At 61.6% G+C, this 56,975-nt stretch carries 56 protein-coding genes (2 of these 56 cut by a window edge); 17 read left to right on the top strand and 39 right to left on the bottom strand.

Going from position 1 to position 56,975, the window contains the following annotated elements; translation table 11 throughout:
* The 14 genes from addA to PH603_RS00295 form a co-directional block, all read right to left on the bottom strand.
* Positions 1 to 205 carry the beginning of a double-strand break repair helicase AddA gene (gene addA, locus PH603_RS00230; RefSeq protein WP_289503902.1) on the bottom strand. It extends 3,266 nt beyond the left edge of the window, so the window shows 205 of its 3,471 coding nt (coding positions 1-205); the start codon lies at positions 203 to 205; its stop codon lies off the left edge, out of view.
* Complete coding sequence (addB, locus tag PH603_RS00235; protein WP_289503903.1) at positions 202 to 3,210, bottom strand: double-strand break repair protein AddB; 3,009 nt, start codon at positions 3,208 to 3,210, stop codon at positions 202 to 204. The genes addA and addB overlap by 4 nt, the downstream gene beginning before the upstream one ends.
* A gap of 4 nt (positions 3,211 to 3,214) precedes the next feature.
* A complete protein-coding gene (locus PH603_RS00240; RefSeq protein ID WP_289503904.1) occupies positions 3,215 to 3,949 on the bottom strand; it encodes a nucleotidyltransferase family protein in 735 nt (244 codons plus the stop codon).
* Entirely contained in the window at positions 3,946 to 4,428 is a 483-nt protein-coding gene (gene tsaE / locus PH603_RS00245) for a tRNA (adenosine(37)-N6)-threonylcarbamoyltransferase complex ATPase subunit type 1 TsaE (protein ID WP_289503905.1), read from the bottom strand. Before tsaE ends, PH603_RS00240 begins: the two co-directional genes overlap by 4 nt.
* Positions 4,425 to 6,782, bottom strand: coding sequence for a PAS domain-containing sensor histidine kinase (locus tag PH603_RS00250; RefSeq protein WP_289503906.1), 2,358 nt, complete (start codon positions 6,780 to 6,782; stop codon positions 4,425 to 4,427). Before PH603_RS00250 ends, tsaE begins: the two co-directional genes overlap by 4 nt.
* A gap of 109 nt (positions 6,783 to 6,891) precedes the next feature.
* The gene (metK, locus tag PH603_RS00255; RefSeq protein ID WP_289503907.1) at positions 6,892 to 8,070 is read right to left on the bottom strand and encodes a methionine adenosyltransferase; all 1,179 of its coding nucleotides are present in this window, start codon (positions 8,068 to 8,070) and stop codon (positions 6,892 to 6,894) included.
* A gap of 29 nt (positions 8,071 to 8,099) precedes the next feature.
* A complete protein-coding gene (gene ahcY, locus PH603_RS00260; protein ID WP_289503908.1) occupies positions 8,100 to 9,386 on the bottom strand; it encodes an adenosylhomocysteinase in 1,287 nt (428 codons plus the stop codon).
* 170 nt (positions 9,387 to 9,556) lie between these two features.
* Positions 9,557 to 10,240, bottom strand: coding sequence for a PEPxxWA-CTERM sorting domain-containing protein (locus PH603_RS00265; RefSeq protein ID WP_289503909.1), 684 nt, complete (start codon positions 10,238 to 10,240; stop codon positions 9,557 to 9,559).
* Between the two features lie 286 nt (positions 10,241 to 10,526).
* The gene (locus PH603_RS00270) at positions 10,527 to 10,799 is read right to left on the bottom strand and encodes an HPr family phosphocarrier protein (protein ID WP_289503910.1); all 273 of its coding nucleotides are present in this window, start codon (positions 10,797 to 10,799) and stop codon (positions 10,527 to 10,529) included.
* Between the two features lie 24 nt (positions 10,800 to 10,823).
* Positions 10,824 to 11,222 (bottom strand): PTS sugar transporter subunit IIA, encoded by a 399-nt coding sequence (locus PH603_RS00275; protein ID WP_289503911.1) that lies wholly within the window; start codon positions 11,220 to 11,222, stop codon positions 10,824 to 10,826.
* 81 nt (positions 11,223 to 11,303) lie between these two features.
* Complete coding sequence (gene rapZ / locus PH603_RS00280; RefSeq protein ID WP_289503912.1) at positions 11,304 to 12,179, bottom strand: RNase adapter RapZ; 876 nt, start codon at positions 12,177 to 12,179, stop codon at positions 11,304 to 11,306.
* A complete protein-coding gene (locus PH603_RS00285; RefSeq protein WP_289503913.1) occupies positions 12,176 to 12,640 on the bottom strand; it encodes an HPr kinase/phosphorylase in 465 nt (154 codons plus the stop codon). The genes rapZ and PH603_RS00285 overlap by 4 nt, the downstream gene beginning before the upstream one ends.
* The gene (locus tag PH603_RS00290; RefSeq protein WP_289503914.1) at positions 12,637 to 14,301 is read right to left on the bottom strand and encodes a stimulus-sensing domain-containing protein; all 1,665 of its coding nucleotides are present in this window, start codon (positions 14,299 to 14,301) and stop codon (positions 12,637 to 12,639) included. Before PH603_RS00290 ends, PH603_RS00285 begins: the two co-directional genes overlap by 4 nt.
* Before the next feature lie 8 nt (positions 14,302 to 14,309).
* Positions 14,310 to 15,023: a response regulator transcription factor gene (locus PH603_RS00295; protein ID WP_289503915.1), complete on the bottom strand. Its 714-nt coding sequence runs from the start codon at positions 15,021 to 15,023 to the stop codon at positions 14,310 to 14,312.
* Between the two features lie 328 nt (positions 15,024 to 15,351).
* Between PH603_RS00295 and PH603_RS00300 the strand changes: the two genes are divergently transcribed.
* Entirely contained in the window at positions 15,352 to 16,956 is a 1,605-nt protein-coding gene (locus PH603_RS00300; RefSeq protein ID WP_289503916.1) for a phosphoenolpyruvate carboxykinase, read from the top strand.
* 55 nt (positions 16,957 to 17,011) lie between these two features.
* Here PH603_RS00300 and PH603_RS00305 read toward each other — a convergent pair whose 3' ends face one another.
* From PH603_RS00305 to PH603_RS00315, 3 genes are read right to left on the bottom strand one after another with little or no spacing between them, the layout of a single operon-like run.
* The gene (locus PH603_RS00305; protein WP_289503917.1) at positions 17,012 to 17,605 is read right to left on the bottom strand and encodes a hypothetical protein; all 594 of its coding nucleotides are present in this window, start codon (positions 17,603 to 17,605) and stop codon (positions 17,012 to 17,014) included.
* 5 nt (positions 17,606 to 17,610) lie between these two features.
* Entirely contained in the window at positions 17,611 to 18,048 is a 438-nt protein-coding gene (locus PH603_RS00310) for a tellurite resistance TerB family protein (RefSeq protein WP_289503918.1), read from the bottom strand.
* Between the two features lie 28 nt (positions 18,049 to 18,076).
* Positions 18,077 to 18,748 carry a DNA-3-methyladenine glycosylase I gene (locus PH603_RS00315; protein ID WP_289503919.1) on the bottom strand — a complete coding sequence of 224 codons (672 nt, stop codon included), beginning with the start codon at positions 18,746 to 18,748 and terminating at the stop codon, positions 18,077 to 18,079.
* Positions 18,749 to 18,841: 93 nt separating this feature from the next.
* Here PH603_RS00315 and PH603_RS00320 point away from each other — a divergent pair, with 93 nt between their 5' ends.
* Positions 18,842 to 19,357, top strand: coding sequence for a J domain-containing protein (locus PH603_RS00320; protein WP_289503920.1), 516 nt, complete (start codon positions 18,842 to 18,844; stop codon positions 19,355 to 19,357).
* Here PH603_RS00320 and PH603_RS00325 read toward each other — a convergent pair.
* A complete protein-coding gene (locus PH603_RS00325) occupies positions 19,354 to 19,827 on the bottom strand; it encodes an Lrp/AsnC family transcriptional regulator (RefSeq protein ID WP_289503921.1) in 474 nt (157 codons plus the stop codon). The genes PH603_RS00320 and PH603_RS00325 overlap by 4 nt on opposite strands.
* Before the next feature lie 143 nt (positions 19,828 to 19,970).
* On the opposite strand from PH603_RS00325, the gene PH603_RS00330 reads away from it, so the two are divergent.
* A complete protein-coding gene (locus tag PH603_RS00330) occupies positions 19,971 to 20,882 on the top strand; it encodes a DMT family transporter (RefSeq protein WP_289503922.1) in 912 nt (303 codons plus the stop codon).
* Between the two features lie 90 nt (positions 20,883 to 20,972).
* Positions 20,973 to 21,866, top strand: coding sequence for a DMT family transporter (locus PH603_RS00335; RefSeq protein ID WP_289503923.1), 894 nt, complete (start codon positions 20,973 to 20,975; stop codon positions 21,864 to 21,866).
* Here the strand turns inward: PH603_RS00335 and PH603_RS00340 are convergent, their stop codons facing one another.
* Entirely contained in the window at positions 21,867 to 22,517 is a 651-nt protein-coding gene (locus PH603_RS00340) for a pyridoxamine 5'-phosphate oxidase family protein (protein ID WP_289503924.1), read from the bottom strand.
* Positions 22,518 to 22,633: 116 nt separating this feature from the next.
* Between PH603_RS00340 and pdxR the strand changes: the two genes are divergently transcribed.
* The 5 genes from pdxR (at position 22,634) to PH603_RS00365 (ending at position 27,776) form a co-directional block, all read left to right on the top strand.
* Positions 22,634 to 24,049, top strand: a complete 1,416-nt coding sequence (gene pdxR, locus PH603_RS00345) for a MocR-like pyridoxine biosynthesis transcription factor PdxR (protein WP_289503925.1) — start codon at positions 22,634 to 22,636, stop codon at positions 24,047 to 24,049.
* Between the two features lie 58 nt (positions 24,050 to 24,107).
* Complete coding sequence (locus PH603_RS00350) at positions 24,108 to 24,863, top strand: carbonic anhydrase (RefSeq protein ID WP_289503926.1); 756 nt, start codon at positions 24,108 to 24,110, stop codon at positions 24,861 to 24,863.
* Positions 24,864 to 24,865: 2 nt separating this feature from the next.
* On the top strand, positions 24,866 to 25,681 hold the full coding sequence (locus PH603_RS00355; RefSeq protein WP_289503927.1) for a hypothetical protein: 816 nt from the start codon (positions 24,866 to 24,868) through the stop codon (positions 25,679 to 25,681).
* 122 nt (positions 25,682 to 25,803) lie between these two features.
* Positions 25,804 to 27,159, top strand: coding sequence for a sodium-dependent transporter (locus PH603_RS00360; RefSeq protein ID WP_434783332.1), 1,356 nt, complete (start codon positions 25,804 to 25,806; stop codon positions 27,157 to 27,159).
* 113 nt (positions 27,160 to 27,272) lie between these two features.
* Positions 27,273 to 27,776, top strand: coding sequence for a hypothetical protein (locus PH603_RS00365; protein ID WP_289503929.1), 504 nt, complete (start codon positions 27,273 to 27,275; stop codon positions 27,774 to 27,776).
* On the opposite strand, the gene PH603_RS00370 is transcribed toward PH603_RS00365, so the two are convergent.
* The 5 genes from PH603_RS00370 to PH603_RS00390 all read right to left on the bottom strand — a co-directional run bounded on the left by PH603_RS00370 (position 27,768) and on the right by PH603_RS00390 (position 29,998).
* Complete coding sequence (locus PH603_RS00370) at positions 27,768 to 28,193, bottom strand: SufE family protein (RefSeq protein ID WP_289503930.1); 426 nt, start codon at positions 28,191 to 28,193, stop codon at positions 27,768 to 27,770. The genes PH603_RS00365 and PH603_RS00370 overlap by 9 nt on opposite strands.
* 145 nt (positions 28,194 to 28,338) lie before the next feature.
* Entirely contained in the window at positions 28,339 to 28,788 is a 450-nt protein-coding gene (gene pspC, locus PH603_RS00375; RefSeq protein ID WP_289503931.1) for an envelope stress response membrane protein PspC, read from the bottom strand.
* Positions 28,778 to 29,005, bottom strand: a complete 228-nt coding sequence (gene pspB, locus PH603_RS00380) for an envelope stress response membrane protein PspB (RefSeq protein ID WP_289503932.1) — start codon at positions 29,003 to 29,005, stop codon at positions 28,778 to 28,780. Before pspB ends, pspC begins: the two co-directional genes overlap by 11 nt.
* Positions 29,006 to 29,039: 34 nt before the next feature.
* Positions 29,040 to 29,774 carry a phage shock protein PspA gene (pspA, locus tag PH603_RS00385; RefSeq protein ID WP_289503933.1) on the bottom strand — a complete coding sequence of 245 codons (735 nt, stop codon included), beginning with the start codon at positions 29,772 to 29,774 and terminating at the stop codon, positions 29,040 to 29,042.
* A gap of 65 nt (positions 29,775 to 29,839) precedes the next feature.
* Positions 29,840 to 29,998: a hypothetical protein gene (locus tag PH603_RS00390; protein ID WP_289503934.1), complete on the bottom strand. Its 159-nt coding sequence runs from the start codon at positions 29,996 to 29,998 to the stop codon at positions 29,840 to 29,842.
* A gap of 220 nt (positions 29,999 to 30,218) precedes the next feature.
* Between PH603_RS00390 and pspF the strand changes: the two genes are divergently transcribed.
* Genes pspF through PH603_RS00405 form a run of 3 tightly spaced genes read left to right on the top strand, consistent with a single transcriptional unit; the run spans position 30,219 to position 33,425 of the window.
* A complete protein-coding gene (gene pspF, locus PH603_RS00395) occupies positions 30,219 to 31,310 on the top strand; it encodes a phage shock protein operon transcriptional activator (RefSeq protein ID WP_434783333.1) in 1,092 nt (363 codons plus the stop codon).
* A gap of 32 nt (positions 31,311 to 31,342) precedes the next feature.
* Complete coding sequence (locus PH603_RS00400; protein WP_289503936.1) at positions 31,343 to 31,702, top strand: hypothetical protein; 360 nt, start codon at positions 31,343 to 31,345, stop codon at positions 31,700 to 31,702.
* Between the two features lie 55 nt (positions 31,703 to 31,757).
* Positions 31,758 to 33,425 carry an amidohydrolase gene (locus tag PH603_RS00405; RefSeq protein ID WP_289503937.1) on the top strand — a complete coding sequence of 556 codons (1,668 nt, stop codon included), beginning with the start codon at positions 31,758 to 31,760 and terminating at the stop codon, positions 33,423 to 33,425.
* Here PH603_RS00405 and PH603_RS00410 read toward each other — a convergent pair.
* From PH603_RS00410 to PH603_RS00420, 3 genes are read right to left on the bottom strand one after another with little or no spacing between them, the layout of a single operon-like run.
* Positions 33,413 to 34,171 carry a MipA/OmpV family protein gene (locus tag PH603_RS00410; protein ID WP_289503938.1) on the bottom strand — a complete coding sequence of 253 codons (759 nt, stop codon included), beginning with the start codon at positions 34,169 to 34,171 and terminating at the stop codon, positions 33,413 to 33,415. The two genes, PH603_RS00405 and PH603_RS00410, sit on opposite strands and share 13 nt — an antisense overlap.
* 60 nt (positions 34,172 to 34,231) lie before the next feature.
* Positions 34,232 to 36,112: a DUF885 domain-containing protein gene (locus PH603_RS00415; RefSeq protein WP_289503939.1), complete on the bottom strand. Its 1,881-nt coding sequence runs from the start codon at positions 36,110 to 36,112 to the stop codon at positions 34,232 to 34,234.
* 5 nt (positions 36,113 to 36,117) lie between these two features.
* Positions 36,118 to 38,178, bottom strand: coding sequence for a S9 family peptidase (locus tag PH603_RS00420; protein ID WP_289503940.1), 2,061 nt, complete (start codon positions 38,176 to 38,178; stop codon positions 36,118 to 36,120).
* 104 nt (positions 38,179 to 38,282) lie between these two features.
* On the opposite strand from PH603_RS00420, the gene PH603_RS00425 reads away from it, so the two are divergent.
* Positions 38,283 to 38,495, top strand: a complete 213-nt coding sequence (locus PH603_RS00425; protein WP_289503941.1) for a hypothetical protein — start codon at positions 38,283 to 38,285, stop codon at positions 38,493 to 38,495.
* A gap of 213 nt (positions 38,496 to 38,708) precedes the next feature.
* On the opposite strand, the gene lepA is transcribed toward PH603_RS00425, so the two are convergent.
* Positions 38,709 to 40,514 (bottom strand): translation elongation factor 4, encoded by a 1,806-nt coding sequence (lepA, locus tag PH603_RS00430; RefSeq protein ID WP_289503942.1) that lies wholly within the window; start codon positions 40,512 to 40,514, stop codon positions 38,709 to 38,711.
* A 103-nt stretch (positions 40,515 to 40,617) separates the two neighbouring features.
* Positions 40,618 to 41,613 carry a 2-hydroxyacid dehydrogenase gene (locus PH603_RS00435; RefSeq protein WP_289503943.1) on the bottom strand — a complete coding sequence of 332 codons (996 nt, stop codon included), beginning with the start codon at positions 41,611 to 41,613 and terminating at the stop codon, positions 40,618 to 40,620.
* 130 nt (positions 41,614 to 41,743) lie between these two features.
* Here PH603_RS00435 and PH603_RS00440 point away from each other — a divergent pair, with 130 nt between their 5' ends.
* From PH603_RS00440 to PH603_RS00455, 4 genes are all read left to right on the top strand, one after another.
* A complete protein-coding gene (locus tag PH603_RS00440; protein WP_289503944.1) occupies positions 41,744 to 42,247 on the top strand; it encodes an SH3 domain-containing protein in 504 nt (167 codons plus the stop codon).
* A 107-nt stretch (positions 42,248 to 42,354) separates the two neighbouring features.
* On the top strand, positions 42,355 to 43,347 hold the full coding sequence (locus PH603_RS00445; protein WP_289503945.1) for a bifunctional helix-turn-helix transcriptional regulator/GNAT family N-acetyltransferase: 993 nt from the start codon (positions 42,355 to 42,357) through the stop codon (positions 43,345 to 43,347).
* Between the two features lies 1 nt (position 43,348).
* Complete coding sequence (locus PH603_RS00450; protein WP_289503946.1) at positions 43,349 to 43,843, top strand: GNAT family N-acetyltransferase; 495 nt, start codon at positions 43,349 to 43,351, stop codon at positions 43,841 to 43,843.
* Positions 43,844 to 43,965: 122 nt separating this feature from the next.
* Entirely contained in the window at positions 43,966 to 44,559 is a 594-nt protein-coding gene (locus tag PH603_RS00455; protein WP_289503947.1) for a Tll0287-like domain-containing protein, read from the top strand.
* A 589-nt stretch (positions 44,560 to 45,148) separates the two neighbouring features.
* On the opposite strand, the gene PH603_RS00460 is transcribed toward PH603_RS00455, so the two are convergent.
* The 10 genes from PH603_RS00460 to PH603_RS00505 all read right to left on the bottom strand — a co-directional run.
* On the bottom strand, positions 45,149 to 46,543 hold the full coding sequence (locus PH603_RS00460; protein WP_289503948.1) for an NAD(P)H-dependent flavin oxidoreductase: 1,395 nt from the start codon (positions 46,541 to 46,543) through the stop codon (positions 45,149 to 45,151).
* 130 nt (positions 46,544 to 46,673) lie between these two features.
* Positions 46,674 to 48,875: a polyribonucleotide nucleotidyltransferase gene (pnp, locus tag PH603_RS00465; protein WP_289503949.1), complete on the bottom strand. Its 2,202-nt coding sequence runs from the start codon at positions 48,873 to 48,875 to the stop codon at positions 46,674 to 46,676.
* Positions 48,876 to 49,131: 256 nt separating this feature from the next.
* Positions 49,132 to 49,401: a 30S ribosomal protein S15 gene (rpsO, locus tag PH603_RS00470; RefSeq protein ID WP_289503950.1), complete on the bottom strand. Its 270-nt coding sequence runs from the start codon at positions 49,399 to 49,401 to the stop codon at positions 49,132 to 49,134.
* Positions 49,402 to 49,421: 20 nt separating this feature from the next.
* Positions 49,422 to 50,321 (bottom strand): tRNA pseudouridine(55) synthase TruB, encoded by a 900-nt coding sequence (gene truB / locus PH603_RS00475; RefSeq protein WP_289503951.1) that lies wholly within the window; start codon positions 50,319 to 50,321, stop codon positions 49,422 to 49,424.
* A gap of 3 nt (positions 50,322 to 50,324) precedes the next feature.
* On the bottom strand, positions 50,325 to 50,744 hold the full coding sequence (rbfA, locus tag PH603_RS00480) for a 30S ribosome-binding factor RbfA (protein ID WP_289503952.1): 420 nt from the start codon (positions 50,742 to 50,744) through the stop codon (positions 50,325 to 50,327).
* 104 nt (positions 50,745 to 50,848) lie between these two features.
* Positions 50,849 to 53,503 carry a translation initiation factor IF-2 gene (gene infB / locus PH603_RS00485; protein ID WP_289503953.1) on the bottom strand — a complete coding sequence of 885 codons (2,655 nt, stop codon included), beginning with the start codon at positions 53,501 to 53,503 and terminating at the stop codon, positions 50,849 to 50,851.
* Position 53,504: 1 nt separating this feature from the next.
* Positions 53,505 to 54,173, bottom strand: coding sequence for a DUF448 domain-containing protein (locus tag PH603_RS00490; RefSeq protein WP_289503954.1), 669 nt, complete (start codon positions 54,171 to 54,173; stop codon positions 53,505 to 53,507).
* A gap of 24 nt (positions 54,174 to 54,197) precedes the next feature.
* Entirely contained in the window at positions 54,198 to 55,796 is a 1,599-nt protein-coding gene (nusA, locus tag PH603_RS00495) for a transcription termination factor NusA (protein WP_289503955.1), read from the bottom strand.
* A gap of 71 nt (positions 55,797 to 55,867) precedes the next feature.
* On the bottom strand, positions 55,868 to 56,398 hold the full coding sequence (gene rimP, locus PH603_RS00500; RefSeq protein ID WP_289503956.1) for a ribosome maturation factor RimP: 531 nt from the start codon (positions 56,396 to 56,398) through the stop codon (positions 55,868 to 55,870).
* 192 nt (positions 56,399 to 56,590) lie between these two features.
* Positions 56,591 to 56,975 carry the 3' portion of a CatB-related O-acetyltransferase gene (locus PH603_RS00505; RefSeq protein WP_289503957.1) on the bottom strand. Its footprint extends 254 nt past the window's final position, so the window shows 385 of its 639 coding nt (coding positions 255-639); its start codon lies off the right edge, out of view; the stop codon is at positions 56,591 to 56,593.

The raw sequence follows: 56,975 nt of genomic DNA on the forward strand, positions 1-56,975 counted from the left end.
AGATGCGGCTTTTCATCTCGGCCGCCGCCGCCTTGGTGAAGGTAAGGCAAAGAATTCGTTCCGGATGCGTACCGGTGACCATCAGCCTGAGCACACGTGCTGTCAGGACGTGGGTTTTGCCGGTCCCGGCGCTTGCTGCCACCCATGCGGTAAGGGCGGGGTTGGTGGCGCGCTCCTGCGCCTTGGTCATCTGGGGGCCGCTCATGCCTCGCCCCCTTCGAACGGGTCGCGGGCATCGCGCCATTCTTTCAGCCGCGCCAGATGGTCATAGTCACCGTAACCATGCTCGTGGGCGCGCGGGTTGGAAAGATAGGCGGTATCGGGGTTCGCGAAGGCGTCCACCAGCCGCATCAGCCCTTCGGCGGCGGCATCGATGGTGCCGCGCACATCCTTCACCGGGCTCTTTTCTTCCTGGATCGGGTCACCGCCCGAGATATGCCAGAAAACGAGGTCCCCGACCTGCCCCAGCGGCACATCCTTGAAGCCACCCGCCTCGGCGAGCCAGCCTTCGAGCGGTAATTGCGGCGCAAAGCCCGCCTCGATACGCTTGGCCGTCGGTACATTGCCGGTTTTGTAATCGATGATCACAAGACTGCCGTCCTCGCGCTTGCGGTCGATCCGGTCGGCCTTGGCAAAAAGCGTGAAATCCCGCCCCGGCAATGGCCGCTCGGCCCATACTTCGACCGCCAGTGTTTCGTGGGTTTCTGCGCGCACGGCCTCGTTTTCCACGAACCAGCGGGCGATGCGCTCGAACCGCGGCCACCAGAAGGCATAAACGCCGGGCTGGCTGAGGACGGGGGCAAAGCTTTCGCGCCCGATGGCCAGAAGCCGCTCGACCCCTGCCTCGCCCACACGCGGACCGGGCTCAGCGAGGAACCGTTCAAGCGCGTCGTGCAGCAGCGTGCCCTTCTTGGCCGCGTTCGGTGGCTCGTCGAGGGCATCAAGCACTTCAAGCCCCAGCACCTTGCGCGCATAAAGGCTGTAGGGATCGCGCATCAGGGTTTCCACCTGCGTGACGGACAGGCGCTTCGGCCGAGCCTCGACAGCCGGTTTCGGTGCCGGTGCCTCGATCCGCACAGGGGCAACGGGTGCGTCGAGGGCTGCTGCCCAATCAAGATAACGATGGGCGCGCGGCACCGGCTTGCCGGCCAGCGCCTCGATCCGGAAAAGCCAGCGGCTTTGCACGGTCGGGCTGCCCGCCACCTTCAGTGCGCGCGACAGAATCACGCGGGGGGCAGCAGCCGCCATCAGGAAATCATGGGCCGCCTGACCCACCTTGCGGTCTTCGGACGGCAGGTCGAGCTTGCGGCGCATTTCCCCGTTCATCCAGGGATCACGCACCGGCTCGCGCGGCCAGCTGCCTTCGTTGAGGCCGCCAAGGATCATCACATCCGCCCGTATGAGACGGGCTTCCAGTGGCCCGAGGATCATCAGGCGCGGATGGCGCCCCCACACAGGGCGTACGACCAGCCCGATCAGCCATTCGGCAAAGAGGGCGGCATAGGCATCGCCGCCAATTGGCCCGGCGATCGGAGCTTCGTCGATAATCTCGGCAAGGAGGGCGGCAATCGCATTGCCTGCCTCGCCGCGCCACAGCACCACATCGCCGGTGTCATGATCATTGGCGGCAAGTGCCTCCGCGACCGTCAGGTGCGCTTTCAGCACAAGGCCCGCCGCCTTGTCTTCGTCCACCGCATCCTCGAAGGGCTTCAGGATATGGATCAGCCGTTCAAGCCGCTTTACGTCTTTCTCAAAGCCCTTGGCCGCCTTGGCGCGGTCCATCAGGCCCGCAAGCCCCGCCGCCGGGCGCGGCCCGCGCAGCACCAGCCGGTCAAGCCGCCGCACCCAATCGAGGAAAGGCCCGCGCGCCTCGCCCGCCGCCGCAAAAGGATGCTGCAACAGGGCGAGAAGCGGCACCGGCGCGAAATGCTTGGCCGCCGCTTCAGCGAGCAGCAGCAGGAAACGCCCGGTGAGGCTGAGGATCGCCGGATCGCCCGCCGAATCGTCCACCTTCACCCCGAAACGGGCAAGTTCCGCCTTCACATAGCGCGCGAGGGCGCGGTCAGGCGTCACAAGCGCGGCAGTACATTCGGGCGTTTCGATGGCCTCGCGCATCACGCAGGCGATGGCAGCGGCTTCCTCGCGCTCGGTCGGTGCCTCGATCATTTCCATGCCGACGAAAATGTCGACTTCTGCCCGTTCGCGGTATCCGGCGGATTGCCAGTAGCCGGTGGCTTCCGCCGGGCGCAGGGCATCGATGATGAGCGACAGCCGGCCATCGCTGCCGCCATCCGGTGCAGCGCTTTCATCCCACGGCTCAACTTCATCGCGGCTGACCTGCATGGTCTCCAGAAGTGCTTTCAGCATGGCCTGCGGGTGGGTCTGGTTGCGGTGCGCTTTCGCGTCGATCACCGCCCACGCATCGGCGTCGATTTCGGTATCGAGGCCGGGCAGTACTACCATGCCTTCAGGGAGCCGCGAGACGACCTTCAGAAGTTCGGCTGTTGCGGGAACAGAGCCTGTGGAGCCCGCCGCCACGACCATCCCCTTCGGCGGATGATCCGCCCAAAGTGCAGCAAGCTGGCGGATCATCGTATCGCGCCGCGCCGCCGGGTTCATCGCGCCTTCCTCGGCAAGCACGGCAGGCCAGATGCGGGTGACGATTTCAAGGAATTCGAGCGTGATGCCCCAGTGTTTCGCAAATTCCTCGGGCACCAGATCCTTGAGCTTCGCGAAATCGGCGCCTGCGGTTTCCATCTCGTCCATCAGCCGGGCGAGCGTGCGGGCAAGCCGCCAGCCCTGCGCGGGCGACAGGGCGCCAAGATCAAGCGCGCGGCGGGCTTCTTTCTGCCAGCGGGTCAGGCATTCGAGGAGCAGCCCCAGCCGCCGAATATCGCCGATGGCGGGCGGCAGGGCGCCAGCCTCGGCGCCGAGCCCGGCTGGCGACAGGATCAGTTCCTCATCCTCCACATCGCCGACCGCGCGCATCACCGGCAGGACCAGGGCACGGTCGCCCCCTGCCCCCGGCAGCATACGCAGGAAGGCCTCGCGCAGTGCACGCTGGCTGCGGCGGTTGGGCACAAGCAGCGTAACATCGGAAAGCGGAATACCGGCAGCTTCCACCCGCGCCATCAGCCCACGTACCAGCGCGTCGGCAAAGGGCAAGGCCGGATCGATGGTGAAGACCTTGGGGGCAGCGGCGCGGATCATTGCATCAGCCCCGGCCGAGCGCTGTCAGCCGCGCCTCGGCGTCGCGCACCCCTTCGGGCGAGCCCACATGCATCCAGTCCCCCCGGTGCAAAAGCCCGAAAAGCCGACCGTTCCCGGCTGCCCGGCGGAACATCTGGCTGTTCGACCATGCGCCGTCCGGCGTGCCTTCGTAGGCCGCGGGCGAGGTTATCATGATGCCGCCATACATGAAGGGTGAGGACGGCGCCTCCCCCCGGAAGCGCAGCAGTGCGGGTGTCGCCGGGTCGCCACCCGCGAAGAAATCGCCGGTGCCCTCGTAGCCAAGCGCCGCCCCGGTCTCGACCAGCAGCAACAGCGCGTCCATCCGCGCCGGATCGAACGCGGCGGCAAGTGTGGTGAGGGCGGTTTCCTCGCCCGGCGCATCCAGCCACAAAGCATCGCTGTTGATGACAAGGAAGGGGGCGCGCCCCAGAAGCGGCAGCGCCTTTTTCACCCCGCCCCCGGTTTCTAGGAGCGCATCGCGTTCATCGCTGATCACCACACTGCCCGATGCCATACGGGGGCCGAGATGGGCTTCCATCTGGTCCGCCAGATGATGGACATTCACGACCACCGGGGCAGCCGATATTGCATCCAGCCGGTCCAGCGCGCGGTCAAGGAGCGTGCGGCCAAGAACTGGCACCAGGGGCTTCGGTAGACGCACCGACAATTCCCCCATCCGCGTTCCCTTGCCCGCCGCCAGAATCATCGCAGCGGTCATGCGGCAAGCCCCTTGAGCCGCACATCCCAGCGCGGGGCGCCGTAGAATTCCAGCCGGCGGGTGCCGCGCGCACTTTCCTCCGGCAGCGTGAGGCGCAGTACAAGCGCGTCATCCAGCCAGTCGGCAGGCAGCCTGTCCGGCCATTCGATCAGCAGAAGGGCTTCGTCCCGCGCGTCCTCAAGCCCCAGATCGTAAATCTCTTCCGGGTCCTTCAGGCGGTAGAGGTCGGCATGATAGATGGCCGGCGCCCCTTCGGGCTCATACCCCTGCACCAGCGTGAAGGTGGGGCTTGGCACTTCGGCGGTATTCTCCTTCAGAAGCGCACGGACAAGGGCGCGCGCAAAGGTGCTTTTGCCGGCACCAAGATCACCCGCAAGTGCGATCAGGTCCCCCGCGCCCACGAGGCCCGCAAGCCGCTGTGCGAGCGCCTGCATGGAAGCTTCGTCGATTGCCTCGAACATCAGGAAGGGGGTGGTCATGCGACGCCCTCGGGTGTCAGCGTGCGGGGCAGTTCGACCATCAGGCGCACACCAAGTTCGCCCCATGCGGTCAGCGTCACCTTGCCTTCGTGAAGCTCGACAATCCGCCGCACGAGCGCGAGATCAAGCCCCGTGGCGCGGCGTCCGCGCGGGGCGCCGCCCATGGCGACGGTCATCACAAGCGTTTCGCGCTCATCAAGGGCAAGGCCGCAATCGGGGTTCACGACAGTGACCAGCACCTTGTCATCCTTGTCTTCGGCGCTGACGGTGAGCGTGCCGCCGTGCGGGGTGAAGCCGGCGAGCGTCGAGATCATATTGTAGAAAGCCTGTTTCAGGCGACGCGGGTCGCCCTCCACCTCGCCAGGGTCGGCTTTCACATCCAGAACCACATTGATATTGGCCCGGTGCGCCAGATCGCGCGCGATGATGACGGCATCCGAAAGCGCCTCAGCCACCGGCACCTGCAGATATTCGACATCCATCTCGCCCGCCTCGATCACGGCGAGATCGAGCACGTCCGAAATCATGTCCCGAAGCTGCGCCGAGGCCTGCAGGATATTGCCGATATAGTCCTTCTGCTGCGGATTGAGCTTGCCGAAATATTCCTGATCCAAAAGCTCCGAAAAGCCGATGATGGAATTAAGGGGCGTCCTCAGCTCGTAGGACATGTTGGTGATAAACTCGCTTTTCAGCCGGTCAGCGGCTTCGAGCGCGTTTGACCGTTCACGCAGTGCCTGTTCGATCCGGAAGCTGTCGGTCACGTCATTCTGGCTGAGCATCATGCCGCCGTCAGGGAGCGGCACCAGCGAGAAATCGACCACCACGCCATCACCCCGATACCAGCGTCCGGTGCGCGGGTTGCGCTCGGAAATCCAGATCGGCAGGCCGTCACGGATATTGGCGCTGTCGCGGTCAAACCCCGGCGTGATGTTGAGGTGTGGCAGAAGGGTCGTCAGGTGCGGATTGCCCTCAAGCGCGATATCCGGCAACTGCCACAGCGCCTTGAAGGACGGGTTCGAAAGCTCCAGCCGGCCATCGGCACCGAACACCGCCACACTTTCGCGCATGTTATCAAGCGTTTCACGCTGCACGGCGACAAGCGTGTTGTAGGACCGCTCAAGCGCCAGCCGGTCGGTCACATCTTCAAAGAGGATCAGAAGGCCGCCAAGGGGGTGGGGCTGGGTCACCACCCGGTGGGCGGAGCCATCTGGCAGGTGCCACATCTCCTCGAAGGGTTCGAGAAGGGTGGTGTAATATTTGAGGATGCCTTCCTTCCACTGACGGAAGTCGATCTGCTCCGGCACCCGGCGGCGCTCCCGCAACAGCTCCAGGAGTTCTCCGTGGCGGAGGTCCGATGACAGGATTTCTTCCGATATCTGGGCAAGCCGGGTGAAGGCGCTGTTGAAGAAGCGCAGTGTCTGGTTCGGGCCGAAAATCGCCACGGGGCTGCGCAGCCGGTTCAGCGTTTCGGACTGGGATTCGAGCACACGGGCAAGCTCGGCCAGTGCCTCTTCCTCGCCCGTCACATCAAGTGCGACGCCAAGGATATGCCCTTCATTCCCAAGCGGTACATGGCTGACCGTAAAAGCCCGGCGCGAGCCTTCAACCACACCGAACTGGCGTTCGCGGGTCGGCTGACCGGTCTCGATGGCACGCAGGAGCCCCCGGCTGCGAGCACGGTCGAAAAGCTCGCGTCCGGCTTCGATCACGTTCCTCGCGTCTTTTGCATCCACGGCGCGCACATAGGCGGCGTTCACTTCAACAAGTTCGAAGTCGGCATTGCGGATCCACACCGGGCATGGCAGCGCGTTGATCGCGGTCGTCAGTTCCTCAAGCCGCACGGAAAGGGCACGCACGCCCTTGTATCCGCTCGATAGCGCGCGGTTACGGGTTTCCTCGACCCAGAGGACCGACGAGGGCCAGCGTTCATCAACGAGGGCCAGATTCTGCATTTCGATCACGAGGCGGGACCGGCCCCGGCCATATTCGGCAACAAGGGCACCTTTCAAGGGGATATGGCGCGACAGGGAGGCCTTCACGCGCTCTACTACATCGAAGGGCAGCCCGATGGCGCCGTTGCCGACCAGTTCATCGATATGCCCGACGGCGGTTTCGAAGCCGAGGAGCGCGCGCGTGTCGCTCGCCATTTCCACTTGTCCGCTTTCCCACAGCCAGATGGGATGCCGGTGATCGGACCGCAGCATCGTATCGAAAAACTGGGCAAGTTCGCGCAGGGATTTCAGCCGGTCAGCGCTGCGCCCGGCGCGCCACAGGGCGTAAAGGCCGACAAGCAGCCAGCCGCCGATGGCGAGGCCTGCGACGCCATAAGTGATAATATCGACCAACCCGACCATGCCGGTGCCATTTCCCCCGAAACATGAGGCCCTTGAATGGAAAAGGGCGCCCGTGCCGACAATAGCGCGAGCGCCCTTCGAATGACAAGGCGAGGTGAGGGTTCTCCGGTCAGGAAATACCGAACTCGCGCTTCAGGGCCTCGACGAGATCGAGGCGCTCCCACGAGAAGCCGCCATCGTTTGTCGGCGTGCGGCCGAAATGGCCATAGGCCGAGGTGCGGCGATAGATCGGGCGGTTGAGGCCCAGATGCTGGCGGATGCCGCGCGGGCTGAGGTTCACCAGTTCCTGCAGCACTTGGGAAAGGCGGGCGGGATCAACCTTTGCGTCTTTCCAGACATCGACATAAACCGCGAGCGGCTTCGACACGCCGATAGCGTATGCGAGCTGGATGGTGCAGTTGCCGGCCAGGCCCGCCGCCACCACGTTTTTCGCCAGATAGCGCGCGGCATAAGCGGCCGAACGGTCCACCTTGGTCGGGTCTTTGCCCGAGAAAGCACCGCCGCCATGCGGGGCAGCGCCGCCATAGGTATCCACAATGATCTTGCGGCCGGTGAGGCCAGCGTCGCCGTCCGGCCCGCCGATGATGAACTGCCCCGTCGGGTTCACATAAAACTCGTCCTCGGGCGGCATCCAGCCTTCGGGCAGGACCTTTGCCACATGGCCGCGCACCAGTTCCTTCAGGTCGGCCTGGAGGACGCCTGCCTTGTGCTGGGTCGATACCACAACACTCGTCGCACCAACCGGCACGCCGTCCACATATTTCAGGGTCACCTGGCTTTTGGCGTCCGGCTCCAGCATGTCGGCGGCCTCGCCCGCGTGACGGGCAGCTGCCAGCGACTTCAGGATATTGTGGGCATAATCGATAGGCGCCGGCATCAGGCTCGGTGTCTCGTCGCAGGCATAACCGAACATGATGCCCTGATCGCCCGCGCCTTCGTCCTTGCCACCAGCCTCATTGGCATCAACGCCCATGGCGATATCAGCCGACTGTTCATGCAGGAAGTTCGAAAACTCGGCGGTACGCCACGAGAAGCCGGCCTGATCGTAGCCGATTTCCTTCACGGCATCGCGGGCCACGCCCTCGATATCGTCGTGCGTCACGCTTTCAGGCCCGCGCACCTCGCCCGCCACGATGATGCGGTTGGTGGTGACCATGGTTTCAGCCGCAACCCGGGCTTCCGGGTCTGCTTCCAGATAAAGGTCGACAATGGCATCCGAAATCCGGTCGGCCACCTTGTCGGGATGGCCTTCGGAAACGGATTCACTCGTGAAAAGATATTCGCGCATCAGGGCACCTAGTCCGTCAGAGAGATCAATCAGTAGCGATACTGGTCGGCCTTGAAGGGGCCGGCCACGTCAACGCCGATATATTTGGCCTGATCGGCCGTCAGCGTCGTCAGTTTGGCGCCGAGCTTGCCAAGATGGAGGGCGGCAACCTTTTCGTCCAGATGCTTCGGCAGCACATAGACCTTGCGGTCGTAATTCGCGGCATTGTTCCAGAGCTCGATCTGCGCCAGCACCTGGTTGGTGAAGCTGGCCGACATCACGAAGCTCGGGTGGCCGGTGGCGCAGCCGAGGTTCACAAGGCGGCCCTTGGCGAGAACGATAAGGCGCTTGCCATCGGGGAAGACAACTTCGTCCACCTGCGGCTTCACTTCTTCCCAGACCATGTTCTTCAGGCCGGCGATCTGAATCTCGCTGTCGAAGTGGCCGATGTTGCAGACAATCGCGCGGTCCTTCATGGCCCGCATATGTTCAACCGTGATGATGTCCTTGTTGCCGGTGGCAGTGACGAAAATGTCGGCCTTCGGCGCCATGTCTTCCATGGTCTGGACGTCATAACCTTCCATCGCGGCCTGCAGCGCGCAGATGGGATCGATCTCGGTCACGGTCACACGTGCACCTTGCGAGCGCAGCGATTCCGCGCAGCCCTTGCCAACGTCACCGTAACCGCAAACTACGGCCACCTTGCCGGCCAGCATCACGTCGGTCGCGCGTTTGATGCCATCCACAAGGCTTTCACGGCAGCCATAAAGGTTATCGAACTTCGATTTGGTGACGCTGTCGTTCACGTTGATGGCGGGAACGGCAAGGGTGCCGGCCTTGGCCATTTCATAAAGGCGCAGCACGCCCGTGGTGGTTTCTTCCGAAATGCCACGAACGTCCTTCATGATTTCAGGATAGTCGCGGTGCATGATGATGGTGAGGTCGCCGCCGTCATCAAGGATCATGTTCGGGGTCCAGCCGTCCGGGCCCTTGATCGTCTGGTGGACGCACCAGTCATATTCTTCTTCCGTCTCGCCTTTCCAGGCGAAGACCGGCACACCGGCAGCGGCCATCGCGGCGGCGGCATGATCCTGCGTCGAGAAGATATTGCAGCTGGACCAGCGCACGGTCGCGCCAAGCGCGGTCAGGGTCTCGATCAGCACGGCGGTCTGGATCGTCATATGCAGGCAACCGGCGATGCGCGCGCCTTTCAGCGGCTGCGACGCACCGAACTCGTCGCGCAGCGCCATCAGGCCCGGCATCTCGGTTTCGGCAATGTTGATTTCCTTGCGGCCCCAGTCGGCAAGCGCAATATCGGCAACTTTATAATCGGTCATTCTTCTTCTCCAGTCGGCATGGGGAGGCATTTGCGCCTGCTTATAGCAGGGTCCGCCTCGTCAATAAACGACAAAAGATAAAGAATTCTTTATATATAGATCCGTATCATCCAGAAATAAAAAAAAGGGGCGGTCAAAACCACCCCTTAAAAGCTCGGAACTTCATCACCTTAGGCATGCACCAGTCGACGACGGGCCGTCAAACCGGCGAGGCTAAACCCCATGATCATCATCATCCAAGTCGCTGGTTCAGGCACCGCTGGCGCAGGGAGGGCCCCGACATCAGATCCGTCACCGGTCTGCGACATTGCAAGACCAATGTTGTCCAGTTTTATTTGGCCGATGTTTGTTGAAACGTAACTGTACTCATTCGATAAGCTATCCCACAAATCGAACATGCTGAGATCAGTTATCGAGTAGTTGTTAAAACTAGAGTCGCGGCCAGCGATCAATGTATTGTAAACAAGAATTCCGCCACCAAGGCTTTTCTGACCAGAATATATCAATATTCCATCCTTGTTTCCAATGTCCTGCGTATAGTCGTTGATACGAAAATTATCGCTCACCGGATCAATCGGGCGAGACCATTCAACTTCGCCAACTTTCCATGAAAGGGATTCAATCGCGTACTTTGAGGTCGTACGACCACCAAATGAGGAATATTGAGTTGACGGTGCTATGCTATCGTCGAACCTCATTGTAAAATTGAAGACCCCAATTTCGGTGAATTCATAGCCAAACGCATTTGCAACTGCTTCAGTTGCAAAAGTAGCGGTTCCGCTAAACACAAACGTCTGTGTCGCTGCCGACGCTGCTCCCGCACCACCCATAACAAATGCCAGCGCGACTGCCATCCGCCGACACATTCCTGCCTTGAACATAATTTCTCCTCTCCGGAGCTCCGCTCCGGATTTCCGTTCCGTTGTGATGCCGGAGCATTTTCCGGCTTCGTCGATGATTTGACTGGCTAGCCAAAAAGGAACAGCCAGAGCCTGACGGATGCGCCTGAGTATTAACAAATAGTAAATTTTTATCTATCAGCGACAACCCTAAATGGCAATCGCCTAAATGGGAATCTCGACCTGCCCCAGAAAACTGTACCGAATCAGGTATTTTATGATTGTATCTAGAGGTCGGAAATCAGCGTTCTTCGCCGAAGCGATTGGCAACAAGCGCAGCGATTGCATTCATCGCATCGTCGGCGTCGGAGCCGTCAGCCGAGACGTCGATACTGTCGCCCTTGGCGGCACCCAGCATCATCAGGCCCATGATCGAGGTGGCCGTTACCTCAGTGCCGTCTTTCGATACATTGATTCGCGCGCTGAATTCGCCGGCAAGCTTGGCAAGTGCAGCGCTCGCCCGTGCATGCAGGCCGCGCATATTGATGATTTCGAGTGTGCGTTCGACAGCCACAGGCTTCCCCTTCCCCGAAACTTGTCAGGCACCCAGAAGCTGGCTGGCCACGTTGATATATTTGATCCCGGCATCGCGGGCGGCTTCAACGGCATTATCAAGCGGCATCGTGCTGCGCACGGTGGCAAGCTTGATCAGCATCGGCAGGTTGATCCCGGCGATGACCTCGACCTCGCCCTTCTTCAGCAGCGAAATCGCAAGGTTCGAAGGCGTGCCGCCGAACATGTCGGTAAGCAGCACAACGCCCGAGCCGGTGTTGACGGCCTCGACGGCTTCCATGATTTCGGCACGGCGGGCTTCCATATCGTCTTCAGGGCCGATGCAGATACCGCGGATATTTTCCTGCTTGCCCACCACATGTTCGGTAGCCGCGATGAATTCCGCCGCGAGCTTGCCGTGGGTGACTAGTACCATACCGATCATCTGCCCATCCTCGATCCTGAGCCGTCGTTTCTGCCGGGCGGTGCGTGACAGCAGCCCGCCCCTTGTTCGTTCACATGACTGTTATGCAAACGCTGTGTCCCGGTGATGAACTTGAACGACGATCCCGTCAAGCTCCAAACGTGCCGCGAAGGTTTCTGCGAGCATCACCGAACGGTGTCGACCGCCGGTGCAACCGAAGGCAACCGTGAGGTAGGACTTCCCCTCGTCACGGTAGCGCGGCAGCAGAAAATCCAGAAGGTCCGATACCTTGGCGACAAAAGCATCAAAGCCCTCGTCGGCGCGCACATAAGCCGCCACTGCCGGATCGCGGCCGGTTTGCGGCTTCAGGTCGGGCACATAATGCGGATTGCGCAGGAAGCGCACGTCAAACACGAGATCGGCGTCGCGCGGCACCCCGTTCGCGAATCCGAAGCTCATGATGCTGACCACCATCTGTGCGGCCGCCCCGATGGTAAAGCGTTCATGGATCAGCTTCTTCGTATCCGACCCCTTGCGCACCGTTGTATCGAGGCGGCTGTCGACCCCCTCAAGAACCGGCGCCATCAGGGCGCGTTCGCGCTCGATCGCTTCGGGCAGGCGCCCGTCAGCATCCAGCGGGTGACGGCGGCGGGTTTCCGAAAAACGCCGAACCAGCGTTTCGTCGCTGGCATCCAGAAAGAGGACATGCAGATCAACATCCGCCTTGGCGCGCAAGCGGGCGGCGAGGGCGGCGAAGGCGTCGGGCGAGAAATGCAGGGTGCGGGCATCAATGCCCACGGCGAGCGGTGCGCTGACGCCAGCTGAAGCCTGCTCTTCCATCAGCTGTTCAATCATCGTCAGCGGCAGGTTATCGACAATCTCGTAGCCGAGATCTTCGAACGCATTGAGCGCGATCGATTTGCCGGCGCCCGAAAGCCCGGTCACGATCACGAGGCGGCGGCCGCCCGCTTTGGTCATAAAGTCTCCTCCGGATGCCCTTCCTGGCCGATACGGGCCGGGGCATCGAGCGCCAGTTCAACCTTGATGGGTGCCGACGCCTCGAACGCATTGAGCCGGAGGCGCGGCAATTCGACGCCCAGAATGGTGACCTTTTCCGCCGCTGGCAAGCGCGGCACGCGCGCGCTGTGATCAAGATCGACGACAAGCGACACAGGCGCCACTGCCGTCACCGGCAGGCTGATGATGCCAAGGCCGCGCACTTCGATGAGGCCGCGCAGGCGATCCGGCGCCATGCCCGTCAGCTTGCCGCCCTCCGCCGTCAGCCAGACCTGATCGTCCGCCACCAGCATGCCGCCGCGATCAATGAGGCGCAGGCCGAGGTCGGACTTGCCGCTGGCGGAGGCACCACGCAGCAGCACCCCGCGGCCATCGCGGGCGATCAGTGTGGCGTGATAAAGCTTGCCCCCGGCATCGGTCATGACTTGGTGCCGCCGTTTTTGCTGGCGGGCAGATCAATGATGAAAAGCGCGCCGGAGCGATCCGTGCGGTTGGTGGCGCTGATCTGGCCCCTATGGGCTTCGATCACCTGTTTGGAAATGGCAAGGCCAAGGCCCGAATGGCGGCCGAAATCTTCCTCGGACGGACGCTCGGAATAGAAGCGGCTGAAGATTTTCTCCTCCGCCCCTTCCGGCAGGCCCGGGCCTTCGTCGGAGATATAGGTGGTGATCCGCTTGTCGCCGCGCGCCAGGGTGACGGTGACGGTGCCGCCCTCGGGGCTGAAGGAAATCGCGTTATCGATGATGTTGCGCCACACCTGCCCCAGCCGCCCGCCGATACCATCGACGACATAGGCGCCGGCTTCCGGGTCATCGAAGGCGATCTTCACACCGCGCGCCACCCCGGTGGTGCGATAGCCATCGATCATGGTGGCCAGCATGGTGCCGATATCGACGGGCTCCATGGCGCCGCGTGTGAGTTCAGCGTCGAGGCGCGAGGCATCCGAGATATCGCTGATCAGGCGGTCCAGCCGCTGCACGTCTTCGGCGATGATGCCCAGAAGGCGTTCATGCAGGTCAGGCCTGTCGGTGCGCTTCATGGTCTCGAGCGCCGACCGCATCGAGGACAGCGGGTTTTTCAGCTCGTGCGCCACGTCCGCCGCGAAGCTTTCCACCGCATCGATCTGGTTGTAAAGCGCGCGGGTCATGTCGGAAAGCGAGCGGGAAAGGTCGCCGATCTCGTCCTTGCGGTCGGCAAATTCAGGAATATTTTCCTCGCGCCCGATGGCGCCGCGCACCCGTTCCGCCGCACGGGCCAGCACCCGGATGGGCCGCACCAGCGCCTGCCCCAGAAACAACGACAAGAGGATCGTCAGGACAAAGGCCGCAGATGAAATCTGCACGATCAGCATCTGTTCGGATTGCACGATGCGTTCGATATCGTCGGTCTGCGCGGTCAGGAGCAGCGCACCCAGCACGCGGCGGAAGCGCTGCACCGGCATCGCCACATTGATCGCATAGCCGCCGTCCTCGCGCTGGCGCACCTGGCTCATCGGTTCGCCTTCAAGGGCCGACATCACCTCGATCAGGTCAGCGGCCCTGAGGCCCGGCTTGTCAATATAAGGGGGAGCAAGCGGCCGGGGCGAGACATATTCGAGGCCTTTTCTCAGCACCGCTTCGGCCCGCTGCGACAGCGGCGTTTCGCTATCGAGCCGCGGCAGGGGCTCGGCATAGACGCGCTTTTCGCCGGCGATCAGGCGGCTGTCGGCGATCATCGAGCCCGACACGCCAAAAAGCCGCGCCCTGATATCGGTGGGGCTGACAAGGCGGGAGAGAATCTGCCGCGCCGGCGGCAAGTCGATCTCGGTTGCCTCCGGCCCCGCACTCGCCGATTCGCCAAGGGCAGCGGCGATGATCTGGGCCTGCACTTCAAGCGCAAGGCGGCGGTCGTGAATGAGCGAGGTTCGGAACTGGTTGAGGTAAAGGATACCGCCGACAAGCGTAAAGATAGCGAGCGCATTGACCGCCAGAATGCGGACCATAAGGGGCGAAATGCCGCGCGTATAGTGCCGCGGCCTGACAGCCTCGCTGTCCGGCCGGGTCGCTTTCAGCCCGCCATCATTTTCGCCCCTCGTTCGCGCCACGCTGCCTCTCAACTTTCCTTGAAGCGATAGCCGACACCATACAGGGTTTCGATCCCGTCGAACTCGTCATCGGCCTGCCGGAACTTGCGCCGCAGGCGTTTGATATGGCTGTCGATCGTGCGGTCGTCCACATAAACGTCGTCCGAATAGGCGGCGTCCATCAGCTGATCGCGGCTTTTCACATGGCCCGGATGCTGGGCCAGCGTCTGCAGGATCATGAATTCGGTAACCGTCAGCGTCACGTCATGGCCGTTCCAGAGCACACGGTGCCGCAGCGGATCGAGCGTCAGGCGCCCGCGCACCATCACTTCGTCGCTCGGGTTTTCGGCAGGCGCTGCCGCCACCGGGGTCGCCCGCATTTCAGAGCGGCGCAACAGCGACCGGATGCGTTCGATCAGCAGCCGCTGCGAGAAAGGCTTGCCGATATAATCATCGGCCCCCATGCGCAGGCCCAGCACCTGATCGATTTCCTCGTCCTTCGAGGTCAGGAAAATCACCGGCATGTCGGTCACTTCACGAAGCTTTTTCAGAAGCTCCATCCCGTCCATGCGCGGCATCTTCACATCGAGGACAGCAAGGTCAGCCGGCTTGGTGGCAAGCGCCTCCCATGCCTTCTGGCCGTCCGGGTAGGTGCGCACGCGGAAGCCTTCGGCCTCGAGCGCGATGGTGACGGAGGTGAGAATGTTGCGGTCGTCGTCAACGAGCGCGATGGTAGCTGTCATGGCTTCCCCCATTGTTTTGCTGCTTGCAGGCAATCGTCGGTGTTGGCCTCAATCCCGCGAAGCGGTTCAGCCTAAACCAGAATCCATCACGGCGTTAAGCCCGATTTACGACGAAATCGTGGCGCTCGAAAGGCACAGGCATGCTGCAAAGGCTTGGCCCGCCTGCCTGCAGAAGAATCAGGTTGACCAATCGGGGCATTTCATACAGTTTGGCCCCAACCGGCAGAGACCGGATAATACCAATTCCGTACCAACCTAGGAAATAGGCGGCTAAGCGGGATGGAAACAATATAACTTGTGGCCCCAAAGTCAGTTGGAGAAATCGACCGTGCAAGTCAAAGGCGCCTGCCTCAGCAGCGTCGGCCTTGATGCCCATGGCATCACCGGCGTTCAAACCCAATATTGGAACCTGAACACGCCAGAACTTTACGAGGAAGCCATTCGCCGCGGCGAAGGCAAGATTGCCGATGGCGGCGCCCTCGTGGTGAAAACTGGCAAACATACCGGTCGCTCGGCCAAGGACAAATTCACCGTCCGCGATGCCGGCACCGAAAACACCGTCTGGTGGGGTGATACCAATCGCCCGATGACCCCCGAGGCTTTCGATGCCCTGCATGCAGCATTCCTGCAGCATATGAAAGGCAAGGAACTGTTCATCCAGGACCTGTTCGGCGGCTCCGACAAGAACCATCAGGTTTCGGTCCGCACGATTGGCGAGCTGGCGTGGCACAGCCTTTTCTGCCGCACCATGCTGATCGTCCCGACGGATGAGGAACGCAAGACCTTCCGCCCCGAGTTCACCATCATCAACCTGCCGACCTTCAAGGCAGACCCGGCCACCCACGGCTGCCGCAGCGAAACCGTGATCGCGGTGAACTTCACCAAAAAGATCATCCTGATCGGCGGCACCGAATATGCGGGCGAGAACAAGAAATCCGTCTTCTCGATCCTCAACTACCTGCTGCCCGAAGCCGGCGTCATGCCCATGCACTGCTCGGCCAACATCGGCCCCGAGGGCGACGTTGCCATCTTCTTCGGCCTTTCCGGCACCGGCAAGACGACCCTTTCCGCCGACAGCAGCCGTACGCTGATCGGTGATGACGAGCATGGCTGGTCGGACGACAGCGTCTTCAACTTCGAAGGCGGCTGCTACGCCAAGATGATCCGGCTGGACCCCGAGGCCGAGCCCGAGATCTATGCCACCACCAAGCGTTTCGGCACTGTGCTGGAAAACGTGGTGATGGATGACGCCACCCGTACGCTGGATCTGGATGACAATAGCCTCGCCGAGAATACCCGCGGCGCCTACCCCATCCATTTCATCCCGAACACCTCGGCGGAAAACCGCGGCGGCCTGCCGAAGAATATCATCATGCTGACGGCCGATGCCTTCGGCGTGCTGCCCCCGATCGCGCGGCTGACGCCTGAGCAAGCCATGTATCACTTCCTGTCGGGCTACACCGCCAAGGTTGCCGGCACCGAAATCGGCGTGAAGGAGCCGCAGGCGACCTTCTCCACCTGTTTCGGCGCCCCCTTCATGCCCCGCCATCCGAGCGTTTACGGCAATCTTCTGCGCAAGAAGATCGCCGAGGGCGGCGTGAATTGCTGGCTGGTGAATACCGGCTGGACAGGCGGCGTATATGGCACCGGCCACCGCATGCCGATCAAGGTGACCCGTGCCCTCCTGCACGCGGCCCTCGACGGCAGCCTGAACAGCGCCCCGATGCGGATCGACCCCTTCTTCGGCTTCGAAGTACCGACCGACGTACCGGGCGTTGACACCACGATCCTGAACCCGCGCGACACCTGGGCCGACAAGGCCGCCTATGACGCGAAGGCCAAACATCTCGTTGGCCTGTTCATCGAAAACTTCGAAACCTTCGTCGCCCATGTCGACGATCAGGTAAAAGCCGCCGCGCCGAGCGCCGCTTAAGGCTGACGGACGAACAATCGAAGAATGCGAAACGGGGCCCAAGCGGCCCCGTTTTTTATTGTAGCAACAAGCCATCTCCATCGGGCATCAAAACATCAATGCATTCAGTCGGATCCTTCTTTCCTTCCTCCGGATCACACATCCACAAGGAGTTAAACAGCAGAAACTTGATCCCGGTTGAATAGGAATATCGAAGTGACATCGTATTGCTTCCATTCGCATCATACTGCTCAATCAGGAATTCCATGTCGCCATCCTGCTTCGCGAACACAGCCTTCGACCGATAAGTATACCCATCAACTTCCCATCTAGAGTTGGCTTCAAGTGCTGCTGGCCGGGAAGGAATATGAAGCTTTATAACACCTGGGACATCCAAGCACATAAGCCCTGAAACGCACTCAGAAAGCGTCCCCTTCCGGGCAAAATCGGGAAACATGCCGGCTCTAACCGTTTTCGGCATTTCCCCTGAGACCACAAACCTAACGACAGAATATCCAAGTGCATCGTAGTAAGAATATTGCTTCGTTTCGACGGGTTCCGCCGCCGCCACTGAAAGCGGTGTACAAACATGCAATATTACCGCAGCGATGACCGAGGCACCTGTTGATTTCCAGCACCGCTTTTGCCCGCGGTTGTTAAGTCGCAACATGCTTTCTATTTCCCCATCACTTCATGCTTGATCCGTACACGGTCCTCCGGCGTCACACCCAATAGCCCGGCGATTTTGGCCAGCGCATTGGCCTCGAAATTGTCGAGGCTGTCGTCGGCGAGGGCCACCTGCCACAGCAGCCGCACGATTTCCTGCCGTTCGTCCTGATCCAGCTCGCGGGCGAGCGTGCGGGTGAATTCGTAAAGGCTGGTTGCTTCTGCCTCGCGCGCTTCGGCGCGGGTGAGGATTTCGCCAGCCGACCAGGCATCGATCCCGAAGCGGTCGGTCAGCGCCTTCAGGAGCGTGGCACGCTCGGCGGCGCTGAAATCGCCGTCCGCTTTCGACACCTGCACCAGAAGGGCGGCGGTGGCGAGGGCGAGCTCGTCCTCGGGGGTAGATTTTCCGGCCTTGAGGCCGAGGAATTCGCTGACGCGGGCAAACATGGGGATTGCTCTCCTTCTGTTATGGGTCTCAGGCGTCGATGCTCATGGCGAGCACACGGGAGATATGGGCGAGCGGACGGCCGGATTCCACCGCCCATGTGTTGAACGCGTCCTGAACCGCCTTCTTGGCCGCCTTCGAGGTCGGCTCCTTGTCGACCACGCCTTCGCGCACAAGGGCCGCCACCACATCGCGGCCAAGCACAAAGCCATCCTTGCCGATGAAGCGCAGGAAATACTGGCCGCTGGTGCCGCCAAGCCGCGAGGCGCGCTTTTTGATCATATCCAGAAGCCCCATGAAATCGCTGCCCGGCCAATCGGCAATCGCGCGGGCGGCACTGCCGTGCTCGTCCGCAAGCGCGCAAAGGAAAGCGGCATTTTCCCTGACACTTCTGATCTTCACCCCGTTCCGTACGATTCGCGTGTCCGACACCAGCCGGCCGAGGTCATCATCATCCAGAAACATGCAGCGTACCGGATTGAAGCCTTCGAAAGCTTCCTCGAACCCCGGCCATTTGTGCTCGATCACCTGCCAACTGAAACCTGCCGAGAATACAGCGCGGGTCATGGCGGCAAGGATGCGGTCATCCGGTGTGGCGGCCAGTTCATCTGCGGTTTTTATCTCGGGCATCTTGGCCGCCAGCGCAGCGTCCCCGCCCTTGCGTTTGGCGGCAATCGCCCAGATTTGATCGAAGCTCCGCATGGTATTTCCCCTCGTCCATCGTATATATGTGACTTGCCTTGGGCGTGCCGCCCCGGTAACGACAAGGCATTATTACCCGGTTATACTGGCATCATGGCGAACGACTATATCAAAAGCTTCGGATTTCCCCGCTGGGGCGAGTACGGCCGCGACAAGGAGGCCGAACCCGTCCGCATGTGCGATTATGCGGGCTGTTCCGAAAAGGGCTCGCACCCCGCGCCCAAGTCGCCGTCCTCGCCGGAACGCTGGTATTTCTGCCGCGAACATGCCGCCGAATATAACCGGAACTGGAATTTCTTTCAGGGCATGAGCGACGAGGAAGCCCGGCGCTACATGCATGAAGATGCCTCCTCCGACGCCTTTTCGCAGGCCAATCCGTTCGAATGGGGCGGGGCCGTGGATGAAGACGGCTTCACCTCCGCAGAGGCCCGCGCCTTCGATACGCTTGAGGTCGACAGCGATGCCGGGCCGGAGATGATCAAGAAGCAGTATCGGAAACTCGCCAAAGTCTGGCACCCCGATGCCAACCCGGGTGACCCCGAAGCCGCCGAGCGCTTCCATGCCGTGCAGACGGCTTACGAGACCCTGCGCCGCAAGCTGGATTTCTAGGCGGGTGTCCCGAGCGGGATAGTGAAGCCCGACTTGAATGTATCAATCGCCACAATCGTCTGGAACCGCCCGACCGAAGGGTTGGTGAAGAACAGCTCGCGCGTGATGCGGTCGTAATCCAGCATATCCTTTACGGTCATGATCAGCACGAAATCATACTCGCCGGTGACATAATAGCCCTGCTGGACTTCCGGCACCTGCAGCATCTGCTCGCGGAACGAATCGATCGACTGGGTGCAGCCGTAGGAAAAATTCACCTGCACGATCAGGGTGGTGCGCCCGCCGACCGCCTTCGGGTTGAGGATAGCAATTTCCTTGGCAATCACGCCTTCCTCGCGCAGCCGCTTGATCCGCCGCTGGCAGGCCGCCGGCGACAGGCCGACCTCGGCGCTGATCGTCTCTGCGGTCTGGCGGCTGTTGGCCTGCAGCAGCGCAAGGATCTTGACGTCAAACGTATCGATTTCGGTCATATGCGGATTTTTTCCTCGGGATGTTCGTAAATCACGACTGATTTTATCATGAATTCACAAAATGCGCGAAGATTCATCGCGCGAGATTGGCATATCATGCAAGCAATGACAAAATCACATCACGACACGCGAGGAGAGTTTTCATGGTTGAGAATGGGGCGCCCGATACCGCCCGGGCGATGACCTATGGCCTGACTGCCGCCACCATCTGGGGCGCATGGCCGATTGTCACCTCGATTGGCGTCACCGGCACCGTACCGGCCGATCTGGTGACGATCCTCCGCTTCCTTGTCTCGGGCCTGTTGCTGCTGCCCTTCGCCTTCCGGGGCCGGATGACGCGCACGGACTGGGGCCGCTCGCTCGTTCTCACCTTCATCGCCGGCGCCGGCTATACCTTCATCGTGTCGAACGGTGTGGGCCTTGCGCCTGCGGCCCACGGCGGCCTGATCATCCCTTCGGGGGTTCTTGTCTTCAGCCTTCTTGGCAGCCATTTCCTCCTGGGTGACCGGCTGACCACCAACCGGGCGATGGGTGCTGCCATCATCATCGCCGGGATCGGTGCCATTGCCACGGCCCGTATGGGCGACGGGCTGGCGCTGCAGGGTGATGCCCTCTTCATCGTCGGCGGGATGCTGTGGGCAAGCTATACGGTGCTCCTCAAATACTGGAAGCTCGATCCGCTGACCGCGACGGCACGGATTTCCGTCCTGTCGCTCATTGTCCTCCTGCCCTTCCTGCCCGACGCCATCGAGCCCCTGAGTGCGGCACCCCTTGGTGACGTGCTGCTGCAGGCTGTGTGGCAAGGCGTGATGTCATCAATTGTTGCCGGTGTGCTGTTCGGAAAGGCCGTCTCCGTCCTCGGGGCCGGGCGCGCCGCGATCCTCAATTCGCTGACACCCGCACTCGCCATTCTCCTCGCCATCGTCATCCTTGGCGATTGGCCGCGCCCGGCCGAATGGCTTGGCCTCGTGCTTGTGGTGAGCGGCATGGCGGTGGCCCTGAAGGTGCGCAAGGTGGCGCCGGCACCGCTCGTCGCCGAAGCCCAGAAGGCCTGAGCCAACAATCCCGCTTCCCCGTACCGCCGGGCCGCGCTATAGGCTTGGCGGCACCGGTTGCACCGGTCGTTTTTTCGAGGAGTTCCACCGATGACCGTGATCCCGCGCGCTGACCTCGTCAAGGGCCTTGCCCTTGGTCTCACCGCCATCGCGCTTTGGGGGGCATGGCCTCTTGTCACGGCAGCCGGGGTGGGATCGAACCTGTCGCCGCTCGCCGTCACCTTCCTGCGCTATATGGTCGCCGGCGCCATCCTCGCGCCCTTCGCTTTCCGCGGCGACATGAGCCTGAAGGGCTGGGCCATGGGGCTGTTTTTCGCCGTGATGGCGGGCGCACCCAACACATGGGTCGCAATCGAGGGCCTGACACGGGCACCGGCCAGCCATGGGGGGCTTGTCATCCCAGCCTTCATCATGATCGGCGGCATGGCCGGCGGGCATATCGTACTTGCCGACCGCATGACCCCGGCACGCTACGCGGGCGCCGCGCTCATGCTTTTGGGCCTTGGCGTGCTTGCCGTGCCGGTGATGGGCGACGGCGCAACGCTTGAAGGCGAATTCCTCTATGCGCTCGCCGGTATCGGCTGGGCGATCTATAGCGTTTGTATGAAGCGCTGGGGTGTGGACGCGCTGACCGCAACCGCGCGGCTCGCGTTCCTGTCGGCCCTCATGCTGGCGCCTCTCTGGCCCATGGTCGGCGACGAAATCATGGCCGCCGACCGCGACCTCGTGCTGTTCCAGGCGGGCTGGCAGGGCTTCCTGTCGACCGTGATCGCCTTCCTGTTCTTCAGCCTGTCGGTGACGCTGATCGGGGCAAGCCGCGCATCCGTCCTTAATGCCGCAACGCCAGCCGTGACGCTGATCCTCGCCGCACTTTTCACCGAAAGCGCCGCTGGTGCGGCCGAATGGGCCGCACTTCTCCTGCTGTTCGCGGGGATGGGCGCAGCCCTTGCCCCCACGCGCCGGGCCGTGCCGGCTGCCGCCTGATCACCAGCCGAAGGTTGGTAGCACCGGGTGATTGAGGGGGGCGGCTTCGCCCTCCGGAGCCACTTCGGGCGCCTGCAGCTTTTGCACCAGCGGCACGACACCGGCCCAGACCGGCCAGTCGGCCTCCTCGCCGTCGCCCGGCGGGGCAGCGCGCACCTTGGCGGCAGCGTCTTCGATCTCCATCACCAGCATGCCGGTGGCCTTGCGCTCCTGCGTCGTCATCGGGCGGAGCTGCGGCCAGCGGCCGGGGGCGAGGCGCTCGAAGAAAAGCTCCATCTGCCGGTCGAACTCGGCCTCGTCCGTCACCAGTTCCGGCACGCCGTAGCACATGACCGACCGGTAATTGACACTTGTCGAGAAACCCGACCGGGCAAGCACGAGCCCGTCAAGCTGCGAAACGGTCACACAGGCCGGGTTGCCTGCCGACAGGTGCCGCACCATGCCGCTTGCCGACGAGCCATGCCAGTAAAGCCGGTTGCCTTCACGCCAGTGGCTGGTCGGGATCACATGCGGCTGGCCATTCACGCTGAAACCCACATGGCAGAGGATATGGCTATCGAGGATCGCATAAACCGTTTCGGTATCGTAACGGGCACGTTTCAACCCGCGCCGCACGCGGGAACGGTCGGATTTCTTGAATTCTGCTGTCATGATCTCGGGTCTCTTCATGGGGACGATTATCTGCCCCGACTGATGCCCCACTATTGGCTCCTTTAAAAGAACCACATCCTTTAATATGATGGGGCCAATTTTGGGATGCGCGCACCATGGCTAGCCTGACCGACAGTCTTCTCCTGTCCCTTCGGGGTGACCAGCCGGGTACCCTGCAGGCGCGGCTGCACCGGGCGATTCGCGAAGCGATTCTTGCCGGTCGTCTGCGGCCCCGCGAGCGCCTGCCCGCGACTCGGCTTCTGGCGAAAAGCCTGTCGCTCGGTCGCAATACGGTGAGCCTCGCCTATGAAGCGCTGACCTCGGAAGGCTATCTCACTGCGCGCGGCGGCAGCGGCCATTATGTCGCCGCCGACCTGCCGGACGCGCCGCTCAACCATGACCCGGCGCCCGCCCATCCAGCAAAGACTGCTGCGCTCCCCAATCTGCCCGTCTCCAGCGGACAACCCGCGCTTGACCTGTTCCCGCGCGATCTGTTCGCTCGGCTGACCGCACGGGCATGGCGACGCGCCGGCCCGGCGCTCCTGTCCTGCCGCGATGTCGCTGGCCTGCCGCCGCTCCGCGAGGCTGTGGCCCATTATCTGCGCGTCACCCGCGATGTTCGTACTGAGGCCGGGCAAGTGGTGATCCTGTCGGGCGTGCAACAGGCGCTGTCGCTTCTTGCCCATCTCCTGATGCCTGACCGCGCTACCGGTGTGGGGATCGAGGACCCGGGTTATCCCGGCCTTGTGGAAACGGTGGAAGCGCTTGGGCGACCCGTAGCTTCCATCACCGTCGACAGGGATGGTGCCGTGCCGCCGTCAGCGCCCGCCCCAGCCCTCACCGTCCTCAGCCCGTCGCGGCAATATCCGCTTGGGCTCACCATGCCACTCGCCCGCCGCATCGCTTGGGTGCAGGCGGCAAGCGAGCACGGCTTTCACATCCTTGAAGACGATTACGACAGCGAATTTCGCTATGAAGGCAAGGCCCAGCCATCGCTGCAGGGCCTCGACCCTTCGGGCCACGTGCTTTACACCGGCGGCTCTTCAAAAGCCCTGTTTCCCGCTGCACGCATCGCGTGGCTTGTCCTGCCCGACCGGCTTGTCGACCCGTTCCTGAAACTACGCCATGCGTTTGATAGCTTCCCGCCGCTTGCGAGCCAGTTGCCGCTTGTCGATTTCATCGGCGAAGGGCACTTCGCCCGCCACATGCGTCGCCTGCGCATGGCACACCGCGACCGGGCAGAAGCTTTCATCAGTGCCTTTCGCGCCGCCCTTGGCGACCGCTTCCGCCTTTCGGGGGGAGACGCCGGCCTTCACCTGATTGCAGAGCCCGCAACCGGCAGCTTCCCCGACGACCGCACCTTGGCCCGCCTCGCTCTTGATGCCGGGATCGGTGCCGCCCCCCTGTCGGTCACCTACCGCGCAGCCACGCCCCGGCAGGGGCTGCTCATGGGCTTTGCCGATATTCCGCCCGGCGAGGTGGAGGCGCGCCTTGCCAGGTTTGCGGCAGCACTGGCCGCGGGCAATCTCTGATTTTCAAAGGCCGCACCATAGGTTAGGCTAAAGAAAGTCTCAGGCAAGGAGCCAGCCCATGTACCCGATCCGACCCGTCGCCCTTATGGCCGCGATGATTCTTTCCGCCGCTGCCCATGCGCAGGTCGAGGACAGATGGGGCTATTCGGGCAACAAAGGGCCGGACCGCTGGGGCAAGCTCAGCCGCGATTATGCGACCTGTGCGACAGGCACGGCGCAGTCCCCCATTGACATCAGCGCCACCGACCCCATCGTCATGAACCGGCTGGAATTCGATTACAAGGTTACGCCTGTCGACCTTCACAACACCGGTCTTACGATAAAATTTGCGGTAGAACCCGGCAGCAGCGTCAAGATCGGCGACAAGATATGGGTCCTGACCGAAATCAACATGCATGCCCCGAGCGAACATGCCGTTCTCGGCGTCCACGCACAGATGGAGCTGGAGTTCATGCACAAAAACGCCTGGGACGAGATCGCGGTCTTCAGTGTGCTCGTGAAGGAAGGCCGGGAACACAGGGCCGCGAGCGAATTCTGGGCAAGCCTGCCGATCGAGGCAGGCCAGCAAAACAAGGTGCCGACAGTCCTTGTGAACCCACGGGATCTGATGCCTTCAAGCCGCGGTTTCTACCGTTATATGGGCTCGCTTACCACGCCGCCCTGCACCGAAGGCGTGCATTGGTACGTCATGAAGGAGCCGATCGAAATGTCGGCCGCCCAGATCCGCGCCCTGAAAACACTGACCAAGATGAATGCCCGCCCCTTACAGGATCGGAACCACCGCATGATCCTTGACAGTGAAGGGACACCGTAACGATGCGCGGGCGCTTTACCATATCTGTCGTTGCACTGCTTGTTTCTGCCGGGCTGGGCATTGGTGGCGCCGCAGGTGCCGCCCCCAAGGCCATCCCGAAGGCTATCGCCAAGCCCTTCTGCGAAGGTGACTATGAAGCCGCCGCTGCGGCGCTGTCGGCCAGCGGCAATACCGACATAGCAAGCCGTTTCTATGCGGCCTATATCGCTGAGCTTTTGGGGCATGGCGGACGTATCCGGCCGCTGTATATGGCGCTGGCATCAAGTGATGATCGCACGCCCGTTGCCCTTTCCTGTTCCGGCAAATCAATTCTGCCCGTGAACGAAGCTGCATCCGGACGCCTGACGGTCATCGCCTTTGCCCTGCGAAGCATGGATGCAGCCGTTGGTGTGCCCTTCAAGTTGCACAGGGGCCTGCCGGAGACAAAGCCAGTTAGGGTGCCATCAGCCCCGGCAACAGCTGCGACTCCAACGCCCGCGAAATCCTCCAGCCCCAAGCCCGTCGCCCCGAAGCCTGACCGGCCGGCACCTTCTCCTTCTATCGAGGTAACGGCACCGGCAAGCCATGACCCGAACGGCCGCTGGTTCGCCCATCTTGTGTCCTTCTTCGAGGCAGCAGAAGCCGCAGAATCTGTGAAAGGCGAGATCCGGCGCTACCCGGCACTTGCGGGCATGTTCGACACGATGCAAGTCACCGCCAAAGGCCGCGATACGTGGCGGGTGGGTGTTCGAACCAGTGACTGGTCGGATGCCGACCGGCTCTGTGTCGCCGTCCGCGCGAGCGGGGACTATTGCCGCGTGATCGACACGGCGAATTGACAGAAAATCTTGTCTAATAGGGCTGGCGGTGCAAGCCCCGCCTCCTTAAGATGGCGCGCCATGCGGCGAGGCCAATGGGCCTGCACGCGATGAAAGAAAAGAATATCCAGGGGGAGCAATAAATCATGGCTGCTGGTAGCGACCAGGCGAACTGGTCTTCGCGTTGGACTTTTATCATGGCCGCGGTCGGCAGTGCCGTCGGCCTCGGCAATATCTGGCTGTTTCCGTTCAAGGCGGGCCAATCGGGCGGGGCGGCCTTTGTGCTTGTCTATCTCGCCTTTTCATTCCTGATCGGCGTTCCCTTGCTGATGACCGAGCTGTCGCTCGGCCGTCGCGGCAGGATGTCGCCTATCGGATCAATGAAGAAGATTGCCGCTGAAGAAAAGCGCAGTCCGCTTTGGGGCCTCATCGGCTGGTCCGGCGTGCTTGGCGCCTTCATCATCCTCAGCTTCTATTCGGTCGTCGGCGGCTGGACGCTTGCCTATATGATCAAGGCGATCATGGGCTTCCAGGGCCTGGATGCAGCCGGCGCCACGTCGATGTTCTCCGACTTCATCGGCCATGCGACCGAGCCGCTTGTCAGCCACGCCATCTTCATGGGCATCACCATGTATATCGTGGCGCGCGGCGTGCAGGGCGGGCTTGAAAAGGCCGTCAGCCTGATGATGCCGGCCCTCTTCGGCCTTCTGGTACTGCTTGTTGTCTACGCGGCGCTGACAGGCGCCTTTGCAGATGCCCTCGCCTTCCTCTTCACCCCGGACTTCGGCAAGCTGACGCCTGCCGTGGTGATCGATGCCCTCGGCCAGAGCTTCTTCTCGCTGTCGCTCGCCATGGGGTCGATCATGACCTACGGCGCTTACCTGAACCGCGATGTAAAAATCGGCCCGTCAGCCCTGACGATTGCAGCAGCCGACAGCACCGTGGCACTGCTCGCCGGTCTTGCGATCTTCCCGATCGTCTTCCAGTTCGGGATCAGCGCTTCGGGCGGCCCGGGCCTTGTGTTCATGAGCCTGCCCATCGCCTTCGGCCAGATGCCGGGCGGGCAGATCATCGGCACGCTCTTCTTCGCGCTTCTTTCGATGGCCGCCATCACCAGCTCGATCTCGCTGCTTGAGCCGGCCGTCAGCTATCTGGAGCACAGCTGGAAGATCAACCGCAAAAAATCGGCGCTGACGATTGCCGCTGCCGCCTTCGCGCTCGGCATCCTTTCCGCGCTTGGCCAAGAAGGCAATATGCTCGGCAACGTGCGGATTTTCGGCCAGTCGATCATGGATGCCAAAGGCTATCTCACGAACAATATCATGATGCCGCTTGGCGGCATGTTCACCGCGCTCTTTGTCGGCTGGTTCGTCAGCCGCAAGGCGATGGCGGACGAACTGGCGCTCACCGATGCCCAGTTCCGCTTCTGGTACACCATCGTGCGCTTCGTGGCGCCGATTGCGGTGTTCCTTGTGTTCCTGAGCGTGACGGTGCTGTAAGCACCTCGGCTCCTGCATCAACGAAAGGCCCGCCTTGGCGGGCCTTTTTCATGATTGCGCGCCTTCGCACAGCCGTGCGAGCATGGCGGCACAACAGCCCTTCGGAGGAAACCATGCTGCACCGCCTTGCCCTGCCCCTTGCCGCCCTTTGCCTTGCGACCCCTGCCGCATTTGCACAGGAGGAAGCCGAGGACACGGTGAATATGGAACTGGTGCAACGGGTGCTGACCGACCGCCGCTCCACCGAGCGCGCACTTGCGGGCCTTGAACTTGCCACGGAAACACAAGCCTACCAAATGGCACTGCAATATAGCGGTGTGGCCAAGGGCTACTGGCTGAATGTCCAGTGCAAGTTTGTGGAAGGGGGCGAGAAGCAGCAATATGAGCGGCAGATCGCGCTTTTCACCAATATCGTCGGCACGCTCCTTATGGAAGACGGCGGCCTCAGCATGGAAGACGCCGGCGAGCGCACGAAGGCGCTGCAGATCGCCGCACGCGATGAAATGGCGATGAACCAGTTTCTGGGCTGCGGGCCAGAAGCCGCGGCTGTTGTGGCGGAAACCGTTCAGGCAGCAGGCCGCGTCACGCTCCGCGACAATAGCGAACCATCAAGCTGAGGCAGCCGCCCCGGCGATTGTCCTGATCCGTTCTACCATCGAGAAAAGACCGTTCGCGCGCTGCGGCGACAGGTGGCTCGCGAGCCCCAGCTTTTCCAGCAGCCCGCGCGCATCAACCGCGAGGATTTCCCCGGGCGTCTTATCGTTATAGATAAGCAGCATCAGGGCCACGAGGCCCTTCACGATATGGGCGTCGCTATCCCCGCGGAAACGGATACGGCCATCCGCATCGCGTTCGGGGATCAGCCATACCTGGCTCTGGCAGCCGCGCACCTTGAAATCGTCGGTCATCTCGCTTGCGTCGAGCGGCGGCAGACGGCGGCCAAGATCGATGATGAACTTGTAACGCTCGTCCCAGTCATCAAGGAACTCGAACGTATCAAGCACATCATCGAGGGTCGTGGTTTCGCTCGTCATAGTCACTCCGCAGTCTGCCTTCAATCCCCTGCTACATGGTACCGCGTAGCGCCCTTGTCCACCCTTTTTCGGGCGCACAAAAAAATAGGGCGCCTCGGATGAGACGCCCTCAGGGTCATGGAAACGCATAGTGTATACTTGTCGATCAGTCTTCGAGGGCCTTGAGTTCGCGGTCGAGCTTGAAGCTCTTGCTCGTCATGTAGGCCTCCATGTCGCCGGTGCGACGATCAAGTTCGCGGAAACGGCGGCGCAGATCAGCGGCGGTATAGTCGGGTGCCTTGCGGGCCTGCCGCCAGAATTCTTCCTCGCGGACGTCCTCGTAAAGATCCTCGGGCTTGGGGTCGAGGGTCATGCCAAGGACGAAGTAACCGATAAGAAGGATCCAGTTGATCGGTGTGAACAGGCCGACCACCCAGAGGATGCGTACAGCGGTGAGGTTCACGCCGGTATAGTCGGCTACCCCCGCACATACACCCATCAGCTTGCCCTCGCGGGGGATCTTGTAGAGCCGGGTCGGGCTTTTGCGGTAGTTCATGTCGGTCTTATCCTTCCTGTGGAAGTGATAGTGATGATGTTCGTGCTGACTAGAGGTCATGGTTGCGGCTCCTCCAGTCGGGAACCTCGGCGTCCAGAATGCGTTCCAGCGTGCGGGTCCGGTCTTCCAGGCGGTCGGCCAGCCGGCGCAGGTCGCCGAGGTTTGCCTCATCCTCCGCGGTGAGGCCCTTCATCTGCTTCCAGCGCGTCACATAGTGGAAGATAATCCACAGGGGCGCGACAATGACGCAGAGAAGGATCATGACTGTTTCAAACACGGATACTCTCCTCGCTTAGAGTATTGGGTGCCGGTTACTTCGACGCCGGCTTCTTCGGGGCGGCTTTCGGGGCTTCTTCGGCAGCCGGAGCAGCCGGTGCTTTCTTGCCCGAAACTTTCGCCTTCAGCGCAGCCAGTTCTGCATCGATCTCGCCTTCTGATTCAAGGGCGTTGATCTCGTCAGCAAGCGTTGCTTCCTTCGAACGACCGAGGTCCATGGCCGCCGCTTCACCTTCCAGCCGGTCGATGCGGGCATCAACCTTGTCGAACCGGTCGAAAGCATCGCGGATGCGGGGGTCATAGAGGTTGCGGCGTACGCGAACCTGGTTGACCGCCGATTTGGTGCGGGTCTGGATCGTTGCCTTCTTGGCGCGGGCTTCGCGCAGCTTGGCATCGAGCTTGATCACATCCTCTTCGGCATGCACCAGCGCTTCGCGGAGATGGCCAAGCTCGGCTTCCAGATGACCGACCGTTTCGGCAAGGCGGGCCTTTTCCATGAGCGCACCTTTCGCGAGGTCATCACGACCCTTGGAGATGGCGAGCTCTGCCTTGGCTTCCCAGTCGGCCTGTGCCGAAGCCAGCTTGGCGATGCGGCGTTCGACATCTTTCTGGTCCGCAATGATGCGGGCAGCGTTCGAACGAACCTCCACAAGCGTGTCTTCCATTTCCTGGATGACCATGCGGATGATCTTTTCCGGATCTTCCGCCTTGTCGAGGATGGCGTTGATGTTCGAGTTGATGATGTCGTTCAGGCGGGAGAAGATACCCATATTATTTTCCTTTCAATTCCTCGCTGGCCGGACCCGGTGCCGGGTTAGGCGTAACCTTATGTCTTTCAGGAACGGGCGCCCAGAAGGCCCATGCCTGCCGTAGCCGTTTCACGGCGCGGGGCCGAGCGACGGGTGCTGCCGAACACGGCGGTCAGCGTGGCGAGATCGCGGTCAAGACGGTGAGCCGCTTTCAGTGCCGGGGTCAGGGTCATGAGCTTGTTCATGGTCGTGTCCTTCAAGAGCTTCGTTTTGCTGTCGTATCGTCGTTTTTGTTTCCCGTCTTTGCGGGATGCTTCCCTGTATTGCACCCGCCGTGCCAGTTTTTGAGAAAATCATAATATATTGAAATATAACGGTATTTATTTTTGCGCATCAAAAATTCGCACTTACGTAACGTGATATTTACTGACTATTGGTATTTTACACCATATATTGGCGTTCATGATTTCACGTGATGACAGCCTCATCGGCAGTGCCCCTGCCTTTCTCGATCTCATCGACCAGGTGAGCCGCGCGGCCCCGCTTGACCGGCCCCTTCTGGTGATCGGCGAACGCGGCACCGGCAAGGAACTGATCGCGGCGCGACTCCACTTCCTGTCGAACCGCTGGGACAAGGCCTACCAGAAGCTCAATTGCGCGGCGCTGCCTGAAACACTCCTTGAAAGCGAGCTGTTCGGCTACGAGCCCGGCGCCTTCACCGGTGCCGCCAAGCGCCGCGCTGGCCGGTTTGAAGCCGCGCACGAAGGCACGCTGTTCCTTGATGAAATCGGCAACATGAGCCTGAACGCGCAGGAGAAGCTTCTGCGCGTCATTGAATATGGCGAGTTCGAACGGGTCGGTGGCACCGAAACGCAGCAGGTGGACGTGCGGGTGATTGGTGCCACCAACATCGACCTGCCTTCCGCCGCCGACAATGGCAAGTTCCGCCATGACCTTCTGGACCGACTGGCTTTCGACGTGCTCACCATCCCGCCCCTGCGCGCCCGGCCTGAAGATATCCCGGAACTTGCCGAGCATTTCGGGCGCAGCATGGCGCACGAATGCGAATGGCCAACCTTTCCAGGCTTCACCGGGCGGGCGATGGACCAGCTGGTCAGCTACGACTGGCCCGGCAATATCCGTGAACTGAAGAATGTGATTGAGCGTGCGGTCTATTCTGCGTGGGACGGCGAGGACCCGATTGACGCAATTGTTTTTGACCCTTTCAAAAGCCCCTTCCGCCCGCGCGGCACTACATCGGCAGTTGGCAGCAGCAAGACATCTATACAAACCGAACGTTCGGTTGATATATCAGCAACACACCCTGCGTCGAATGGTGAACGTGCCCTGCGGGACGGGATCACCACTCTGGGGGATGGTGGCTCGGTCGACTACCGCGCGGCTGTTGCCGCCGCTGAGCGCGATATATTGGAAGCTGCCCTCAAGGCCTGCCGTTATAACCAGCGGGCCGCCGCCGACCGGCTCGGCCTCAGCTACGACCAGCTCCGCCATGCCATGAAGAAGCACGGGCTGACAGGCCCGAGCGAAGCCGCTTGATCGCACCGCCCTCTCCGCGCATAGTGCCGCGCATGAGCCAGCATATCTTCATCGAGCGCCGCCAGGCCAAGCGCAACAAGCCCCTTCTTACGGGCCGCACCATCTTCATGCTGGTGCTTGTCTCTATCGCGGCCCTTGCCGCCTTCCGCCTGTGGATCGGCAACCCTGAAGACGCCCTTTGCGAAGGCGCGTGCGACCAGAGCCATGACCTGCGCATCCTGATCACCGGCTTCTTCATGATGTTCGCCATCATCATCGCCGCTGGTGGCGTGCTCGGCCTCATCATCGGTTTCCTGCGCCGCCGGCACCGGTCAGACGGGCTTGATGCCCTGATCGCGGACGCCGGCAAGGAAATCGGTTCGGAAAGCGACCCACGCGACCCCCGCGCTTGACAGCCCTGCCCCTGCGCCGCAGCATGGCGGCGGGCCAAACTTGTTGGGGGATATCATGCGTCATCTCTGGAAAGCCGCGGTCGGGCTGTCGTTCCTGCTTGCTGCCTGTTCGGTTGAAAGCGAGGTAGAAACACCGCTTGCCGACACCATCATCTGGGGCGGGCCGGTCTATACGGCAGATGACGGCAATCCCACGGCTGAAGCCGTTGCCATCAAGGACGGGCGCATCATGGGGGTTGGCAACCGCGCCGATATCGCCCTGCTGGTCGGCCCAAGCACCCAGATAATCGATCTGGCGGGTGCAGCCCTTTTTCCGGGCTTCACTGATTCCCACGCGCATCTGGATGGTATCGGGCGGCGTGAACTGACGCTCGATCTTACCGGCACCGCCTCGGTTTCCGACCTGCAGGCCCGGCTGCAGTCGTGGCGTGAGGCGCACCCTGAAGATACCATCGTCGCCGGCCTCGGCTGGATCGAAACCCACTGGCCCGAGAAACGCTTCCCGACCGCCGCCGATCTTGACCTTGCCATCGCCGATGTACCGGTGATCCTGTCGCGCGCTGACGGCCATGCCGTGATCGTCAACAGCGCCGCCCTCAAGGCTGCGGGTATCACAGCCGATACCGAGCCTCCCTTCGGCGGCGATATCCTGAAGGACGAGGCCGGCGAGCCGACCGGCATGCTGATCGACAATGCCATGGGCCTTGTGCAGAAGCTGATCCCCGAACCCGGTGCGACCGAGCAGACGAAATTCCTGAAAGTCGGCGCCGAGCTTTATGCCCATCGGGGCTGGACCGGCATGCATTATATGTCCGCCGCCTGGAGCGACGTGCCGCTCCTGACTGACCTTTCCTCCTCGGACGAGGTTGGCATCCGCGTCTATGTGGTGCCGGACGGCGCCCGTGCGGGTGCCCTTCTTGAAGACGGCCCGGTCACCAACGAGAATGGCCGTATCATCACCCGCGCCATCAAACTGTATGTGGACGGCGCGCTTGGCTCACGCGGGGCTGCGCTTCTGGAGCCCTATGCCGACGCCCACACCAGCGGCCTGATGCTGATCAGCGAGGAAGAAGCCAAGGGCTATATGCGCAAGGCGCTGAAACACGGCGTGCAGGTAGCGACCCACGCCATCGGCGACAAGGGCAACCGCGTGCTTCTGGACTGGTACAAGGATGTGCTGAAAGGCAAGCTGGATGATGACCTGCGCTGGCGGATCGAGCATGTGCAGGTGATCACCGACGAAGACGCCCCCCGCATGAAGGCGATGGGCATCATCCCCTCGATGCAGCCGAGCCATGTGATCAGCGACATGCATTTCGCGCCCGCCCGGCTGGGGCCGGACCGTATCCACGAGGCTTACGCATGGCGCACCGTGCTGCGGGCCGGTTCGATCATCGCCGGCGGCTCCGACGCGCCGGTTGAAAAGGGCGATCCGCTTGTCGAATTTTATGCCGCCATCGGCCGTACCGATCTTTCGGGCTATCAGGGCCCGGACTGGCAGGCCGATCAGGTGATGACGCGCGACGAGGCGCTGAAGGCCTTCACGATCTGGCCGGCCACAGCGAGCTTCCAGGAAAAGGATATCGGCACCATCAGCATCGGCAAGAAAGCGGACCTCACCGCCTTCAGCGTGGATCTGATGACGGCGCCGCTGGCTGACATTCCGAACGGCCATGCTGTACTGACGATGGTGGACGGCAAGGTCCTGTTTCAGAACCGGTAGCTGACACCCGCAACCGCCGACCAGAGCGTGCTGTCGGAAACGATGGGGCTATCCTTGATGTCGCCCGGCAGCACCGATAGCTCGGTGCTTGCAAATGCCGCCCATTTGCCGCCGATCCGGTACACCACATTGACACCGGGGCTGACGACGAGCGCGCTGCTGCCGGTATAGGCCGGGCGCAAGGCTGTCGCCTCATCCGCGCGCACACCATAATAATAGTCCGTGAAGCTCGCCGATTGCCGCTCGACCGTGACGACCGGCGTCACGATCCAGCGGTCGCCGATCATATGGCTGCGGCTGACTTCAAGCCGCAGGACCGAGCCGCTGTGCTGGCCGAGCGTATCCCAAAGCCCGGTAAGGCTGACGGTGCCAAGGCTGCCTGTGTAGGTCGCCGATACGCCGGCTTCAAGCGTGGCATTACGGTCCGCCATACCGGCAAGCGCCGGTGAATCGTCCGCCTCGAACCCGTCGAACCGCGGCGTGGCGACCAGCGCAAGCTCAAGCCCTGCTGCGGGCTCGAAGCCGACGGTCAGGCCGCGCGGCGAGAATTTCACATGCTTGCTCTCATACGCCACATAGGGCACCGGCAGGAACTGCGTGCCCCGCCCCGTTTGTGCCCGGTCGCTGGCGATGAAGGCGGCACCAAGGCTCCATGAGCTGGTGTCGTCATCAGCTGCCGCCGACAAGAAAGGTGCGGCCGAAGCCGCACCGAAAGTGAACAAGGCTAGGAGGGAACGTTTCATCATCTGTCTGCTTTGCCCGAGATAATCGTTCCCTTTACGCGCGCTAATGCCGCGCGGATCACATCAACCTGCAAGTTCGCCAGCAATCCAGCGATCGACCTTCTTCTCGAGGATATCGAGCGGCAGGCCGCTGTCCTCAAGGACCACATCGTGGAAAGCCCCGATCCTGAACCGGTCGCCCATCGCCGCCCTGGCGCGTTCGCGCAGTTCAACAATCTTCAGCATGCCAAGTTTGTAACCAAGCGCCTGACCCGGCCACACGACATAGCGTTCGATCTCGGCTGTAGCTTCATCCACATGCGAGCCTTCGGTTGATGCCATATAGTCGATGGCCTGTTCGCGGGTCCATTTCTTGGCATGGATACCGGTATCGACCACCAGCCGCACTGCGCGGTGCAGTTCGGCCTGCAGGCGGCCGAGATCACCGAACGGGTCGTCCTTGTAAAGGCCCATTTCCTTGGCCAGCAGCTCGGAATAAAGGCCCCAGCCCTCGCCAAAGGCGTTGGAATAGAGGGTCGACATCAGCAAGGGCACATCCTTGCCAAGGCCAAGTGCTGTCTGGAAATGGTGGCCGGGCACGGCTTCATGATAGACAAGCGTGCGCAGCGTGTAGGACGGCCAGGTCGCCGTGTTTTTCAGATTGATCCAGAAAGTGCCGGGACGGCTGCCATCCAGTGACGGGGCATCATAGAAGCCGCCAGTGGCGCTGCCTTCGTTCTGCTTGGGCACGGCGCGCACCACGACCTTCTGGGTCGGGATCGTGTCGAACCATTCAGTCATCATCGGCATGATCTCGTCCATCCAGCCGTTGAGCTTGGCAAGGATTTCTGCCTTGCCCTCTTCGGTGTTCGGATAGAGGAATTTCGGGTCCTTCAGAAGGCCCTGCATGCGCACGCCCACCGGGCCTTCGCTGAGGCCTTGCGCCTTCAGGATCGCATCCATCTCCGCCGTGATGCGGGCGACTTCGGCAAGGCCAATATCATGCACCTGCGAGGCCGTAAGGTTCGTATCCGTCATCTGGTGAACGAGTGACTGGTAAAGCTCCACGCCCTTGGGCAGGCGCCAGATACCGGCATCATGCACGGCTTCGGGCTGCTGCTGCTCAAGCGCCAGTTTCAGGCGGGCGTTGGCCGGCAGATAGACGCTGTCGATCAGGCCAATGGCCTTCTCCACCCGGTCGCCGGGTTCGATGCCAGCGGCTTCAATCTTCGATTTGAAGGTGGCAATCAGCGGGTGATCGGCTGCCGGTTCCACGCTCTTGTCGGCAAGCGAGGCAAGCGCCTTCGTCAGGATGAAATCGGGGGCAATCACGCCCTGCTCGCGCGAGGCGGCAAGGGATTCGATCGCGCCGTCCACGGCTGCACCGTAACGCTCCAGCCGCTGCAGCCACATATCGGCGTCTTCCGCCGTCTTGATGGCATGCTGCTGATCCAGAAGGTTCGTCACATCAAGCTGCGGCCCGCCAAGCTGGGTGACAGGATAAACGGTGAACCAGCTGCCATAGGTGCCCATGATGGCGCCGTAAGGCACGATGCGGCCCGGCGCAATCGCCTTGTCGAGCTGGCTTGTCAGCGTCTCGAGATAAAGCTTCTGCTGCGGGTCGAGCTTGTCTGTGGGTGCCATGCGCATGCGGCCGAGAAGTTCCTCGAACGCGGTGCGGCGGGCAGCTTCCTCACGCGGGCCGGTGATGTTGAGGGCGCCGGCATAGCCGACACCCGCCACATCTTCTGACACGCCATAATAGCTCGCCATCTGCGGCCATTCGGAGAAATAGCTGACCTCCATGCCGTGCATGAGACCGGCGAAGTCCTGCTCCGCCGTGTCGCCAGCATGCGACATTTCGGTCGCTGACGGCTGGTCGTTATTGTTGGCCGCCTTGTCACCACCCTCGCCGCATCCGGCGAGGGCAAGGGCTGCAGCGAGCCAGACTGTATGACGATTCATCGGGATCAATCCTTCTTGGCGTCGTCTTTTTTCACGTCATAGCGTTCGAACCAGGCGAGGATATGACCGATCTTCTGCACGAGGTTCGACGGACGCGCGGCGATGCCATGGCTGGCGCCCGGGATCTTCACCATCGCGGCATCGATCTTCCGGTATTTGAGCGCCTGATAATATTGCTCGGTTTCCGACATCGGGGTGCGGTAATCCACCTCGCCTGTCATGATCATGGTCGGGGTCTTCACATTGCCGACATAGGCAAGCGGCGAATGCTTCCAGAGATCCATCGGCTCGTCCCACGGCGTGCCCTTCAGCCAGTATTTGCTGTAGTGCAGGTACCCGTCCGAGGTCAGCGAGAAGGACAGCCAGTTGATCACCGGCTTCACCACAGCCGCCGCCCGGAAGCGGTCGGTATGGCCGATGATCCAGGCCGACAGCACGCCGCCGCCCGAACCGCCGGTTACAAACAGGCGTTCTTCATCGATGAAGCCCTTGGCGATAGTGGCGTCCACCGCATCCATCAGGTCGTTATAGTCCTTGCTCGGATAATCGCGGTCGATCAGGTTCGAGAAATCCTCACCGTAAGAGGTCGAGCCGCGCGGGTTGCCATACACAACCACATAGCCTTTGGCCGCAAATGCCTGCAGCTCAGCCGAGAAAGCCGGGCCGTATGCGGCGAATGGGCCACCGTGGATTTCCAGAATCAGCGGATATTTCTTGGTCGGGTCAAAGTCCGGCGGGGTCACGGTCCAGAACTGGATGTCGCGGCCATCGACCGACGACTTGAACGACAGTTCCTCAACCTTGCCCAGCGTCTTGTGGCCAAGGAGGTCTTCATTGAGCGCGGTCAGAAGCTTCGGCTTGCCGCCCTTGCCGACAAGGGCGAGGTCCGCCGGGCGGTCGGTGCGTTCCATGGTGATGACAACGCCACCCGGCACGGCCACGAACTCGCCGCTCGTGTACGGGCGTCCGATCGACTGGCCACCCAGTTCATCGGTCAACACGCTGCGCTTGCCCTTGAGGTCCACATTGGCGACCAGCGCCTTGCCGTGATCGTCGTAGGAAACATAGAGGCTCTTGCCGTCCAGCGCCCATTCGAAGTCATTGATACCACGGTCCAGATCATCGGTCAGAGCCTGCGGCTTGCCGCCGCTCAGATCCATCACATAGAGCTTGTTTTCGCGGTTGCTGCGGGTGTCTTCATCGAAGCCCATCCAGGCCACGCGCTTGCCATCGGGCGAGATCGAGGGGCGGAAGTCGGGGCCTTTGCGGTCTGTCAGCTGGCGGATGTCGCCGGTTTCCACATTCACGGCATAAAGCTCGGACTCACGGCCCGCATATTCGGCGTCCTTGATGCGCAGGCTGCCGAACAGGATTTCCTTGCCGTCTGCCGTCCACGCAAGGCGGCCGCCGTGCTGATAGTCGCCGGAGGTGACCTGACGCGGGGTGCCACCGTCAGCCGGGATCACATAGATATGGCTGTAGGCCACATCGAAATAGCCTTGCCCGTCACCGCGATATTCGGCGGCTTCGATCACTTTCGCAGGACCTGCCCATTTGGCGCCCTCGGGCTTTGCCGGCATGCCCTTGAAGAGCGGCTTCTTCTCGGCTTCGACATCCATCACGAAAGCAATCGACTTGCCGTCGGGTGCCCATGCGATCTGGCCGAAACCATCCTGCAGGTTGGTGAGGCGGGCGGTATCGCCGGTTTTCAGCCAGCGTACATAAAGCTGGTTGCTGCCTTCTTCGTTCGAGATATAGGCGAGGCGCGTACCATCGGGCGAAAGGCGCGGGCTGCGATACTGTTTCTCGCCCGATAGAAGCGGATGCTGCGCCGAGCCATCAAGCGGCGCGACCCACAGGTTGATCCGCGTGCCATCGGTCATGATGTCGCTGGAACGGCGCTCGTAAACCACCGATTTGCCGTCCGGCATCAGTTGCGGGCCGGCGGCATATTCGATGTTGAACATGTCTTCAAGTTCAATGAACTTGCCCTTCGCTGCGTCGTCGCTGACGGCGGCCGGTGCCAGAATGATGCTTGCAAGAATTGCGGACTTTAAAAGGCGCATGATATCCCCCACATGATTGTTTGGCCCGGAGCCTAGCACCGGGTGAAGGGGTGTCAACCTCGGGCCGCCCGGCCCTGAACCAAAGCTATAGAGGGAAAGAAGTAATGACCGCGAACGGGGATATGATCGGCGTGGGCGTTTCGCTTGTCGTGGCCGCCATCGGCTTCTGGCAGGAGCGTCGCTACACGCCGGGCAAACTGCCCCTGGTGCCGCCTTTTTTCCTGATGTTCACGGGTGCCCTTGGCGCCATCGTCTTCGGCGCCGACCTGATCACGGCGCTCACCGGTGTGACCTGGAGTCCCGGTTTCCAGCGCTGATTTTTGCTGCACAAAAAAAATGCGGAACCGCTCTCGGGGGAGGAGGACGGTTCCGCGCGACACAGTCAGATCAAGGGAGCTAATTTGCTGTATCAGCAATACCCTTATACTACAGTTTGCGTTAACAGGCAGTAAATACGGACAAAAGCCGCTCAAAACTGGGTAAAGGTTCCAGTAACTACTGCCGCGAAAGCACGCCGATTGGGACGAAATCTATTTCGTTTCGCGCATCTTTAAGGCAGCAATAAACGCGTCATGCGGGATTTCCACCTTCCCGTACATACGCATCCGTGCCTTACCTTTCTTCTGTTTTTCCAATAGCTTCTTCTTACGGGTGACGTCGCCGCCATAGCATTTCGCGGTCACATCCTTGCGGAGTGCCGAAATGGTCTCGCGGGCGATTACTTTGCCGCCGATTGCTGCCTGGATCGGAATCTTGAATAGTTGACGCGGAATGAGGTCTTTAAGCCGTTCGCAGAGGGCACGACCGCGCGACTCGGCGGCTGAACGGTGGACCAGCATCGAAAGTGCATCCACGGGTTCGGCATTCACAAGGATCGACATCTTCACAAGATCCGATTCCTCATAAACATCGAAGTCATAGTCGAAGCTGGCGTAACCGCGGCTGACCGACTTCAGGCGGTCATAGAAGTCGTAGACAACTTCGTTGAGCGGCAGGCGGTATTTCACCATCGCGCGGTTACCGGCATAGGTGAGGTCGGTCTGGATACCGCGTTTTTCTTCGCAAAGCTTCAGCACGGCGCCCAGATGCTCGTCCGGTACCAGAATGGTCGCATTGATCCACGGCTCCTCGACATGATCGACACGCACCACATCCGGCATATCCGCCGGGTTATGCAGTTCGATCATCGTGCCGTCGGTCAGGTGGATCTTGTAGATAACGCTCGGGCTCGTGGTGATGAGATCAAGGTCGAACTCGCGGCTCAGGCGTTCCTGGATGATCTCGAGGTGCAGCATGCCAAGGAAGCCGCAGCGGAAACCGAAGCCGAGGGCTGCCGAGCTTTCGGGCTCATATTCGAACGAGGCATCGTTGAGGCGCAGCTTCGCCATGGCGTCGCGCATATGGTCATAGTCGTCGGCGTCCGCCGGGAAGAGACCGCAGAAGACGACCGAACGCGAGGGCTTGAAGCCCGGCAGTGCGGTTTCGCAGGGCTTGCGCACATCGGTGATCGTGTCACCCACATGGGTGTCGGCCACTTCCTTGATCGAGGCGGTGAAGAAACCGACCTCGCCGGGGCCAAGCACATCCACCGCCACACCTTTCGGCGTGAAGATACCGACGCGGTCCACATAATGCTCGCTCTTGGCGGCCATCATCTTGATGGTCTGGCCCTTCTTCAGCTCGCCGTCGATGATACGCACCAGCACCACAACACCGAGATAGGTGTCGTACCAGCTGTCAATCAGCATGGCCTTCAGGGGCGCTTCGCGGTCGCCTTCGGGGGCCGGCAGGCGGGTGACGATGGCCTCGAGCGTCTCGTCGATGCCGATGCCCGATTTGGCCGACGCCATGACGGCTTCGGAGGCATCGATGCCGATCACATCCTCGATCTGTTCGCGCACGCGCTCGGGTTCTGCCGCCGGCAGGTCGATCTTGTTGAGGACGGGTACGATCTCATGATCGTTCTCGATGGCCTGATAAACGTTCGCGAGGGTCTGGGCTTCCACCCCCTGGCTGGCGTCCACAACAAGGAGCGAGCCTTCGCATGCGGCCAAACAGCGGCTGACTTCATAGGCGAAGTCGACGTGGCCGGGCGTGTCCATCAGGTTCAGGATATAGGTCTCGCCGTCCTGCGCCTTATATTGCAGGCGAACAGTCTGTGCCTTGATGGTGATGCCGCGTTCGCGCTCGATTTCCATCGAATCAAGCACCTGCTGTTTCATCTCGCGGTCACTGAGGCCACCCGTCGCCTGGATCAGGCGGTCGGCAAGCGTCGACTTGCCGTGGTCGATATGCGCGATGATGGAAAAGTTGCGGATATGCTTCTGCAGGGTCATGGCCGGTCGGTCATTTCACTATAAGCCGTTGGCGGACAGGCAGTTTCGCCCGCCCGGCAACCGGGGATTCTCATTCAAATCTGTCGTTCGGTCCGGTGCCGCGTCAAAGCGGCAGCACACGGTCCGGCGGCCGGTGGTTGTCCATGAAGGTGCGGATATTGATCAGCACCTTCTCGCCCATCGCCACCCGGGCCTCGATCGTTGCCGAGCCCATATGCGGCAACAGAACGACATTGTCGAGCGAAAGAAGCTTCGGGTTGATCGTCGGCTCTTCCTCGAACACATCAAGGCCCGCCCCGGCAAGCCGTCCGACCTCGATCATGTCGGCCAGCGCCTCCTCGTCGATGATCTCGCCGCGGGCGGTGTTGATGATCACCGAATGGGGCTGCATCTTCTTCAGCCGGTCGCGGTTCAGAAGGTGATGCGTTTCGGGTGTCAGCGGGCAGTTGACGGACACAAAGTCCATGCGGCTGAGCATCTGGTCAAGATCAGCCCAATAGGTGGCTTCAAGCTCGGCTTCCACCTGCGCGGGCAGGCGGGTGCGCTTGTGATAATGAACCGCCATGTTGAAGGCGCGGGCACGGCGGGCGATGGCCTGCCCGATGCGGCCCATGCCGATGATGCCAAGGCGCTTGCCCTGGATGCGGTGGCCCATCAGGAAGGTCGGGGTCCAGCCGGTCCAGCCACCCGAACGCAGGATCTTCTCGCCTTCGAAAATACGGCGCGGCACAGAAAGCAGCAGCGCCATCGCAAGGTCGGCGGTGTCTTCGGTCAGCACGCCCGGCGTGTTGGTAACAACGATGCCCTTCTTGTGGGCGGCCTTCAGGTCGATATGGTCGACCCCGGCGCCGAAATTGGCGATCAGTTTAAGCTTCTCGCCCGCGGCCTCGATCACCTCGGCGTCGATCGTGTCGGTCACGGTCGGCACAAGGACATCAGCGGTGGCAACGGCGGATTTCAGCGCTTCTTTCGAAAGCGGCTCATCCGCCAGATTGAGCGACACGTCAAAAAGCTCCGCCATGCGGGTTTCGACGCTGTCGGGAAGCTTGCGGGTGACGGCGACCTTGGGGCGCTCTCGCCGGTTTCCTGTTTGACTCATGCGGTAAAATAACCTTTTCTAGCGACCTGCCCGCCTCGGGGCTTGCAGCCTGACGTTAAAGGTTGATAGCAGAAGGGGGCGGCGCTTTCAAACGCCAAGAAGCCCAACCGATAGCTGAGGAAACAGGACCTTGAAGCCCGGCCGGATCATCCTTGCGCTCGTGATCGTCGCGAAGCTCATGATGCTGACGCACACTGCCCACGCCGCAGACGTGGGGCCGAGCGGCAATCCCTTGCCCCGTTTTGTCTCCCTGTCGCCTGAAGTCGCCTATCTGCGTACCGGGCCGGGACTGCAATATCCCGTTGCCTGGGTCTATAACCGCCGCCACCTGCCCCTCGAGATCATCGACGAGCACGGCGCCTGGCGGCAGGTGCGCGACATAGAAGGCACCAAGGGCTGGATGCATGTGCGGCTTCTGTCCTCCAAACGCTCGGCGATGCTGGTCGGCAAAAAGCTTGAACTGCACAGCGACCCCGAAGCCGCCTCCCGCGTGGTGCTGACCGCCGAGGGCGGCGTCATCGGCTGGACTCGCCTTTGCCGCGGCGACTGGTGCCGGATGGAGATCGAAGGCACCGAAGGCTGGATTGAACGCAGCCACCTCTGGGGTGTTTACCCGGAAGAAACACTGGAATAACAGCAGCCTGCATCGGCCCGCCCTCCCCGGCCGCAAATCCCGTTTGACATGATATGTAAGTTCTTACATAATTTCTTACATAAATCCCCTGAACGGACACCCGAGTCATGACAACGAACGAAGAACTTTTCACTGAACTGGGCATCGGCACCCGGCTCCGGCGGCTGATTGACCGCATGAGCCCCGATGTGGAGCGGCTGTATGCCGAAAGCGGCCTCACCTTCAAGGCCAGCTGGTTCTATGTGATCTATGCCCTTGCCGAGCGCGGCCCGATGCCGATGGGCGAGATTGGCGCGCTCGCCGGCTTCACCCATTCGGCGGTGAGCCAGACAGTGAAGAAGCTGATGTCGCTTGGCCTGATCGATACCGAAACGGCAGACGACGCCCGCCAGAAACTGGTGCGGCTGACTACAAAGGGCGAGGCCCTTGTCGCCAAAAGCCGCCCGATGTGGGATGCGGTGGAAGCTGCCGTGAAGGATGTGATCGCCGAGACCGGTTTCGATTTCCTTGGTGCCGTTACCGCGATGGAAGCCGCGCTCAAATCCAAGGGCCTGCACGCCCGCATCAGCGAGAAGCTGGCCGACGCCGCACCCCCGGCCTTCGAGATCGTCCCCTATGATGTTGCCTACCGGCAGGCCTTCTATGACCTGAATGCCGAATGGGTGAGCAAATGGTTCGTGATGGAGCCAGTGGATGAAGCCGTGCTTTCGGACCCCGAAGGCACGATCCTTTCGAAAGGCGGCGAGGTTTTCTTCGCGGTCGTCGGCGGCAAGGCCCTTGGCACCGTGGCGCTGAAGCCGATGCCGAAGGAAACATACGGCGAAGGCGCTTTCGAGCTGACCAAGCTTGGCGTTTCGCCCGAGTATCGCGGCGGCGGCATGGGCAAGGCGCTGTGCGAGGAAACCATCCGGCGCTTCACGGCGCGCGGCGGGCGGCTCCTGTTCCTGGAGACAAACACCGTGCTGCAGCCCGCCATCCGGCTTTATGAAAAGCTCGATTTCGTGGCGATGGCCCCGATGATCCCGAGCCCCTACGAGCGCGCCAACTATTATATGGAATGGCGCGGCAGCCCGGCCTTCCGAGGTGAGAAGGCCGCGTGACATGAGTGATATCTGCCTCACCGGCTGGAACCCTGAATACAGATCGGCCTTCTTTGATATCAATATCGCGTGGCTCGAAGAGCATTTCACGGTGGAGCCCAAGCACCGCGCCGTTCTTTCGAATCCGGAAGGCGAAATCCTTGCGGGCGGCGGCGAGGTTTTCTTCGCGCTCAAGGACGGGGTCGCCGTCGGCACCGTGGCGGTGCGCGCCGATGGTGGCGGCGTGTATGAATTGACCAAGCTTGGCGTCACCCCTGCCGCACGCGGGCTGGGCCTCGGGCGGTTGCTGTGCCAGGCGGTGATCGATTGGTTCCGCGCACAGGGCGGCACACGGCTTTATCTCGAAACCCACACCAAGCTCACCGCCGCCCTGCATCTGTATGAAGCGCTCGGCTTCGTTGCCGGCACCAACCCGGCGGGTGACGCCTATGCCGGCACCGATTGCTATATGGAATGGCGCGGCAGCCCGGCCTCATCCGGTGAGCGGGCCGCCTGAATTTTCTCCCACTGCCGTGAGATGCCATCCAAACGGTGTCTCACGGCATTTTTGTCGCATGGCTGGCCCGGTGCTTTTCGGTTATCATCATGGGATGGTGGCGGAAATCCCGGAGGCAGACGATGCGGCAGGCCCTTCTCCCGACCCTTACGGCGCTGGTTTTCACACTGCCCCCTGTGGCGGCAACACATGGCGGCTTTGACGGCGCGACCCTGAAGGCGCGCTCGGCGGCCCTTGCCGACCGCTATCAGGCCGAACTGATGGCGCAGCTGCAAGCGGCACTCGAGGCCGGCGGGCCAGCCGCCGCCATCGAGGTCTGCGCCGAGGTGGCACCCACGATTGCCGCAACCCTTTCGGCGGAATCCGGCGCGAAGGTGGGGCGTACGTCATTGAAGGTGCGCAACCCCGAAGCCTTCCCCACCACCACCGAACGCGCCATGCTGATCGTGATGGCGGAAGCCCCGCTGGACGCGGCCGGCAAACCGGTCGAGCGCGTATGGGCCGAAGCCGACGCCACGGGCACCATGGCCACCCTGCATTATATGCGCGCGATCCCCCTGAAGCCCCAGTGTGCGGCCTGCCACGGCGAGGCCATCGACCCCGCCCTTCTCGCCACCATCAAGGCCCGCTACCCCGCCGACGCCGCCACCGGCTTCAAGGTCGGCGAGCTACGCGGTGCGTTTACGATCACGTGGCCGAAGGGGATGGTGGAATAACCCCACCCCACTCCGCCGTCACCCCGGCCCCCGAGCCGGGGTCAAGCCCTTCCGCCTGCGCCACTGGAGCCGGATCAAGTCCGGCATGACGCCAATCCATTACACAGGGCAATATCGATAGCCGGTGAAGGCACCATAAATTCTTGTAAGCACCTCCAAGACCGAACTCCCGAAGGCAAGGCAGTAAAGTGCGATTAGTAGCATTCTAAGCCGCGCGTGCTTTCTCTTGGCAGTGACGTAACCCCGATAAGCAGCTTCAAGAACCACAACAGTAACCGCAGCAACAAAAAATATGGGGAAAATCGAAATGAACCAGAATGGGCTGACGTATCCACATTCAACATAAAACAGGACAAAAAAGGAGATGGTCGACAGGATCACACTTCCAAAGGCAATCGCCTTTCGAGCATCACCTCTATACAACAAACTTGCTGACCAATTCAGGAGCGCGATCTGCGCAACATATAGAAATATATTCATTTTTACCCCAACCCATTCCGTCAATGACAGCGTCGGAAATGGCATAGAGTCAAACAAAAAGGGGCACCAAGCGGCGCCCCTTTTGTCGTCTCTGTATCTGGTCAGGCGATCAGTCGCCTTCCATGATCCGGTTCACGAGCTGCTTCACGGTGGGCACGAAGCCGTTCGAATAGAAGGGGTCTTCGGCGAAGCGGAAGGCATTGTGGCCGGCGAAAACGAGGTTGTTTTCAACACTGCCGCCGTGGGCCACGTCATCCAGCGTCTTCTGGATGCAGAAGCTGCGCGGATCGGCAAGGCGGCCGGTCGAATGCTTTTCGTTATCCGCCCAGCTGGAGAAACGGCACTGCGACAGGCAGCCCACGCAGTCGGCCTGGTCCTTGCGGATTTCGCCGGCCTTGTCGCCCGTCACGAAGATCAGGCTGTCGTCCGGGGTTTTCATCACGCGGTCGAAGCCGGCTTTCAGCCATTCCATTACGCTATGCTCGTCCGACTTCCGGAAGAAATAGCGTTTGCGGTCAATGGTCATTTCGGTATCGAAATCATTGTCCTGGGTGGCGCGGAAGTTCACCTGACGGCGGGAACGCTCCACCAGCTCGCCAAGGAAGCTGTTCTTGATCGCGCTCGAGAAGAAGCCGGTCGGGCTGAAGTTCTGCAAGAGCACATCGCCGGGTTTCAGCGACATCAGCTTCTGCTTCCACTTGTCGGAAATCGGGCTTTCCTTGGTGAGAAGCGGCCGGGTGCCGAACTGGAACATCACCGGGCCGATTTCCTTGTTATCGATCCAGTGGTCCCATTCCTTCAGGTTCCACACGCCGCCCGCCATGATGATCGGCACATGATCGAGGCCGAGCTCGCGCATGATGCGGCGCAGTTCCGCCACGCGCGGGTACGGATCACCGGGTTTCGTGGGGTCTTCGGCGTTCGAGAGGCCGTTATGGCCGCCGGCAAGCCACGGGTCTTCATAAACGACACCACCCAGAAGCTCGGACACGTTTTTATAGGCGCGTTTCCAAAGCGCGCTGAAGGCGCGGCCCGAAGAAACGATCGGATAATAATGGACGCCGTATTTGGCGGCGAGTTCGGCGAGTTTGTAGGGCATGCCTGCCCCGCAGGTGACGCCGTGCACCATATCCTTGGTTTTCTCGAGGATGCCATGCAGCGCGCGCTGCGCACCGCCGAGTTCCCACAGCATGTTGATATTGATCAGGCCCTGCCCGTTCGAAATATCCCACGCCTTGCGGATCTGGTCGATCGTGCCCTTGATCGAGAAATCGACCATTTCGTCGTGGCGCTCGGCGCGGGTGCGGCCCTTGTAATCGTGGGGCACCACATTGCCATGCGCGTCATACTGATCGGCGATCACCGCCGAGATGGTGCCAACGCCGCCAGCGGCCGCCCACGGGCCGGAGCTCGCGCCGGTCGAAATCGCGACACCCTTGCCGCCTTCGATCAGCGGCAGCACTTCCTTGCCACCGAGGCGAATGGAATCGATAGAAAAGCTCATCCAACTCTCTCCCTAGTCGGCGCAACCCTACACGCGCCGCCCCCCTTAAGAAAGGAAAACCGGCACGGAGCATTATACCCCATGCCGGTTTCCAAAAGCTCAACGAAAGTCTTTGGCCAAAACCAAAGGCTTAGTCACGGTCACGGCGCGGACGACGCTCGCCGCGGTCGCCACGATCACCACGGTCGCCCGAAGGGGCAGCCTTGGCCGGACGCGCGTTCGGGTCTTCTTCGCCGGTTTCCTGATTCACGACACGCATGGAAAGGCGAACCTTGCCCTTGCCGTCGATCTCGAGGCACTTGACGTAAACCATGTCGCCTTCGTTCACCACATCGGTGACCTTCTCGACACGGTCTTCCTTCAGTTCCGAGATATGGACGAGGCCGTCGCGGCTGCCCATGAAGTTGACGAAGGCGCCGAATTCCATAATGCGGACGACTTTGCCGTGATAGATCTTGCCGACTTCGGGCTCAGCCACGATGCCGATGATCCAGTTTTTCGCGGCTTCGATCTGTGCAGCGTCCGAAGAGGCAATCTTGATGGTGCCGTCGTCTTCGATATTCACCTTGGCGCCGGTGACTTCCACGATCTCGCGGATCACCTTGCCGCCGGTGCCGATCACTTCACGGATCTTGTCGGTCGGGATCTTCATGGTCTCGATGCGCGGGGCGTGAGCCGAAAGCTCGCCGCGGGCACCGGTGAGGGCCTTGCTCATCTCGGCAAGGATATGGGCACGGCCGCCAGCTGCCTGGTTGAGCGCGACTTCCATGATTTCCTTGGTGATGCCGGTGATCTTGATGTCCATCTGCAGGGCAGTGATGCCCGCGTCCGTACCGGCTACCTTGAAGTCCATGTCGCCGAGGTGATCTTCGTCACCCAGGATATCGGAGAGAACCGCGAAACGGTCGCCTTCCTTGATGAGGCCCATGGCGATACCCGAAACCGGACGGGTGATCGGCACGCCGGCATCCATCATCGAGAGCGAAGCACCGCAAACGGATGCCATCGAGGACGAACCGTTCGATTCGGTGATTTCCGACACGATACGGATCGTGTAGGGGAAGGCTTCCTTCTCGGGGAGCACTGCCTGAACAGCGCGCCATGCGAGCTTGCCGTGGCCGATTTCGCGGCGACCGGCGCCGCCCATGCGGCCGCACTCACCCACCGAGTAGGGCGGGAAGTTATAGTGCAGCATGAAGGCCGAGCGGTAGCTGCCTTCAAGTGCGTCGATGATCTGCTCGTCTTCGCCGGTGCCGAGGGTGGCAACCACGAGGCCCTGCGTTTCACCGCGGGTGAAGAGCGCCGAACCGTGGGTACGCGGCAGGATACCGACTTCGGAAACGATCGGGCGAACCTGATCGAGATCGCGGCCGTCGATACGCTTCTTGGTGTCGAGGATCGAGTTACGAACGATATCGCTCTCGAGCGCTTTGAGGAGATCGCCGACAACGGTTGCCGAAAGGGCATCGTTCGATTCGATCTCTTCGGCGAGGTCCGCGAAGACTTTCTCTTTCGCAGCCTTGATCGCCTTCACGCGGTCCTGCTTGGTGATGATGCCGTAAGCGGCACGGAGATCAGCTTCGGCAACCGATTTGATGCGCGCGACAACAGCCGACAGGTCAGCCGGTTCCGGCAGTTCCCACGGGTCTTTGGCGGCAGCTTCAGCAAGCTCGATGATCGCATTGATCACCGGCTGCATTTCGGCGTGACCGAACATGACGGCGCCGAGCATGACTTCTTCGGAAAGCTCTTTTGCTTCCGATTCCACCATCAGAACGGCTTCCGAAGTACCGGCAACCACAAGCTCGAGGTCGCTTTCTTTCACTTCTTCGGTCGTCGGGTTCAGGATGTATTTGCCATCCTTGTAACCAACCTTGGCACCAGCAATCGGGCCCATGAACGGCAGGCCGGAAAGGGTGAGGGCAGCAGACGCGCCAACCATGGCGACGATGTCGCTGTCGTTTTCAAGGTCGTGGCTGAGCACGGTGCAGACAACCTGCACTTCGTTCTTGAAGCCATCGATGAAAAGCGGGCGGATCGGGCGGTCGATGAGGCGCGACACGAGGGTTTCTTTCTCGGTCGGACGGCCTTCGCGCTTGAAGAAGCCGCCGGGGATCTTGCCGGCAGCGAAGTATTTTTCCTGGTAGTTTACCGTGAGCGGGAAAAAGTCCTGCCCCGGCTTCATCGATTTGGCACCGACAACGGTGCAGAGGACGGTGGTGTCGCCATAGGTCGCCATAACGGCGCCATCGGCCTGGCGAGCAACATGGCCGGTTTCCAGAACGAGCTTGCGACCGCCCCAGGTGATTTCTTTGCGATGAATGTTGAACATTGTCTAACCTCTGTTGGACCGACCGGGCTTAAAACATTCCTCGACCGGCAGGTCCTGGCATGGCCCCTTGACCATACCCCGCTTCATTTGAACCCCGGGTGCCGCTAAGGGGCGGCATGTTTTCCGGGCGCGAGGTCCGGCTTATGCCGGACGATTTTGACGGCCCTGTTACAGACAAGGGCCTGAGGGATGCCTTCGATGTAAAGGCGCGAAGGGCCGGCCCGTTTTGCGGTGCCGGCCCTTCGGTATTTCGGGCTTACTTGCGGAGGCCGAGACGGGCGATCAGCTTGGTGTAGCGATCTTCGTCGGTCTTCTTGAGGTAAGCGAGCAGCGAACGGCGCTCGTTGACCATCTTCAGGAGACCACGACGCGAGTGGTGGTCTTTTTTGTGATCCTTGAAGTGTTCGGTCAGGTTCGAAATACGCTCGGAAAGGATGGCAACCTGGATTTCCGGCGAGCCGGTATCGTTTGCGTTGCGACCGAATTCCTTGACGAGTTCCTGCGTGCGTTCAGTAGTAATCGACATCGGGGTCTCCTTTATAAAGACTAGAGATTGAACACCCTTTCCAGCACCATGAGACCCTGCGCCGCCGTAGCAAGCGCCAGCGGTGTACCGCCATAGGTCAGGACATGGAGCCCGGAAAGGTGCCCGGACACGCGGATCTGCTGGCCGCATCTGATGCGATCAGCCTCCGCTTCGCTCACGGCAAGCGCCGGGATGTCGTCCAGCGCCGTCATGATCGAAAGGACATAGTCCGAGGCGGGCGCACTATGCCCGAGCTCGGTCAATTTTTCCAGCGAAATTGCGCTTTCCAGCGAAAAGGGCCCGACCCGTGTACGGCGCAGCGCACCAAGGTGCCCATGCCCGCCAAGGGCGCGGGCAATATCGCGGCCAAGCGCGCGGATATAGGTGCCCTTGCCGCAGGTCACGGAAAGCATCGTCTCGCCCTTCTCCGCATTGTGGGAGACAAGCGTAAGTGCATGAATTTCCACGGTGCGCGAGGGCATTTCGACCTCTTCACCGGCCCGCACACGGGCATAGGCCCGCTCGCCATCGATCTTGATCGCGCTATAGGCGGGCGGTACCTGCGTGATGCTGCCGGTGAAGCGTGGCAGAATGGCGGCAATCTCGGCTTCCGCCGGGCGCACGTCGTTCGAGGCCGTCATTTCGCCTTCAAGGTCATCGGTGGAGGTTTCAGCCCCCCAGCGGATGGTGAAGTCATAGTCCTTGGAGGCATCGACGATATAGGGCATCGCCTTCGTCGCCTCGCCCATGCCGATGGGCAGGATGCCGGAGGCGAGCGGATCAAGCGTGCCGCCGTGGCCGATCTTCTGGGCGTTCGTAATGCGCCGCACGGCGGAAACCGCCTGTGTGCTCCCGAGCCCGAGGGGCTTGTCGAGAATCACCCAGCCGTTGACGACTTCGCCTTTCTTGCGTCGTGCCAAGGCTTATTCTTCGCCTTCTTCTGCGTCTTCACCCGGGTGAAGATCGCGGGCAACGCGGGGATCGCGCAGGAGGGCGTCGATATGGCCGGCCTCATCGAAGCTTTCGTCGATCATGAAGCGCAGCTCGGGCATATATTTCATCACCAGCGCATGGCTGATCTGGCCGCGCAGATAATGGCTGTGTCGGTTGAGCGCCTTCACCACCTTGCCGTCGGCGTCGCCGCCCAATGGCATCACGAAGATATTGGCGTGGCGCAGATCGGGGCTGACGCGCACTTCGGTCACGGTGATCGACTTGCCTTTCAGGTCATCATCCATCACTTCGCCGCGGGCGAGGACTGCTGACAGCGCATGGCGGACGTTTTCGCCCACGCGCAACAGGCGCACGCTCGGCTCACTGTTTTTGTTTTTCTGTTTTTTCATGGTTTTTCACCGGCATACAAAAAAGTCATGCCGGACCTGATCCGGCATCCAGTCTTGCTACAAGGTCTGGACCCCGGGCCGAACCCGGGGTGACATATTTTCTATCAGAGCGTCCGCTCGATCTCGATCAGTTCGTAGACCTCGAGGAAGTCACCAGCGCGCATGTCCTGGAAGTTTTCGAAGGTAAGGCCGCATTCCTGACCCGAGCCCACTTCCTTGACGTCGTCCTTGAAGCGGCGGAGGTTGTCGATCTCGCCTTCGTAAACGATGACATCATCGCGCAGGATACGGGCCTTGGCGTCGCGCTTGATCGTCCCTTCGACGACAAGACAGCCTGCAGCTTTGCCGGACTTGCCAGCCTGGAACACGTCGCGGATCTCGGCGCGGCCGATGATCTTCTCGTCGAATTCCGGACCAAGCTCGCCAGCCATGGCGGCTTTCACGTCGTCGATCAGGTGATAGATCACCGAATAATATTTGATCGCCACGCCGTCATGCTCGGCCAATTCGCGGGCCTGCTTGTTCGGGCGTACGTTGAAGCCGATAACCAGCGCGTTCGAAGCGTGCGCCAGCGTGATATCGGTTTCGGTGATACCACCGACCGCACCGTGCAGAACGCGGCAACGGATCTGGTCGTTACCGGCCTTTTCAAGCGCCTGGGTGATCGCTTCGACCGAGCCCTGCACGTCGCCCTTGAGGACAACGTCGAAGGTCATGGTCTCGTTCGATTCCTTCAGCTGGCTGAACATGGATTCGAGCGTCTTCGGTGCGGCGGCTGCGGCCTGACGTTTCTGGCGCAGATGTGCCTGACGGTAGCTCGTGATCTCGCGGGCACGGGCTTCGCTTTCAACAACCGAGAAATCATCGCCCGCACCCGGCGTGCCTTGCAGACCAACCACTTCAACCGGCTGGCTCGGGCCTGCCGTTTCGACCTGATCGCCGCGATCGTTGACGAGCGCACGGACACGGCCCCACTCGGGACCAGCCACGAAGATGTCGCCCTGACGGAGCGTACCGCGCTGGACGAGTACCGTTGCGACCGAGCCACGGCCCTTGTCGAGCTTGGCTTCCACAACCACGCCTTCGGCGGTGCGGTTCGGGTTGGCCTTCAGCTCCAGGATTTCGGCCTGCAGAATGATGGCTTCCTTCAGCTTGTCGAGGCCGGCGCCGGTCTTGGCCGACACTTCCACTTCCTGGGTCTCGCCCGAGAAGGTTTCGACAACGACTTCATGCTGCAAGAGTTCCTGACGCACGCGGTCGGGGTTCACACCCGGCTTGTCCATCTTGTTGATGGCCACGATCATCGGCACACCGGCCGCTTTCGCATGGTGGATGGCTTCAATCGTCTGCGGCATCACGCCGTCATCCGCTGCCACCACAAGGATGACGATATCGGTGACGCTGGCGCCGCGGGCGCGCATCTGGGTGAAAGCGGCGTGGCCCGGGGTATCGAGGAAGGTGATCTTCTGGCCACCTTCCATCGCCACCTGATAGGCGCCGATATGCTGGGTAATGCCACCGGCTTCGCCCGACACCACATTCGCCGAACGAAGGGCATCAAGAAGCGAGGTCTTGCCGTGGTCGACGTGGCCCATGACGGTCACGATCGGGGCGCGGGATTCGAGATCGGCCTCGATGTCGGCGTCACCGAACAGGCCGATTTCAACGTCTGCGTCCGAAACGCGCTTCGGCGTATTGCCGAACTCTTCAACCACCAGCTGGGCGGTATCCTGATCGAGCACCTGGTTGATGGTTGCCATCACACCCATGCCCATCAGAGCCTTGATCACAGCCGTGGCTTTTTCAGCCATACGGTTGGCCAGTTCCTGCACGGTGATCGTTTCGGGGATCACCACTTCGCGGGCCTGACGTTCGGCCGGGCCAGTGTCGACACGACGCTTGTTTTTCATCTGGGCGCGTTTGAAGGCTGCCAGCGACCGCTGACGGGTATCTTCATCGTCGAAGTTGCGGTTGACGCTGAGGCGACCGCGACGACGGTCGTCATCGCTGCGGGTCTTCTTCGGTGCGCCACCCGGCGCGCGCTTGCCCGCACCGCCGCCACGACGGCCGCGCTCGGCTTCTTCGTCGTCACCAGCCTGCTGGCGGGCCTCACTTGCCTTTTTCAGCTGAACGGCGCGTGCTTCAAGATCAGCCTTCTTGCGAGCTTCCTCGCCGGCCTTTTCCTTGGCAGCAGCTTCTTCGTTCGCCTTGCGGGCAACTTCTTCGGCTTCGCGCTTGCGGGCGAGATCGGCGGCGCGACGCTTGGCGTCGGCTTCGGCCTCGGCGCGGTGGCGCGCCTCTTCTTCGTCCTCGGCAGCAGCGTCAGCACCGGCAGCTTCGCGCGCAGCAGCGCGGGCAGCTTCAGCCGCCGCTTCACGCTTCTTGCGCTCGACTTCCTCGGCCTCACGGCGAGCAGCTTCCTCGGCGGCCCGGCGTTCTTCCTCTTCCTTGCGGCGGTTTGCTTCCTCGAGCACACGAATGCGCATTTCATGCTCGTGATCGGTCAACGTCGCATTGGCGCTGGCGTCACCGGCATTCTTCTTCGGAACATAGGCCCTCGGCGCCGAGGGCGCAGCCGCATCCGGGCGACCGGTCGGCGCGGGCGTGGTGCCGGGCGTCAGGACGCGCTTTTTCTTGCGCTCCACGACAACCGCTTTCGAGCGGCCATGGCTGAAGCTCTGGCGAACCTGACCGGTCTCTACCCCTTTGCCTACCCCGAGCGTGCGTCCGGTGAGGGTCAGTTTCTTGTCGTCGCTCATATTAACCTTCGTTCCCTTGTGCTTCACAAGACTGCGGCTTGACGCCGCGCATGCCATTCAGCCGACCAAGGTCGGCCATCAGTTCGGTCGTTCCACCGCTTTCAAACAAAAGCACATGAACGACATTATCACGTCCGAGCGCGCGGCTCAGGGCCTCGCGGTCGAAAAGGTCCACCACCCCGACATCCCGCCCGGTTACCCCGTCGGCGAGTGCCTTCAGCTTACGGCGGCCATCATCGCCGGCATCGGTTGCTGCCAGCATCATTGCCGGTTCGCGGCCACCACGCCCGGCCTCACCAAGCGCAGCACGTATCTTGTCGGTCCCGGCGAGCAGATCACCCGCTTTCTGGACAAGGCCAAGCCTGTCGAGGCAGCGGCGCACCAGAAGCGCATCGATCCGATCCACCAGATCGGCCGGCACCTGATCGTTCCGCACGCCGGTCTTCAGCGACCGGCTGGCGGCACGGGCAAGTGTGCCTTTCTTCATCGCCTCGGCGATGAGCGGCCCGTCGGCCGAAACCCAAAGCCCCCTGCCCGGCAGCTTTGCCGCCACATCGGGCACAAGGCTGCCATCCGGGGCCACGGCCAACCGGACAAGCCCGCTTGCGGGTGCCCGGTTGAAGGTCAGGATGCACCGCCGTTCCGGGCTATGGCCTTTTGTTGCCGCCATTGCCGCGTGACGCTCCTGCCGATCTTACTCGGTCTCGGCTTCCGCTTCGACCGATTCTGTACCCTCTTCAGCCTCTTCTTCATGGCCGCCGAAAGCTTCCTCGGCGGTGATCCAGCCAAGGGCCACACGGGCTGCCATGATCATGGCCGAAGCGTCGTCCTCGGAAAGACCGAAGGTCTTGAGGATGCCGTCTTCTTTCGAGGTCAGCTCGTCAGCGGCGCAGTAAGCGAAGTCCTCAAGGCTCTTCACTTCAGCTTCACCAAGGGCGACCAGCATTTGCGGGGTCAGGCCCTCGATGTCGGCGAGATCGTCCGACACGCCAAGCGCGCGGCGTTTCTCGTCAGCTTCGGCAGCTTCCTTCTCGAGGAATTCCTGCGCACGGCGCTGCAGTTCGCCCACGAGCTCTTCCTCGAAGCCTTCCACAGAGAGAAGTTCTTCGGGCTCGACATAGGCGATTTCTTCAAGCTCGGTGAAGCCTTCAGCCACAAGGAGGTGCGCCAGCGTGTCGTCCACGTCCAGGGCTTCCATGAAGCGGCGGCTTTGCGCCATGAATTCTTCCTGACGGCGTTCCGATTCCTCGGCTTCCGTCATGATATCGATGGTCCAGCCGGTCAGCTGCGACGCGAGACGCACGTTCTGGCCGCGGCGACCGATGGCGAGCGAAAGCTGCTCGTCCGGCACCACAACTTCAACGCGGGCGCGGTCTTCGTCCATCACCACTTTCGTCACTTCAGCGGGCTGAAGCGCGTTCACGATGAAGGAGGCCACATCGGGCGACCACGGAATGATATCGATCTTCTCGCCCTGCAGTTCGTTCACAACGGCCTGCACGCGACTGCCGCGCATACCAACGCAGGCGCCAACGGGGTCGATCGAACCGTCGTTCGAGAAGACGGCGATCTTGGCGCGGCTGCCCGGGTCACGGGCGACCGAACGGATCTCGATGATGCCGTCGTAGATTTCCGGCACTTCCTGCGCGAACAGGGCAGCCATGAATTCCGGCTTGGTGCGGCTCATGAAAATCTGCGGACCGCGGTTTTCACGGCGCACGTCATAGATGAGGCCGCGGATACGTTCGTTCTGGCGGATATGCTCGCGCGGGATCACCTGGTCGCGGCGCATGATGGCTTCAGCGCGGCCCATGTCCACGATCACGTTGCCATATTCAACGCGCTTCACCACACCGGTGATGATCTCGCCCACGCGGTCCTTGAATTCGTCATACTGGCGCTGACGCTCGGCGTCGCGCACCTTCTGCACAATCACCTGCTTGGCGGTCTGGGCAGCGATACGGCCGAAATCGAGCGGCGGCAGCGACGAGGCCAGGAAGTCGCCAATCTGGGCGTCCGGCTTGTCTTTCTGCGCGTCTTCAAGGCTGATCTGGGTGGCCGGGTTCTCGACCACTTCCACAACCTCGATCACACGGAACAGGCGGATGTCGCCATTGTGCTTGTCGATCTGGGCGCGAATCTCGTTCTCGGCGCCATAGCGCGAGCGCGCCGCCTTCTGGATCGCCTCTTCCATCGCTTCGAGAACGATATCTTTCTCGATCGATTTCTCGCGCGCCACCAGATCGGCGATTTGCAAGAGTTCAAGCCTGTTTGCGCTGACAGCAGCAGCCATCCGTTTCACTCCATCGCTAGAGGATACCGCCTCTTTCCTAGTGCGGTTCCTTCAAGCCCTTGCCAACTGGTTCAGTCGTCGCCTTCAGCTGCTTCCGCAGCCGCAGCGGCATCCGCCGCCTTCTTCTGAACCGCTTTCAAAAGTTCGTCCGTAAGCACCAGCTTGGCCTTGCCGATCTGGCCATAGTCCAGCTCGACCTTGCCTTCGTCCTCGGTATCGAGCGTCAGCGTATCGCCCGCAAGCGACACGAGTTTGCCGCGGAAACGGCGACGCCCGTCGATCTGCTCCATAAGTTCGACCTTGGCATCGAAGCCCATCCAGCGTTCGAAATCCTTGCGCCGCGTGAGCGGACGGTCGATCCCCGGCGAGCTGACCTCGAGGAGATATTCACCGGGCAGTGGATCCTCGACATCGAGAAGGGCCGAAACCTCGCGCGAGATGATCGCGCAGTCATCGACACCCATCGAGCCGTCCGGCCGCTCGGCCATGATCTGAAGGGTCGGCTTGCGGCCACCGCCATAGGTCACGCGCACCAATTCAAAGCCGAGGGCTTCCACCGTCGGAGCAATGAGAGCGGTAATCTTGTCTGCGGGTTCGTTCACCGAAAATAGTCCTTCTGCTTACGCGCTTTCCCGAAGGTGACCGCCACGCAGCAGATATGCAAAATGGCAAAAGTGGGCCTTAGCCCACTTCCTGAATGAAGGTCCATATTCAGGGAGAAGCGGGCCTTATATAACGCGGAGCACCGCACGGAGCAATGGTTTAATTACCCCGTGCCGCGGAATGCTCGGGAATCAAGCGAGATCGGCGATCTCGCCCGCCATCAGCGCAGGAATACGGGCGCTGATCCAGTCAATCGGCCGGTCCCACCACGCGATTTCAAGGAGCCGCGCGATGGTCGCCTCATCGAATCGGTGGCGCGCCACGCGCGCCGGATTGCCGGCGACAATGGCATAGGGCGGCACGTCCCGAGTGACCACGGCGCGGGTTGCCACGATGGCACCGTGGCCGACCTTTACGCCGGGCATGATCAGCGACTGGAAGCCCAGCCACACATCATGGCCGATGACCGTGTCCCCGCGCGACGGTAGGTCCATCAAAAGCCCCATATGATCGGCCCAACGGCCCCCGAGGATCGGGAACGGGAAGGTGGAAGGCCCGTCCATCCGGTGGTTGGCC

Origin of the sequence: Gimibacter soli (assembly GCF_028463845.1) — a bacterium.
Lineage (GTDB): Bacteria > Pseudomonadota > Alphaproteobacteria > Sphingomonadales > Kordiimonadaceae > Gimibacter > Gimibacter soli.

Coding starts and splice junctions, on each gene's coding strand:
- addB (WP_289503903.1), bottom strand. CDS start 3,210: ATGATCCGCGCCGCTGCCCCCAAGGTCTTCACCATCGATCCGGCCTTG.
- PH603_RS00240 (WP_289503904.1), bottom strand. CDS start 3,949: ATGACCGCTGCGATGATTCTGGCGGCGGGCAAGGGAACGCGGATGGGG.
- tsaE (WP_289503905.1), bottom strand. CDS start 4,428: ATGACCACCCCCTTCCTGATGTTCGAGGCAATCGACGAAGCTTCCATG.
- PH603_RS00250 (WP_289503906.1), bottom strand. CDS start 6,782: ATGGTCGGGTTGGTCGATATTATCACTTATGGCGTCGCAGGCCTCGCC.
- metK (WP_289503907.1), bottom strand. CDS start 8,070: ATGCGCGAATATCTTTTCACGAGTGAATCCGTTTCCGAAGGCCATCCC.
- ahcY (WP_289503908.1), bottom strand. CDS start 9,386: ATGACCGATTATAAAGTTGCCGATATTGCGCTTGCCGACTGGGGCCGC.
- PH603_RS00265 (WP_289503909.1), bottom strand. CDS start 10,240: ATGGCAGTCGCGCTGGCATTTGTTATGGGTGGTGCGGGAGCAGCGTCG.
- PH603_RS00275 (WP_289503911.1), bottom strand. CDS start 11,222: ATGATCGGTATGGTACTAGTCACCCACGGCAAGCTCGCGGCGGAATTC.
- rapZ (WP_289503912.1), bottom strand. CDS start 12,179: ATGACCAAAGCGGGCGGCCGCCGCCTCGTGATCGTGACCGGGCTTTCG.
- PH603_RS00285 (WP_289503913.1), bottom strand. CDS start 12,640: ATGACCGATGCCGGGGGCAAGCTTTATCACGCCACACTGATCGCCCGC.
- PH603_RS00295 (WP_289503915.1), bottom strand. CDS start 15,023: ATGACAGCTACCATCGCGCTCGTTGACGACGACCGCAACATTCTCACC.
- PH603_RS00305 (WP_289503917.1), bottom strand. CDS start 17,605: ATGTTGCGACTTAACAACCGCGGGCAAAAGCGGTGCTGGAAATCAACA.
- PH603_RS00310 (WP_289503918.1), bottom strand. CDS start 18,048: ATGTTTGCCCGCGTCAGCGAATTCCTCGGCCTCAAGGCCGGAAAATCT.
- PH603_RS00315 (WP_289503919.1), bottom strand. CDS start 18,748: ATGCGGAGCTTCGATCAAATCTGGGCGATTGCCGCCAAACGCAAGGGC.
- PH603_RS00320 (WP_289503920.1), top strand. CDS start 18,842: ATGGCGAACGACTATATCAAAAGCTTCGGATTTCCCCGCTGGGGCGAG.
- PH603_RS00325 (WP_289503921.1), bottom strand. CDS start 19,827: ATGACCGAAATCGATACGTTTGACGTCAAGATCCTTGCGCTGCTGCAG.
- PH603_RS00330 (WP_289503922.1), top strand. CDS start 19,971: ATGGTTGAGAATGGGGCGCCCGATACCGCCCGGGCGATGACCTATGGC.
- PH603_RS00335 (WP_289503923.1), top strand. CDS start 20,973: ATGACCGTGATCCCGCGCGCTGACCTCGTCAAGGGCCTTGCCCTTGGT.
- PH603_RS00340 (WP_289503924.1), bottom strand. CDS start 22,517: ATGACAGCAGAATTCAAGAAATCCGACCGTTCCCGCGTGCGGCGCGGG.
- pdxR (WP_289503925.1), top strand. CDS start 22,634: ATGGCTAGCCTGACCGACAGTCTTCTCCTGTCCCTTCGGGGTGACCAG.
- PH603_RS00350 (WP_289503926.1), top strand. CDS start 24,108: ATGTACCCGATCCGACCCGTCGCCCTTATGGCCGCGATGATTCTTTCC.
- PH603_RS00355 (WP_289503927.1), top strand. CDS start 24,866: ATGCGCGGGCGCTTTACCATATCTGTCGTTGCACTGCTTGTTTCTGCC.
- PH603_RS00365 (WP_289503929.1), top strand. CDS start 27,273: ATGCTGCACCGCCTTGCCCTGCCCCTTGCCGCCCTTTGCCTTGCGACC.
- PH603_RS00370 (WP_289503930.1), bottom strand. CDS start 28,193: ATGACGAGCGAAACCACGACCCTCGATGATGTGCTTGATACGTTCGAG.
- pspC (WP_289503931.1), bottom strand. CDS start 28,788: ATGACCTCTAGTCAGCACGAACATCATCACTATCACTTCCACAGGAAG.
- pspA (WP_289503933.1), bottom strand. CDS start 29,774: ATGGGTATCTTCTCCCGCCTGAACGACATCATCAACTCGAACATCAAC.
- PH603_RS00390 (WP_289503934.1), bottom strand. CDS start 29,998: ATGAACAAGCTCATGACCCTGACCCCGGCACTGAAAGCGGCTCACCGT.
- PH603_RS00400 (WP_289503936.1), top strand. CDS start 31,343: ATGAGCCAGCATATCTTCATCGAGCGCCGCCAGGCCAAGCGCAACAAG.
- PH603_RS00405 (WP_289503937.1), top strand. CDS start 31,758: ATGCGTCATCTCTGGAAAGCCGCGGTCGGGCTGTCGTTCCTGCTTGCT.
- PH603_RS00410 (WP_289503938.1), bottom strand. CDS start 34,171: ATGATGAAACGTTCCCTCCTAGCCTTGTTCACTTTCGGTGCGGCTTCG.
- PH603_RS00415 (WP_289503939.1), bottom strand. CDS start 36,112: ATGAATCGTCATACAGTCTGGCTCGCTGCAGCCCTTGCCCTCGCCGGA.
- PH603_RS00420 (WP_289503940.1), bottom strand. CDS start 38,178: ATGCGCCTTTTAAAGTCCGCAATTCTTGCAAGCATCATTCTGGCACCG.
- PH603_RS00425 (WP_289503941.1), top strand. CDS start 38,283: ATGACCGCGAACGGGGATATGATCGGCGTGGGCGTTTCGCTTGTCGTG.
- lepA (WP_289503942.1), bottom strand. CDS start 40,514: ATGACCCTGCAGAAGCATATCCGCAACTTTTCCATCATCGCGCATATC.
- PH603_RS00435 (WP_289503943.1), bottom strand. CDS start 41,613: ATGAGTCAAACAGGAAACCGGCGAGAGCGCCCCAAGGTCGCCGTCACC.
- PH603_RS00445 (WP_289503945.1), top strand. CDS start 42,355: ATGACAACGAACGAAGAACTTTTCACTGAACTGGGCATCGGCACCCGG.
- PH603_RS00450 (WP_289503946.1), top strand. CDS start 43,349: ATGAGTGATATCTGCCTCACCGGCTGGAACCCTGAATACAGATCGGCC.
- PH603_RS00455 (WP_289503947.1), top strand. CDS start 43,966: ATGCGGCAGGCCCTTCTCCCGACCCTTACGGCGCTGGTTTTCACACTG.
- PH603_RS00460 (WP_289503948.1), bottom strand. CDS start 46,543: ATGAGCTTTTCTATCGATTCCATTCGCCTCGGTGGCAAGGAAGTGCTG.
- pnp (WP_289503949.1), bottom strand. CDS start 48,875: ATGTTCAACATTCATCGCAAAGAAATCACCTGGGGCGGTCGCAAGCTC.
- rpsO (WP_289503950.1), bottom strand. CDS start 49,401: ATGTCGATTACTACTGAACGCACGCAGGAACTCGTCAAGGAATTCGGT.
- rbfA (WP_289503952.1), bottom strand. CDS start 50,744: ATGAAAAAACAGAAAAACAAAAACAGTGAGCCGAGCGTGCGCCTGTTG.
- infB (WP_289503953.1), bottom strand. CDS start 53,503: ATGAGCGACGACAAGAAACTGACCCTCACCGGACGCACGCTCGGGGTA.
- PH603_RS00490 (WP_289503954.1), bottom strand. CDS start 54,173: ATGGCGGCAACAAAAGGCCATAGCCCGGAACGGCGGTGCATCCTGACC.
- nusA (WP_289503955.1), bottom strand. CDS start 55,796: ATGGCTGCTGCTGTCAGCGCAAACAGGCTTGAACTCTTGCAAATCGCC.